Raw genomic sequence first — 57,671 nt, 5'->3', positions numbered from 1 at the left:
AGGAAGCCCGCGCGGCCGCTGCCGATGCCCGAGATCACGCCGATACCGGTCACCGCGATTCGTCCGGCCGGTGCTTCGTAGCCCATCGCAGTCCTCCTTCAGTTGCCGTATCCGCCGTGGATTTCCAGCACCGAGCCGGTGACGTAGCTCGCCTGCTCGGAGCTGAGGAATCCGACCAGTTCGGCCACCTCTTCCGGACGCCCGGCGCGGCGCAGGGCGATCGAGTCGAGCAGCCGGGCGCGCGCCTTCTCCGGTATCGCGTCGGTCATGTCGGTTTCGATCAGTCCCGGCGCGACCGAGTTCGCCCGCACGCCGTACCGGCCGACCTCCCGGGCCAGCGCCTTGGTGAAGCCGATGATCCCGGCCTTCGACGCCGCGTAGTTCGTCTGCCCGGGGTTGCCGTAGATCCCGCTCGCCGACGACAGCGTGGTGATCACGCCGGCCCGCCGTTTGATCATCGGATAGGCCACCGCGCGGCAGACGGTGAAGACCCCGTCGAGATTCGTCCGCAGCACACTGGCCCACTTGTCGTCGGACATCGCGGCCAGGGGAGTGTCCGCGATCACCCCCGCCGCGGTGACCACGGCGTTGATCGGGCCGAGTTCCCGTTCCGTGCGCGCGATCCACTCGCGGGCCGCGGCCGCGTCGGTGACGTCGACCCGCAGGGCCAGCACCCGGGTCCCTTCGTCGCTCAGCTCCTTCTCGAGTTCGGCGGCGGACTGCTCGTCGGACCGGTAGCAGAAGCTCACGTCGAAGCCGTCCTCGGCCAGCTTCCGCGCGCACGCCCGGCCGATCCCCCTGGCTCCACCGCTGATCAGGGCCACCCCTGCGGTCATCAGTTTCCCTTCATTCGCAACAGGATCCCGCCGGCGCTGCCGTCCGGGTCGGCGGACAGGACCAGCACGAGACGGCCGGACGGGCCCGGAGTGCAGAGCGCCGCGGCCAGCGCGAACCCGGCCGATGACGCGCCGGTGTCGCCGATCGGCCCGAGCCCGGGCACCCGGCCGAGCACCGGTTCGCCGAACATCTCCGCCGCCGTTTCGCGCTCGGCGCCGGCCCCGGTGCCCGGGACGACCGCCCAGATCTCGCGCGCCGCCGCCCCGGCCTGCGCGAGCAGCGCGGAAACGGTGGCCTGCGCGGCGTCCGCGTTCTCCCGGCCGCTGTCCCCGGCCGCGATCCTGCTGTGGGCCGCCACTATCTCGGCCAGGCCCTCGCCGCCGGGCTCGACCTGGAACACCACGCTGCCCTCGCCGAGCACTCCACCGCCGTTGTGGTGGTTGGCCCAGGCTCGCTCGGGCGAGTACTCCTCGACCGCGCCGGCCAGCACCCGCCCGGCGCGCCCGCCGGCCAGCAGCCGGCCGGCGTAGACCAGCGCGGACACCGCCGCCCCGCGGCCGGCCGCGATCGTCGTGTTCGGTCCGGTCAGCCCGTAGCGGATCGCGCACTGGGCCGCCGAGTAGTTCATCACCGCCGCCGGCAGCACCTTGGTGTTCACGTGGTGTGGTTTGCTTTCCCGCAGGGAGTCCACCCCGACCGACATGGTGCTGCGCAGGCTTCCCACGGTGGTGCCGAGCACCACCCCGGTCCGCTCGCCCGCGCCGGTTGCGGCGCCGGTCAGCTGCCCGACCGCGGCCAGGGCGAAGACGGTGGCCCGGTTCGTCGTCCGGCCGACCCGGCCGCCGACCAGTCCCACCGGGTCGTAGTCCGGGACCAGGCAGGCGGCCCGGTCCGGCACGGCCCAGTCGGGTCCGGGCGGTGCCGCAGTCGCGCGGCCGGCCCGCACGCCCGTGGCGAACGCGTCCCGCCCGGCGCCGAACGGCGAAACCGCCGACCAGGCGGTGATCACCGGGAGCGGCCCAGTCATGCCGGAGTCCTTTCTGGTTTGGCGAGTACGACCACCGCGTTGTTCCCCCCGAAGGCGAGCCCGTTGTTCTGCACCACGGTCAGGTCCGCCTCGATCGCCTCGTTCGGCACGCAGTCGAGCCCGCACGCCGGGTCGGTTTCGCGGTGGTTGATCGTCGGCGGCACGAAGCCCTGTTCCAGCGCCACCGCGCAGGCCACGGTGGCCAGCGCGGCGGAGGCGCCCATGGCGTGCCCCAGCATCGACTTGAGAGCGATCGTGCGCGGCGGCCGATCCCCGTAGACATCGCGGATCGCGTCGCACTCGGTGATGTCGTTGAGCCTGGTTCCCGTGCCGTGCGCGGAGATCAGGTCGACCTCGGCCGGGCTGACCCCGGCGTCGTCCAAGGCCAGCCGCATGCACCGGGCGACGCTCGCGCGATCCGGCGCGACCGGGTTCCCGGCGTCGCAGTTCAGACCGTAGCCCAGCACTTCCGCGTGCACGGTCGCGCCGCGCGCCAGCGCCGACTCCAGCGTTTCCAGCAGGACTATGCCGGCCCCTTCGCCGGTGAGGATGCCGGCGCGACCGGAGTCGAACGGGCGGCACACGTCCGGCGCGACGAGGCCGAGCCGGTGGAAACTGGCGAAGCTGCGCCGGTTGACCACGTCCGCGCCGCCGGCGAGCGCGTAGTCCACCGCGCCGGACCGGACCGCGTCGAACGCGTCCCCGATCGCGTAGTTGGCCGCCGAGCAGGCCGTGCCGATCGTGTAGGCGTCCACATCGGACAGCCGGAACTCCCTGGCGATGTCCAGCGCGAGCCGTTGCGCGGACAGCCGTCCGGTCAGCACCGGGTCCATCTTTTCCGGGCCTTCGGCGACCATCGTGGCCACCAGGTCGTCGATGTCCTGGGACTGCCCGTCGGTGGTGCCCACCACGACCAGCCCCCGCCGGGACCGCAGGGCGTCGGCGTCCATGCGGGCGTCGGCCAGCGTCATCGTCGTGGCGGCCACGGCGAACCGGCTCGTCCGGCTCAGCCGCCCCGGCGCCCCGGCGAGCCAGTCGGCCGCGTGGAACCCGCTCACCTCGCACACCTGCTCGGACGGGAATCCGGTGGCGTCGAAGGTGCTGGCCCGGCCCGCGCCCGACCGGCCGGCCCGCAGGCCGGCGGCGAACTCGGCCAGCCCGATGCCGATGCTGGAGACAACGCCCATGCCGGTGATCACCACCCGCCGGGCCGGCCCGGCGGTCATCCGGCCGTGCTCGCCGTCTCCGGGGCGGACACGGCACCCGCCGCGGCCCAGCCGAGCTCTTCGGCGACGAGGTCGTAGACCGAGGCGAGGCTGTTCAGCCGGGACAGGTCCACCTGCTCGACCTCCAGGCCGAAGTGCTTCTCCAGCGCCGCCAGCAGGTCGATCGCACTGAGTGAATCGATACCGAGGTCCTCGTCGAACAGCGTGTCCTCCTCGAGCTCCTCGGGTTCTATCTCGAAGGCGTCGCAAGCCAGTTCTTTGATCACGGCCTTGCGTCGGTCGGTCTCGGAGTTCATCGGGGTCGCCTTTCGGTCTGGTAGTTGGTCGCCAGCCACTCGTCGTCGTAGATGGAGTCGAGGTAACGCTCGCCGAGGTCGGGCGCGATCAGCACCCCGGTGCCGGACATCGGGTTGCGCGACAGCCAGTCCACCGCGCCGGCCAGCACGGTGCCGGTGGAGCCGCCGAACAGGAAGCCGTGCCCGGCCAGCTTGCGGCACATCGCGATCGCGTCGGGTTCGCTCACGTGGACCACGTCGTCGGCGAACGAGGCGTCGAAGATCGCCGGCGGCGTGCTCGTGCCGAGGCCGGGGATGAGCCGCCGGGACGGCGGCAGCCCGAAGGTCACCGAGCCGACCGCGTCGATCGCCACCACCTTCACCGGCAGCGCCTCGTCGCGGATGTAGCGCGCGCAGCCCATCAGCGTGCCGGTGGTGCCCGCGCCGACGAACAGCACCTCGGTTTCCGGGAACTGCTTGAAGATCTCCGGGCCGGTGGTGCGGTAGTGGGCGCCCCAGTTGTCCGGGTTGGCGTACTGGTTCAGCCACACGTACCGCGAATCGCTCGCGCACAGCGCACGCACCCGGTCCAGCCGGGCGGTGAGGAACCCGCCGTCGGAGCCCGGTTCGGTGATCACGTGCACGCTCGCGCCGTAGCTCTCCATCAGCCGGATCGCCGTCGGGTTGCAGCGGATGTCGGTGACGCAGACGAACCGCCGGCCCCGCCCGGCGAGGATCATGCTCAGCGCCACCCCGAGATTGCCCGAGGACGATTCGATCAGGACCGAATCCGGCCCGAGCCCGCCCGCCCGCTCCGCCGCGGCGACCATCTCCGCGGCCGCCTTCAGCTTGATCGAACCGGCGAAGTTGAACCCTTCGCACTTGAGGTAGAGGGAATTCCCGACGATGCCGGCCAGGTCGATGTACAGATCGCCCACGTTGAACTGCTGAGGTTCGGTGATCAACGGCATGGGGTCCACCTTCGCCGAAATCCGGAAATCCGATGCACTGGAAATCATCTCCTTGCCGTGCGCGCATGACAATGCGTGAAACGCTGATAAATTCTGTCTACTCTTCGAGTTCAGGCGACTTTGAATCGAACTCCGGCCAATTCGACCCGGGAAGTGACCCCCAGTTTCCGAAAAATGCGCCCGAGGTGGGCGTGCACGGTGTGCGGGGAAACGTACAGGCGGGCCGCGGCCTGCCGGTTGGTCAGCCCCTGGGCGACCAGCTTGGCGACCGTCCGCTCGGTGTCGGTGAGGCTGCTCCAACCGGAAACCGGGCGTTCGTCGTAGGTCCAGTGCCGTCGCCGCACACCCGCGGCGCGGAGCCGGCTCCGCACCCGCGCCACATCACGCCGGGAGCGGGCAGTCTGATAAGCCGCCAGCGCGACGTCGAGCTCGCGCACCACCTCGGCCGAAGGCCGGCCTTCCCGGGCGAGCAGTTCCGCCAGGTCTTCGGCCGCCGACGCGCGGGCCCAGCCGTGCCCGTGGGCGGCGGCTGCTTCCCGAAGCTTGCCGGCCCGGCCCCGCAGCAGACCCGCGGCGTGCGCGGCGGCGGCGGCGAGCGGCGTGCAGTCCGGGTTTCGCGCCGCGAGGTCGGCGGCGTCGGCGGCGACCGACCCGGCCAGCGCGACCTCGCCCGCGGCCAGCGCCGTGCGCACGAGCCAGCCGGCCGCGGCCGGGTGCAGCAGCAGCGACGCATCCGGGCGGTGGCCCCCGAGCGGCGAGAGAGCTCCAGCCGGTTCGTGCCGGGCCGCGGCCAGCTGAAGCTCCAGCCAAAGCAGCGTGGCGGGATCGGAGTCCGGCCGATCGCGGTAGCCCTGGAGATGTTTCTCGGCTTCGACCAGCTCGCCGGAGCGTAGCGCCGCTTCGCACAGCACCGCGGGTGCGCCGGTCCCGGCGTGGGCGACCGCGTCCTCCAGCCGGTCCGCCCAGAGCGCGAGCTGGGCTCGCGTGGCGGCCACCGCGGCGTCGAACAGCGTGTTGCCGGTCTGCCTGACCCGCGCGGCCACGTCGGCCAGGACGGCTTCGGCCTGCTCGGATTCGCCGAGTTGGGCCAAGCGCGTGGCCAGCACGAGCGCGGGCAGGGGCAGGGGGATGCCCGCCACGTCGGCCACCGGGCAGTGCGCGGCGAGCCGGAGCAGCCGCAGGCTTTCCTCGGTCTCGCCGTGCGACCAGGCGCTGTCCGCCAGCACTTGCCGGGCGGTCGCACCGAGCGCGCCGGATTCGGCGGCCGTCTCCCGGGCGAGCGCGATTCCGGTTTCGGTGCCGGCCAGCGCGGCCAGCCGCACCGCGCGGGCTTCCGCGGTGTCGTCCGCAGCCAGCTCCGTCGCCGCCTGCCGCTCACCCGTGCGCACTCGGATCGACACCGCGATCGTGCGCAGGCGCGCGGCAGCGTCCGGTTCGGACGAATGGGCCGGCGTCGCGGCGAGCAGCCGGGCGGCTTCGTCGAGCCGGGCCGTCCGCACCAACGCCGCGGCTCGGGTGGCGACCAGTTCGGCCACCTGGTCGCCGGGCGAGATCAGGGTCAGTGCCTTCTCGGCGATCGAAGCCGCGGCGGCCGGTTCCGTGTCCATCGCCCGAGCCGCCGCGGTCGTCAGCGCGGACACCGCCTGGGAGTCGCCGGGAAGCGCGCCCGCGAACAGATGGCCGACCGCGGCCTCGCGGCTTTCGGCCCCGCGGTCGAGCAGCAACAGTCCCGCCTGCCGGTGCAGCGCGGAACGCACCGACCAGGGGATCGACTCCACGAGGGCACGCCGGAACAGGCCGTACCGGAACGAGAGCTCGCCGTTGCGGTCGCTGGTCAGGACTCCCGAACCGAGCACCTCACGCACCGCACGGGCGATGTCGGCCGCCGTGCGCCCGATCAGCTCCGCCACATCGGCCGCGCGGAAGGTGCGCCCCAGCACGGCGGCGACCTCGAGCACGCCCACGGTGTCGGCGCTGAATCCGCTGAGCCGGGAGACGACCTCGTCGGTGAGCCGGGCCGGTAAAGCGTCGGCTACCAGTTTGGCGTACCCGTCGCTGATCCGGACGGTGTTCTCCTCGTCCAGCCCGGCCGCCAGCGCGACCAGCAACGCCGGGTTCCCCCCGGCTTCGGCCAGCAGCGCGGTCAGCTCCTCGTCGGGCTCACCGCCGAGTATCCGGGCGGCCAGGTCCGAGGCCGCGGCGCCGGAGAACCCCGCGAGCCGCAGCCGCCGCGCACCTGCTTCTTCCAACCGGTCGAACAGCCTCGCCGCCGGACTGCCGGTGCGCGCCGGGCCGGTGCCGTCACCGCGCGCGAGAAGCCAGGTGACCGGTGCGTCGCGCAACTGCGTCACGAAGGAGTGCACGGCGGCCAGCGTCACCGGGTCGGCCCACTGCACATCGTCGAGGACGATCAGCTGCGGGGCCCGCCGCGCCCGCTCCTCGATCTCGCCCAGCAGCCGGGCCGACAGCCGGACCGGGGTGTCGTCGGTCCGGGTGAGCGCCCACTGCGTCGCCCCGAGCGCGTCGGTCAACGGCGCCAGCGGGGTCCACTGCGACAGCTCGTCGGCCCGCGCCGAACAAGCGACCACGCCGTGTGGCCCGGCCGCCGCGACGGCTTCGCCGAGGAGCCGGGAGCGCCCGGTGCCGGGTTCCCCTTCGACCAGCACCACTGCGCCGGTGCCGCCGGCCAGTGCGGCCAGGGCTCCGGCGAGCACCGACCACTCTTGGTCACGATCGATCCACGGCTCGGCGAGTTGTTCAGGCATCGTTGTCACCCACTTCGAGTACCTCCACCCGAAAAGTAGGTGCGGTCAGGCCGGAACAACTATCCGCAAGAGGCGGAAAGGCTCACGTCCGGGTGAAATTTGCCCTTTCTTACCCGGCGGTCGAGTCCGCGCAGCCGGGAGGAAACGAAAAAAAGCCCGGATGCTGGACGCAATCGGGCGCTCACCTGCGGAAACTTCGATCGGGAACGGAGCGCGACGGGCGCGGCCGACTCGTTCGACCTGGCGGCGATTTCGCTTTCCGGATCGCTCCGATGATAGGGATTCCGGCCGGCTGGTCAATCCGGGAATCGCGTAATTTCGCGGTTGCGGTTAATTTCGTGGCACCGTACCGGCGGCCGGACCGGGGCGGGGCGGGGGCGGTACGGCCGGGCCGGCGTCCGGATCGGCATTCGGATCGACGGCCGGATCGACAAGGTGACACACCGGTCGTTCGCCCGCTCGATCGTGGCGGCCGGGCGCGCCGGTGCCGGGCTCCAGCGTCCCGCGCACCGGGAGGCGGACCGGCCGGCCGCGGGCTCGCCCGGCCGGTCCCGTGGCCCACCTCCGGACGGGCGGTTCCGGTTTCGCCGCAGGAAAACCCGGCCCCCGGCCGCGATCCGGTCAGCCCTCAGTCGAGGACGTTGCCGTTGTTCCGCCTGGCCGGGCGGGAGCGGCGACCGTCCAGCTGGACGTAGGTGCGCTGGAGCCAGCGGTCCTGACCGTCGTAGCGCGGCCGGAACGAAGTGCGCCCGTGCAGCGCGATGCGGTTGTCCACCACCGCCAGGTCGCCCGGGGACAGCACGAACGTGCGGCGCACCTCTTCGATGGCTCGCTGGAGCTGTTCGAGCGCGTTCGCCGCGGTCACGTCGAGCGGGTCGGTGGCCGCGAAGTCGACGCGGATGTCGGGGTCGTCGGGGGCGCCTTCGAGCACCGGGCGGGGCGACGGGGTCGGCGCGCCCTGGAACGAACCCGGTGCGGCAGTGACGAACCGGGGCTGGCCGAGCACCTCTCGCACGTCGGCGGACAACAGCTCGGCCGCGCACCGCACCGACGAGGTGAGCAGCCCGGCCACGTTGTCGTGGTCGTTGCGCAGGCACAGCAGCAGCACGTAGTCGGGGCTGTTGCGGTGGAAAGCGTTCTCGGTGTGCATCTTCAGCCGGACGGAACCGGCGTTGCCCTGGAAATCCTCTTCGCCCGGCACCGGAACCACGTTCTGCACCAGCGCGCCGCCCTTCTCCTGGCGGAAGGCGACCACCTCGCCGAGTTGCATGCTCGCCAGCACCAGCGCGGAGGACGGCACGGCGGGCTCGTGCTGCACCGAACCGGCGACGGTGGGGCTGGGCGGGAGGGTGTTCTCGTCGACCGGCAGGCCGCGGATGCAGAGCACGCCTTCGCGGCCGGGATCGCGGCGGAACCGCTGGATGGCCGCGATCAACGCCGCGGGGAGCCGGCTCGAAGCCTCCCGGGCCAGTTCGGGCCACCCCGGGTCGTCGATGCGCCCGCCCGGGTCGGCCAGTTCGGCGGCCAGCTCCCGCACGGCCGAGCGGTCGGCCTCGGACAGCGTGTGCGACATCGGGACCCCAGCGGCCTGCTCACGACCGTCGAGCTGCAGCGTCATGGAAATTCCTCCGAAAACAACCTGGGAAAGTGTCTGGGCCAGCCGAGCGTCACCGCGCGGCCGGTATCCCACATCACCCATGTGGTCACCCCGCGCCGCCTCGGGGAGCCGATAGCAACATGGGCGATGTGGCCGGGATCGGTGGTGGGCAAGGTGGTCGGAAAGCGAACGACGCCGCACTAGCCGGTGCCGCGGGCCGCCCGGTGCCGGTCCGCGCGCCAGGACGGGACGAGCATGGAACGAGCACTGTCGGTGGGGCAGGAGGCGTTGTGGTTCGTCAACCGGATGGCCCCGGACAGCGCCGCCTACCACCTGGTCTACGCGGTCGGCCTGCACGACCGGCTGGACCTGCCCGCCCTCGGCCGGGCGGTCCGGGAGACCGCGCAGCGGCACGACATCCTGCGGTCCACGTTCACCGAGATCGACGGGGTGCCGCGCCGGGTGGTCCGGGACGGCGGGCTGTTGCGGCTGGAGGTGCGGGACGTCGGCGCGGTGTCCGAGGACGAGCTGGCCGCACTGGCCCAGATCGAGGTCGTCCGGCCGTTCCGGTTGCCGACGGACGGGCCCGCCCGGCTCGTGCTGCTTCGCCGGGCGCCGGACGACGCGATGCTGGTGTTCGTCTGTCACCACATCGCGCTCGACGGTCCTTCGCAGGTGCTCGTGCTGCAGGATCTGCTCGACGCCTATCAAGCGCTGCGTGAAGGCGGCACTCCGGGCTGGGCGCCGCTCACGGCCGGGTACCACGACTTCGTCGCGGCCGAGCGGAGACTTCTCGACTCCCCGCGGGCCGCCGAGCTCGCGGGGTACTGGCGGGAGGTGTGCGCGGACGCGCAGACGGTCTTGGACCTGCCGGTCGATCGGCCCCGACTGGGCCGGCCGCGGCTGCTCGGCGGTACCCACGTGTTCCAGATGCCGCCGGACATCGTCGACGAGCTGATCCCGGCGTCACGGGCGAACCGCACCACGCCGGCGCGCTACCTGATCGGGCTGTTCCAGGTGCTGCTGTACCGCTGCTCCGGCCAGCGGGACTTCCTGATCGGCTGCGCGGCCACGTCCACGATGGGACTGAACCGGCTGGGCGTGGCGGGCCACTTCGTCAACGCGATCCCGTTGCGCACCCGGGTCGGGCCGGACGCGAGTTTCCGGGACGTGTTCGCCGAGACCAACGGCCAGTTGCGCGAGGGCATGGCCCGGGTGGACTACCCGTCGGCGCTGCTGCCGCAGGAACTCGGCCTGACCCGGACCAGCGGTACTTCGGGACTGTTCCAGGTGCTGACCACCACGCTCACCGTCGGGCGGCAGTCGCCGTTGCTCACCCTCGCCGCGGCCGGGCACGGGGCCACCGCCGACTACGCCGGGCTCCGGCTCTCCGGGCACGATCTGCCGCAGCAGGAAGGGCAGTTCGACCTGACGCTGGAGCTGGTTCGCGACCGCACCTCCGTTCGCTGTGCGCTCAAGTACGACACCGATCTGTTCGACCCCGCCACGATCGCCCGGCTGGGCGGGTACTACCGGCAGCTGATCCGCGCGGCCCACGCCGATGCCGGCCGGCCCGTGGCCGAGGTGCCGCTGCTCGACGCCGACGAACGGGCCCGGCTTCTCGCTTTCGCCACCGGCCGGTCCGACCTGACCGCTGCTTCCTACGGAGGACTGAAATGAGCAACCCCGGCGACAACAGCCACGGCTACCGCGTCGTGGTCAACAGCGAAGAGCAGTACTCGCTGTGGCCATCACGGCGCGAGCTGCCGGACGGCTGGCGGGCCGAAGGCACCGAAGGTTCCCGCGAAGACTGCCTCGCCCGCATCGGTGCGGTCTGGCAGGACCTGCGACCGCTGAGCACGCGCACCAGCGAGGCCCGGGGATGAGCGAAAACCCGGCTGAGGTGGAGATTCCGCTGTACGAGGCATTCGCGGTCCAGGCGGCCCGCACTCCGGACGCGGTCGCCGCGATCGACGGCTGGGACACCGCCAGCTACGCCGAGCTCGAACGCCGCGCGGGGCACGTGGCGGCGGCACTGTCCGAACAGGACTGTGCCCCCGGCGAGGCGGTCGGCGTGCGGCTGCGGCGCGGGATCGACCTGGTGGCCGCGTTGCTCGGGGTGTGGCGAGCCGGCGGAGCCTACGTGCCGATCGACCCGGACCACCCGGCGGAGCGGATCGCCGGCATCGTCGAAGAGGCCGGCTGCCGGATCGTCCTGACCGACGAGTCCGTCGCGAAGCTGTCCGCCGCCGAAGGCGAGCCGCCGTCGCTCGACCACCGGCCGCCGGCACCGGACCGCCCGGCCTACCTCATCTACACCTCCGGTTCGACCGGCAAGCCCAAGGGCGTGGTGGTCACGCAGCGCGGGATCGCCAACCGGGTGTGGTGGACGGTGCGGACGCACGGCCTGTCCGAGCGTGACCGGGTGCTGCAGAAGACCTCGCTGTCGTTCGACGCGGCCGGCTGGGAGATCTTCGCCCCGCTGGTCAGCGGCGGCACCGTGGTGCTGGCCCCGGCCGGCACCGAGCGGGACCCGGCGGCCATGGTCGACGCGGTCATCCGGGACGAGGTGACGGTGCTGCAGGTGGTCCCGTCGCTGCTGCGGCTGCTGGTCGGCCAGGACCGGCTGGCCGAGTGCACCTCGCTGCGGCTGCTGTTCTCCGCGGGGGAGCCGCTGCACGCCGAGCTGTGCCAGCAGGTGTGGGCGAAGGTCCCGGTGGAGTTGTGGAACACCTACGGTCCCACCGAATGCGCGATCGACGTCACCGCCTACCGGTGCGACCCCGGGCAGACCGCGGGCCCGGTGCCGATCGGCGCGCCGATCACCGGCGCGCACGTCGTCGTGCTCGACGAACACGGCGAGCTGACCCCGATCGGGCTGACCGGCGAGCTGTACCTCGGCGGCGCGGGGGTCGGTCTCGGTTACGTCGGGCAGCCCGAGCTGACCGCCGAGCGGTTCGTGCCGGATCCGTTCGGCCCGCCCGGATCCCGGCTGTACCGCACGGGCGACCGCGCCCGCTGGCGGTCCGACGGGACACTGGCCTACCTCGGCCGGCTGGACGACCAGGTGAAGGTCAACGGCGTCCGGGTCGAGCCGGGCGAGGTGGAGGCCGCGTTGCGCGCCCACCCCGCGGTGCGGGGCGGCGCGGTGCTCGCCGTGCCGGGCCCGGCGGGCGATCTGCGACTGGCGGCGTTCGTGATCGGCGAGATCCAGCCCGCGACCCTGCGCACCTTCCTGCGCGGCCGGCTGCCCGAGCACCTGGTGCCCACCCTGGTGGTGCCGGTCGCCGAGCTGCCGATGCTGACCAGCGGCAAGGTGGACCGGGCCGCGCTGCGCGCGATCGAGCTGACCGAGCCGCCCGGCCGTCCGGGTTTCCGGGCGCCCTCGACCGCCGCCGAACAGACCGTCGCGGAAGTCTGGGCGGAGCTGCTCGAGGCCGACCAGGTCGGCGTCGACGACGACTTCTTCCAGCTCGGCGGCCATTCCTTGCTGATCACCCGGCTGGCCGAGGTGCTGCGCGCGAAGACCGGCCGGCACCTCGAAGTCCGGCACCTGTTCGCCGCTTCCACGGTCGGTGCGCAGGCCGCCCTCCTGATGACCAAGGACATCGACGTCGCGCCGGAACAGCCCGCCCGGCCGGCCGGGCGCTTGCCGTTGTCGTTCGGGCAGCGGCGGTTGTGGTTCCTGGAGCAGCTTCGCCGGGGCGACCAGGAGTACGTCGTACCGCTGTTCCTCCGGGTGCCGGCCGACATCGATCCGGAAATCGTGCAGGGCGCGCTGAACGGGCTCGCCGCGCGGCACGAGGTGCTGCGCACGCGGTACGTGGTGCAGGACAACGAACCCTGGCAGGTGATCGACCCGCCCGCCGCCGTCGAGCTGCGGGTCGTACGCGGCGTTCCGTCGAAGGTGGCGCTGTTCCGCGCGGAGCTGGTCCGGGGGTTCGACCTCGCCGAAGGCCCGCTGTGGCGCGCGCTGCTGCTCGCGCGCCCCGGGCTCGAAGGAATCCTGCTGATCACCGCGCACCACATCGCGGTCGACGGTCAGTCGCTGGTGGTGCTGGCCGAGGAGTTCGAGCGGCTGTGCGCGGGCGAGACGGACCTGCCGGCGCCCACCCTGCAGTACGCCGACCACTCGGTTCGTCAGCGGCACGCGTTGACCGGCCGCCTGCTGGAGGAGCAGCTGGCGTACTGGCGAGAGGCCCTGGCCGGGCTGCCGCTGCTGGAGCTGCCGGTGGATCGCCCGCGCGCCGCCGAACGCGATTCCGACGGCGCCGTGCTGAAGTTCACGCTGCCGCCGCAGATCGCGAGTGCGCTGCTGGAGCAGGGGCGCACCGCCGGAGCGACCCCGTTCATGACCCTGCTGACCGTGTTCAGCGTGCTGCTGGCCCGGTACTGCCGAACCTGGGACGTGGTGGTCGGCACGCCGGTGGCGGGACGCACCGCTCCCGGGTCGGACCGCGCGGTCGGCTTCTTCCTCAACTCCCTGGTGCTGCGGGCGAACCTGACCCCGGAGCTCTCCTTCACCGAGGCGCTGACCCGGGTGCGCGCGGTGTGCGTCGGCGCGTTCGGGCACGCCGACCTGCCGTTCGAGCGCCTGGTGGAGGAGGTCCAGCCGAGCCGTGACCTGTCCCGGACCCCGGTCTACCAGGTCATCTTCGACCTGCACGACGGCGGGCTGGCCGAAGCCAACACGAACGTGGTGGACGCGCAGTTCATGCAGTCGATCTGGAACGTCGCGAAGACCGATCTGACCCTGATCATGCGCACCCACGCGAACGGCGCCGTCGACGGCATCCTGGAGTACGCGACCGCGCTGTTCGACCAGGCGACCATCACCCGTCTCGGCGCGAATTTCGTGCAGCTGGCCGAATCGCTGGCCACCACGCCGGACACGCCGATCGGCGTGGCGGAACTCGTCGCCGCGCCCGAACGGGAACTGCTGCTGGGCTCGTGGAACGACACGACCGCCGAACTGCCGCCGGTTCCGGTGCACGTGGCGATCGCCGAGCAGGCCGCGCGCACACCCGACGCGGTGGCGCTGAAGCACGACGGCGGTGTGGTCACCTACGCCGAACTGGACGCCGAGGCGAACCGGTTCGCGCGGGTGCTGCGCGAGCGGGGGGTCACGGCCGGCACCACGGTCGGCGTGCTGCTCGGGCGTGGGCCGGACCTGGTGGCCGCCCTGCTGGGAATCTGGAAGGCCGGCGGCGCGCAGGTTCCGCTGGACCCGTCCTTCCCGGCCGGCCGGGTGCAGCACGCACTGGCCGACTCCGGTGCTGCCGTGCTGGTCTCGGACCTGGAACTGGTCGAGCGCTCCGAAGGTTTCGCCGGCGGGCAGGTGCTAGTCGACCGTGACCGCGGCGAGCTGGACCGGCAGCCGGGCGAAGCCCCGGCCGCTCTTCCCGGCGACGGGCTCGACCGGCTCGCCTACCTGATCTACACCTCGGGTTCGACCGGCACGCCGAAGGGCGTCTCGGTCGAGCACCGCGGGCTGGCGAACTATCTCCAGTGGACAGTCGGTGCGTACGCCGCGTACGGCACCGGCGGTGCGCCGTTGTTCACCTCGGTCGCCTTCGACCTCGGCCTGCCGAACCTGTACACGCCCCTGCTGACCGGACAGCCCGTGCGGCTGTTCCCGCAGGACTTCGACCTGACCGGGCTGGGCGCGGCGCTGGCCGAAGCCGGGCCGTTCAGCTTCGTGAAACTCGCGCCGGCGCAACTGGAACTGATCCTCGGGCAGCTGGCCGACGCCGGGCCCGCACCGCTGGCCGAGCTGGTCTGCGCCGCGGGGGACTGGGTGCCCGCGGCCCTGGCCGAACGCTGGCGCGCGGTCACCGGCCGGCCCGGCGCGCGGTTCGCCGCGGAATACGGGCCGACCGAGATCACCGTGGGCAACTCCGCGCTGTTCCCCGAGCCGGGTGAGCCGCCCCACGAGTTCCTGTCGATCGGCCGCCCGATCCCGAACACCACCATGCACGTGCTCGACGAGCAGCTCAACGTGGTCCCGGTCGGCGTGGTCGGGGAAATCCACGTCGGCGGGGTCGGGGTCGCGCGAGGATACGCGGGCAGGACCGCGCTCACCGCGGAGAAGTTCCTGCCGGATCCCTACGGCGCGGCCGGTACCCGGCTCTACCGCACCGGCGATCTCGGCCGCGTGCTGCCCGACGGCCAGGTGGAGTTCCGCGGCCGCGCGGACAACCAGGTCAAGGTGCGCGGATACCGGGTCGAACTCGGCTCGGTGGAAGCGGCGCTGCTGGCGCACCCCGAGGTGCGCGAGGCGGTGGTCGTCCTCAATGGACAGCAGCTGGTCGCCTACCACGTCGGCGGGGCGGACGACCTGGCGGCTTTCGTGGCGCAGTCGCTGCCGCGGCACGAGGTGCCCGGGTTGTTCGTGCCGATGACCGCCCTGCCGCTGACCACGAACGGCAAGGTCGACCGCCGGGCCCTGCCCGCGCCGGAGGCGTCCGCCCCGGCTGGTCCGGACCGCAAAGCGCCGAGCACGGTGGCGGAGCGCCGGATCGCGGCGATCTGGGCGCGGGTGTTCGACCGGCGCATCGGCGTGCACGACAACTTCTTCGACCTGGGCGGGCACTCACTGACCGCGGCCACCGTGATGTCCATGCTGCGCCAGGAGTTCGGCCTAGACATCGGGATGCACACCCTGTTCGACGCGCCGACCGTAGCCGGGCTGGCCGAAGCGGTGGAAGCGCGGATCCGCGCCGAGATCGATGGACTCAGCGCGGCCGAGGTACGCGCGCGCGGCGAGGAGACTCAGCGATGACCATGCAGGAAACCGAACTCTACCGGGAAGAACTGGTGCGCCGCCGGCTGGCGGGCAGCGCGGCGGGCAACCGGCTTTCGATCGGCCGCGCCGACCGGGCGGCCCCGCTGCGGCTGTCCTTCGGGCAGCGCCAGCAGTGGTTCCTCAACCGGCTCGATCCGGGCAGCCCGGAATACCTGGTGCCGCTGGCGCTGCGGCTGCGCGGTCCGCTGGACACCGGCGCGCTGCGCCGGGTCTGGACCGAACTCGTCGCCCGGCACGAGATCCTGCGCACCCGCTACGTGCTCGAAGGGGCCGGACCGGTGCAGGTCGTCGACCCGCCGTCCGCCCCGCAGTGGGCGGATCTGGCCGCGGCCGACGAGACCGAGGCCCTGGCGCAGGCGGAGCGGGAGGCGCTACGGCCGTTCGACCTGGAGAACGACCACCCCCTGCGGCTGACCCTGCTGCGCATCGGCGGGCAGGACCACCTGCTGCTGGTGGTGCTGCACCACATCGCTTCCGACGAGGTGACCCAGGAGGTGCTGCTGCGCGAACTCGGCGCGCTGTACCAGGCGTTCGCCTCGGGCCGCCCGTCGCCGCTGCCGCCCCCCGCGGTGCAGTACGCCGACTTCGCCGCCTGGCAGCAGGACGCCCACTCGGACCGGGCCGTCGAGCAGCAGTTGTGGTACTGGCGTGATCAACTGGCCGACCTGCCCCGCCTGGAGCTGGTGAGCGACCGCCCGCGGCCGCTGGTGCGGAGCTGGCACGGGGAGAGCGTGCCGCTGCACGTCCAGCCGCGCGTCGCGGCCGAGCTGCGGGCGCTGGCCCGCTCGGCCGACGCCACCGGTTTCATGCTGTTGCTGACCGCCTTCCAGTACCTGCTGGCCCGCTACACCGGTCAGGACGACATCGTCGTCGGCACCGTCGTGTCCGGTCGTGACCACCCGGAGCTGACCGGCCTGCTCGGTTACGTGATGAACACGCTGGCGCTGCGCATGCGGATCGCCGGTGAGCCCTCGTTCGAAGACTTGCTGGCGCGCAACCGGGTCACCGTGCTGGAGGCACTCGACCGGCAGGCCGTGCCGTTCAGCCGGCTGGTCGAGGAGTTGCAGCCGGAGCGCGACCTGTCGGCCACTCCGCTGTTCCAGGTCGCGTTCACCCTGCACACGCAGCCGGTGGCCGGCGGGGAGATGGCGGGGGTGCGCGCGGAGTACGTGGACCTGAAGTGGCAGGTGTCGAAGTTCGACCTGGCGCTGCGGCTGATGGAGCTTCCCGACGGCTCGATCGGCGGGAAGGTCGAGTACGCCACCGACCTGTTCGACGAGTCCACCGCGCAGCGGCTGGCCGAGCACTACGTGTGCCTGCTGGAGAGCATCGCCGCCTCGCCCACCGCCGCGGTGCACGAGCTGTCGGTCCTGCCCGAACCGCAGCGCGCCCGGCTGGTGCGGCAGGCGGGCCCGGCCGGGCCCGGCTCGGAACCCCGTTGCCTGCACGAAGCTTTCGCCGAACAGGCCGGGCGGACCCCGGAGGCGATCGCGGTCGCCTGCGACGGGGCCGGGCTGACCTACCGTGAACTCGAAAGCCGGGCCAACCGGCTCGCCCATCACCTGCGCGGGCTCGGCGCCGGACCGGAGACGCTGGTCGGCGTCTGCCTCGACCGCGGTCCGGACCTGGTGCCCACCCTGCTGGGCGTCACCGCGTCCGGCGCCGGGTACCTCCCGCTCGACCCGGCCTACCCGGCCGATCGGCTGCGGTTCATGATCGAGGACGCGGCCGCGCCGGTCGTGGTCACCACGGCCGCGCACCTGGACCTGGTGCGGGAGGTCCATTCCGGCCGGGTCGTGGTGCTCGACGGCCAGGACGCGGCGGCGCTGGCCGCTGCTCCGGAAGCCGCGCCGGAACCGCTGGGCGGGCCGGACAGCCTCGCGTACGTCATCTACACCTCGGGCTCCACCGGGAAACCGAAGGGCGTGTGCGTCACCCACGCCAATGTGCACGGCCTGCTGACCGCCGCCCAGCCGCACTACGGGTTCGGGACCGGCGACCGCTGGTCGATGTTCCACTCCTACGCGTTCGACGTCTCGGTCTGGGAGATGTGGGGCGCGCTGGTGAACGGCGGGAAACTCGTCGTGGTCCCACTCGCCGTCTCCCGATCGCCCGAGGACTTCCTCGACCTGCTGGTTCGCGAGCAGGTGACGGTGCTGTCGCAGACGCCTTCCGCGTTCCGCTCGCTGGTGTCCGCCGCGGAAGCGGGGGACCCGCGACTGGACGAGCTGGCCCTGCGCGCGGTGGTGTTCGCCGGGGAGAAGCTGGAGCAGCGTGACCTCGCACCGTGGGTGCGGCGATTCGGCCTGCGCCGCCCGGTGCTGGTCAACATGTACGGCATCACCGAGACCTGCGTGCACTCCACGTTCCACGAACTGGCCGAGGAGGACTTCGAGCCCGGCGCGGGAAACCCGGTCGGCCTTCCGCTCGGCGGCGAGCGGATCCACCTGCTGGACCGGCACGGCAACCTCGTTCCGCCCGGCGCGGCCGGTGAGATGCACGTCGGGGGGCACGGGGTGACCCGGGGTTATCTCGGCCGGCCGGAGCTGACCGCCGAGCGGTACGTTCCCGATCCGTTCGGTGCGCCGGGCGAGCGGCTCTACCGCAGTGGCGACCTGGCCCGCCGGCGGCCGGACGGCCGGCTGGAGTTCCTCGGCCGGATCGACCGCCAGGTCAAGCTGCGCGGGTTCCGGATCGAGCTGGGCGAGATCGCCGCGGCGCTGACCGGGCACGCCGCGGTCCGGGACGCCGTCGTGGTGCTGCGCGAGGACACGCCGGGCGACAAGCGGCTCGTGGCCTACCTGGTCGCGGCCGGAACCGCGCCCGAGCCGGGCGAGTTGCGCGCGGAGGCGGCGAAGTCGCTGCCGGAGTACATGATCCCGGCCGCCTACGTCGTGCTCGACCGCATCCCGCTGACCGCCAACGGAAAACTGGATCAGAGGGCGCTTCCCGAACCGGACGGCTCGGCGGCTCGCGGGCGGGGCGAAGCCACGGCGCCGAGGACGGTGACCGAAGCGCGGATGGCCACGGTCTGGCGCGAGACGCTGCAGATCGGCACGCTCGGCGTGCACGACGGCTTCTTCGAGATCGGCGGTGACTCGATCCGCGCGGTGGCCCTGGTCGGCGCGTTGCGCACGGCCGGGTTCGACGTGTCGGTGCAGGACGTCTTCCAGCACCGCACGGTCGCCGAGCTGGCCGCGTACTGCGAGGACAGGGCCGCGCCCGCCCCGATCGACACCGCGGTCGAGCCGTTCGCCCTGCTGTCCGAGGCCGACCGCGCGCTGGTCGGCCCGGGAATCGCCGACGCCTACCCGATGTCCCAGGTGCAGATCGGCATGCTGGTGGAGATGCTGGCCGGCGGCTCGGACAACGTCTACCACAACATCAGCTCGTTCCAGATCAAGGACGACCGGCCCTTCGACTTCACGGCTTTCCGCGCCGCCGCGGCGCTGGTGGTGCAGCGGCACGAGGTGCTGCGGACCGCGCTCGACGTGGATTCGTTCTCGGTGCCGATGCAGCTCGTCCACGCCGGGGTCCCGACCTCGGCGGGCCGGCGTGACCTGCGCGGCCTGGCCGAACCGGCCCAGCTCGCGCAGCTGCGGAAGTTCACCGCCGCCGAACGGGCTGAGCTGTTCGACCTCGCCCGCCCGCCGTTGATCCGGCTGTTCGCGCACGTAGTGGACCAAGGCTGGTGGATCTCCATCACCGAATGCCACGCGGTGCTGGAGGGCTGGAGCTTCCACTCGCTGCTGATGGAGGTGCTGACCGCCTACGGCCGGCTGCGGGACGGCCTCGACCCGGATCTGCCCGCGCTGCCGGAGGTCCGCTACGCCGATTTCATCGCCGCGGAACTCACCTCGGTGGACTCGGCCGCGGACCGCGGGTACTGGCGGGAGCTGGTGGCGGCCCAGCCGAAGCTGGAGCTGCCGCAGGCTTGGCGCGAGCCCGGTCCGGGCGTGCCGTACCGGATCGATCTGCCGTGCGCGGACCTGGCCGGCGACCTGCACGCGCTCGCGGTCTCGCTCGGGGTGTCGGTCAAGAGCGTCTGGCACGCCGCGTACCTGAAGGTGATGAGCATGATCACCGATCAGGAGGCGTTCAGCACCGGCCTGGTCTGCGACACCCGGCCGGAGCTGCTCGGCGCCGACCGCGTGTTCGGCATGTACCTCAACACGGTGCCCTACGCGTTCGACCGCTCGGCCGCGACCTGGGGCGAGCTGATCCGGGCGACCTACGACGGGCAGACGCGGCTGTGGCCGCACCGGCGCTTCCCGCTGCCGGAGATGCAGCGCGACTCCGGTGCCGCCGAGCGGCTGGTCGACACCTTCTTCATCTACCTGGACTTCCACGTGGTCGACCTCGGCCTGGTGGACCAGACGACCGTGCTCGACGACAGCCCGAACGAGTTCGGGCTGAGCATGGGGGTGATGGGCAACCGGCTGATGGTGCACGCCCGGACCGACGTGCTGGCCCGCGCCGGCGGGAACCGGCTGCTCGCGATGTTCCGGACCGTGCTGGAGTCGATGATCGCCGACCCGGACGGCGACGCGCACGAGGCGGCCCTGCCCGCCGGCGAGCGGGACCTGGTGCTGCGCGCGTGGAACCGCACCGATCGCCCGCTCGGCAGTGAGGGGCTCGTCGAGCGGGTGCGGGAGACGGCCCGGCGGCAGCCGGACGCGATCGCGGTGACCGACGACCGGGAAGCGGTGACCTACCGCGCGCTGGTCGCCCGTGCGAACGCCATCTCCGCGCGGCTGAACGATTCCGGACCGGTCTCGCTGGTCGCCGTGCTGGCCGAGCCCGGCGTCCGGTTCGTCTCCGCGGTGCTGGGCGTGCTCGGCGCGGGGGCGGCCTACCTCCCGCTCGACCCGGCTGCGCCGGAAGCCCGCACCACGCGGCTCCTCACCGACAGCGGGGCGCAGATCGTGCTCGCGGCGCCGGAACACGCCGAGCACGCCGCTCGGGCGGCCGCGGGCCGGAACGCCCGGATCGTCGCGCTGCGCGACGAGCAGCGCGAGGACCTGCTGCCGTTGCTGGGCGGCGAGGACGACCTGGCGTACGTGCTCTACACCTCCGGCTCGACCGGCGCGCCCAAGGGCGCGATGGTGCACCGCCGCGGCATGGTCAACCACCTGCTGGCCAAGATCGAGGATCTCGGTCTCGGCGGCGAGGACTCGGTGGTGCAGAATGCGCCGCTGACCTTCGACGTTTCGATCTGGCAGATGCTGGCCGCGCTGGTGACCGGCGGCCGGGTGCGGGTGGTCACCCCGGCCTGCGCCGCCGATCCGGCCGCGTTGTTCGCCACCGTCGAGACCGAGCGGATCACCGTGCTGGAAGTGGTGCCTTCGTTGCTGCGGGCGGCGCTGGACGATTGGGATTCCGGGGCCACGGTGCCGTCGCTGCGGGCCCTGCGCTGGCTCGTGGTCACCGGTGAAGCGCTGCCGCCGGCCCTGTGCACCCGGTGGTTCGCGCGGTTCCCCGGCATCCCGATGGTCAACGCCTACGGGCCCACCGAGTGCTCGGACGACGTCACGCACGCCGTGGTGTCCGAACCGCTGCCCGCGGACGCCGCGATCGTCCCCATCGGCCGGGCGATCCGCAACACCCGGTTGTACGTGCTCGACGCTCGACGCCGGCCCACGCCGATCGGGGTGCCGGGCGAGCTCTACGTCGGCGGGGCCGGGGTCGGGCACGGCTATCTCGGCGACCCGGACCGCACCGCGCAGGCGTTCGTCGAGAACCCGTTCGGCGGGGACGGCCTGCTCTACCGCACCGGCGACCGCGTGCGCTACCGGCCGGACGGGCAGCTGGAGTTCCTCGGCCGGCGCGACAACCAGGTGAAGATCCGCGGCCAGCGGGTCGAGCTCGGCGAGGTCGAGGCGGCGCTGCGCGCGGTCCCCGGGGTGCGGGACGCGGTGGCGAAGGCGGCGGGCGGCCGGTTGGTCGGCTACCTGGTGGGCGACGCGGGCCAGGAGGCCGTGCGGACCGAACTGGCCAAGACGGTGCCCCAGCACCTGGTGCCCTCGGCGCTGCTCGTGCTGGACGAACTGCCGTTGACCGCCAACGGGAAGGTCGACCGCAAGGCCCTGCCCGACCCGGACCGCTCGCACCTGGCCGAAGAACCGGCCGTGGCCCCCCGCACGGCGATCGAACGGCGGATCGCCGAGGTCTGGGGCTCGGTGCTGAACGTGTCCGGCCTCGGGGTGACCGACGATTTCTTCGCCGTGGGAGGGGATTCCATCCGCACCATGACGCTGGTCGCGGCGCTGCGCTCGGCCGGGTTCACCGCGACGGTGCGCGACGTGTTCGAAACCCGGACCGTCGAAGCGCTGGCGGCACGGCTGGACGCGGCTCCCGGGGACGAGGGCCGGGCACTGGCCTGGTTGCGCACCGCCGGGACCGGCACCCCGCTCTACTGCGTGCACCCGCAGGGCGGCAGCGCGCACTGGTTCCTGCCGCTGGCCGACCGGCTCGACCGCCCGGTGGCCGCCTTCGAAGCACCCGACACGATCGGCGAGGGGGCGGTCGACCTGGCCGCGCTCGCCGCCCGCTACCTGGCCGAACTCCAGCCGACCGGTCCGTTCACGCTGCTCGGCTGGTCGTCCGGGGCCACCCTCGCCTGGGAAATGGCCCGGCAGCTCGCGGAGTCGGGCACCCCGGCGTCGGCGCTGGTGCTGATCGACCCGATCGGCGACCCGGCGGTTTCGCCCGAGGTGGTCACCGGCGACGCGCTCATCGACCGGCTGGCTCAGCTGTGTGAGCAGCCGGAACTGGCCTCGGCCGGGGAGGTCCGGTCGCTGCTGCGGCTGGCCGGGCTCTCCGCGGACGAGGCCGACCTGACCACGATGCGCCGCCAGGTGCGAAGGGCGCGAGTGCTGACCGAGGCCATGTACACCTATCGCTACCCGCCCGCCGGTACCCCGGTCCGGCTCGTGATCACCGACGAGTGCGCCGAGGAACGGCACGGGGTGGTCCGCGGGCTGTCCTACGCCGGCTACCTGGAGCGCTGGCGGGCTCTGTCCGGTGGCGGGCTCACCGTGCACCGGATCGCCGGTGAGCACGAGGAAGTCCTGCGCCCGCGCCGGGCGGGCGAGCTGGCCGCACTCGTCCAGACCTTGATGTCCGACGACGGAGGGATCCGATGACCGAGTTGATCGCTCCACCGGGGGTGCGCACCCGGAACCTGCTGTCCCTCGACGATCTCGACGGCGGCGAGCTCCGGGCGCTGGTCGAACGCGGGGCCGCGCACGCGGCGGGGACGGAGCACGGCTCCCCGCTGGACGGGACCGTCGTGGGGGTGTACTTCGAGAAGACCTCGACCCGCACGCGCACCGCGTTCTCCAGCGGTGTGCTGCGGCTCGGCGGGCACCTGATCACCTACGGTCCGGACGACCTCCAGCTCAACACCGGCGAGACGCTGGCCGACACCGGCCGGGTGTTCGCGTCGATGCTGGACGTGCTGGTCGCGCGGACCACGCTGACCGCGGACGCGCTGGGACAGCTGGCCGGCCACGGCATGCCGGTGGTCAACGCGATGAACGTGGAGGAGCACCCGACGCAAGGGCTGACCGACCTGACCACGTTGTTCTGCCGGTTCGGCCGGCTCGACGGACTGCGCGTGCTCTACGTCGGCGAGGGCAACAACAGCGCGGTCGCGCTGGCGTTGGGCCTGACCCGGTTCCCGGGTACGGAACTCGAGTTGCGCACGCCGCCGGGCTACGGATTGCCCGGGCCGGTGAAGCTGCGGGCCGCGGAACTCGCGGCCCGGCACGGGTCCTCGATCGCCGAACGGCACGACATGGCCGCGCTGCCCGGTGGGTTCGACGCGATCTACGCCACGCGCTGGCAGACCACCGGGACGAGCAAGCCGGATGCGGGCTGGCGCACGGTGTTCGAGCCGTTCCGCGTGCACGCGGGGTTGTGGGAACGCAGCCCGGAGGCGGTGTTCCTGCACGACCTGCCCGCTCACCGCGGGGAAGAGGTCACCGCCGACGTGCTGGACGGACCGCACAGCCTGGCCTTCCGCCAGGCGCAGTTCAAGCTCTTCAGCGCGATGGCCGTGCTCGAGTGGTGCGGTGCGCGGGACGTCCGCCGGTGACCGCCGCCGACACCACCACGGATCGCGGCCTGCGCGGAAACCGCGACTTCCACCTGCTGTGGGCCGGGGCCGGGCTGTCCTTCCTCGGTTCGCGGATGAGCGCCTTCGCCTATCCACTCGTCGTGCTGTGGGCGACCGGATCCCCGGCCGAGTCCGGGCTGGTCGCTTTCGTCGCGCAGTTGCCGTACCTGCTCGCGCAGCTACCGGCCGGAGTGGTGGCGGACCGCTTCGACCGGCGGCGGCTGCTGATCGCCTGCGACGTCGGGCGGCTGATCGCGGTCGGCAGCATCCCGGTCTGGCTGCTGCTGTTCGGGCTGAGCTTCTGGCAGCTCTCGGTGGTGGCGTTCATCGAAGGCACGTTGACCGTGGTGTACCGGATCGCCGAGCGGGCGGCGCTGCCCAGCCTGGTCCCCGAGGAGCACCTGACCACCGCGATCTCGCACAACGAGGCCCGTGAACAGGCCGCCGGGCTGCTCGGGCAGGGCGGCGCGGGCCTGCTCGCCGCGGTGGCGCAGTGGCTGCCGTTCCTCTCGACCGCGGTCCTGCACGCCTGCTCGTTCGGCACGCTGCTGCTGATCAGGAAGAAGCTTCAGGTCTCGACGGCACCGGCCGAACCGCAGAAGCCACTGGCCGCGTTGCTGGAAGGGCTGCGCTGGATGGCCGGGAACCGCTTCGCGCGGGCCGCGGCCGGCCTGATCGCGGTGAGCAACCTGCTGTTCCAGGTGCTCATGCTGGCGGTGCTGGTGATGGTGCGCGACCACGGCGGTTCCCAGGCCACCGCCTCGGTGGTGTCGGTGGTCTCCGGGATCGGCGGCGTGCTCGGCGCGACGACCGCGGCCTTCTGGATCCGGCGGATCTCGCTGCCCGCGCTGGTCATCGGGGCCAACGGGCTCTGGGCGCTGCTGGTGCCGCTGACGCTGTTCTCGCCCAACCCGGTGCTGCTCGGCGCCCTGTACGGCGCGATGTCCTACATCGGCGCGGTGTGGACGGTGGGAGTGAGCGCCTACCTGGTCGGGATCGTGCCGGACCACCTGCGCGGGCGGGTGACCAGCGTGGCCAGCCTGCTGGCGTACGGGCCGCTGGCTTTCGGCTCCCTGCTGGGCGGATTCGCGCTGTCGTCGTTCCACGCGACCGGCACGGTGCTGGCCGTCGCCGGGGTGATGGCGGTCCTGACCCTGGTCGCCGCGGCCAGCCCGGGGGTGCGTTCCTTCTCGCGGTGAGGGTACCGAAGCTGAAGCGGGGGTTTCCGGCACGTTGCCGGAAACCCCCGTTCTGCTGACCGGGGAGAAGCCGCCGGACCCGGGGGCCGAACTCATTCCTCAGCGGAAACCTGTCCTCAATACCGGTCCCAAACAGGTAACCGAATTTTTCGGAGAAGTTTTCCGCGAATCGCGGAGTGTCTTTCCGCGGGATTCGTGCTCGTGCTTTTCCTGGTAGGGACATCCCTACCGCGCCTCCGGGGGTGCTCCGGTCTCCGTTTCGCCCCCCGCTCGGGCAGGGTTGATCCGGTAAGGGAAGCGACGAGAACGCGACTGCGGCGACGCGGGAACGGAGTGCCGGATGACGTCGAAGCTGCTCGATTTCCCCGCCGCCGCGGTGGTTTCGGTCCTCGGCATGGTGGCCGTGCTGCTCAGCGGGGCCACCCTGCGGCGGCTGTGGCCGACGACCGCCGCGGCCGTGGGCGGCGCGCTGGTGCTGGGCCAGGTGGTGCACGCGGGGGCCGCCACCGCGCCGGTGCTGTGCGCGGTCGGCGCGCTGATCGGGCTCGACCAGGCCTTCGAGTTGCGGCGCCGGGCCCACCAGGTGCAGCGCAAGCTGGCGGCTCGATCGGTTTCCCGGCACCGGCAACCGGGCGGGCAGCGGACCGCGACCGGACCGTCGGTGCACCTCGCCGGTACCGCGGTGATCGTGTCCACCGCGACGCTGCACCTGGTCATCGCGCACGCGGTCGGCCCGGTCGCGGCCGGCGCGTCGGCGGTTCCGGCGCTGGCGGCGATTTCCTGCCTGCCCGCGCTGCCCGCGCTGGCCGGCCGGATCCGGGTGGCGGTGGTGGAGCGCGTGCCGGCGCTGCGGCCCCGGGCCGGAGCCCGATTCCTGTCCGTTCCGCACGATCCCCGAGCCGGGATGCTCCTTTCGGGCATCGTATTCCTCTGGGTGGCCCTGTCCGTCTCGGCTGGGCACTGAGGAGTAACAAAGCGCAGCAGTTTGGCTCGTTCTTCTCTTCTTTCACACAGGTTACCGGCATATGTCATGTTTTCAGTAGCCTTGATGTCGTCGCTGGAGGTGGAGCGGTAACCGACGGGGGGCGGTCATGCGGGATTGCGGAGAGCCTGCGAGAGCATCGGGGCTGATCGGGCGGGGGCCCGAGCTGGCCCGGCTGTTCGCGTGCGCGGTCGAAAGAAGACCGTTGGCGCTGGTCCGCGGCGGTGCCGGGGCCGGGAAGAGCAGTCTGTTGCAGGCGGCGCGACAGAGGTTCGACGAAGCGGCCGAGGTGCTGAGCGCCGCGGCGCCGGCGCCCGCGCGTCCGTTCGGCGTAGTCCACGAGCTGCTGGCCCCGTTCGCCGGGATCGATGCGGCGCCCGGACCGCAGGCCGACCGTTTCCCCCTGCTGGCCGAACTGGCGCGGCCGGTGCTGGCGGCGAGCTCCCGGGGGCTGACGGTGCTGCTGATCGACGACGCGGTGTCGGCGGACGACGATTCGGTGCACTGGCTGGATTTCCTGCTGCGCCGGGTGGCTGACGGCCGGCTGCTGGTCGTGCTGGCGCTGCCGGAGGGGGAGACGGGCCCGCTCGCGGATCTCGTCGCCGAGCACGAGGCCGTGACCGTGCGACTCGGTCCGCTGCCGATCGCCGGGGTGCGGCAGGTCGTGGAGCGGAGGTACGGCGACGAGCCGGATGCCGGGTTCGCCGAGGTCTGCCTGCGGGCCACTGCCGGGAATCCCCGCCGGCTGAGCCGGTTGCTCGGCGAACTGGCCACGCAGGGGATCCGGCCGGACGCGGCCGCGGTGCCGCGCGTCGCGACGACGGCGAAACGGCTCCTGGAAGCCGAGGCTCAGGAGTACGTCGAGGAGCGGAAGCCCTACGTCGGGGTCGTGCTGCGGGCGCTGGCCGTGCTCGGCGACGCCGGAGTCGATGATCCCGCGGTGCTCCCGGTCGTGGCCGATCTGTCGAGTGAGCTGGTCGCCGAGGCGCTGGACGACCTGCGCCGGGACGGACTGCTGCACCCGGGAACGGCGGCGCCGCTGCACCCGGAGTTCGCGGTCGCGGCGCTGGCGGCGGTTTCGGGCGCTGAGCGGGATCGGCTCCGCCGGCGCGCCGCGACGGTGCTCAGCGAGCAGGGAGTGCCGGCCGGGAAGGTCGCCCGGCTGCTGGTGACTCTGTCGGACCTGCCTGATCCGTGGATGCACCGCGTGCTGTACGAAGCGGCGATCGCGGAGCAGGCCGAGGACCAGCAGACCGCGATGCGCTATCTCTCGCGGATCCTGGAGCTGCCTTCGATCGACGCCGACCCGCTGCTGCGGATGGCCGAGTCCGCCGCCGGCGCGGATCCGGCCCCGGCGGCGAGCTTCCTCCGCGACGCCCTCGACCGCATCCCGGACGTCCGGGCGAGAGCCCTGCTCGCACCGATCTACGGAGCCGCCGCGCTCGCGGCTTTCCGTTGCCCGGAAGCGTTCGCGGTGCTGGACCGGCTGCGGGCCGAACTGGACCAGGCCGGCGGCGGCCGGGGGGACGAGGAACTGCGGGGCCGGCTCCGGGCCGTGCTGACCGCGGTCGCGCTGGCCGACGAGAGCACCACCGCCGAGGTGCTGGCGCGCCCGTGGGAGCACGGGGGCGGCGATTCCTACGGCAGCCGGACGGCGGATGGGCTGACCGCCTACGCCGCCATGCTCAGCGGCCGGTGCGCCGGCGCGGTGGCCCGGCGGGCCCGGCGCGCCCTCGTGCAGGGACTGCCCGTGCACTACCCGGCGGCGGCCGCGCTGAGCTATGCCGGGCAACCACGCGAGGCGCTGGCGGCGCTCGACCGGTTGCAGAACACCGCCGAGGGCGAGCCTCATCTGTGGGACCTGACGGCCCGGGCTCTGGTGCTCGAACGGCTGGGCGAGCTGCCGGCCGCGGCGGCCGTCGCCGAGTCCGCAGTGGACGGTGCGTCCGAACGGACCGGCAACACCGAGGCCGTGACGTGGCCCGCGGTCCGGCTGGCCTCGGTGCTGCTGGCGATGGGCCGGCCCGATCGGGCCGGCGCGGTGCTGAGCCGGGTGCGCCGGGCTCATTTCGGCTGGCTGTACCCGGAAGCCGAGCTGGTCTCGGTCGCGCTGCGCCGGCGGCGCGGCGATCAGGAGGGGGCGCTCGCCGTCCTGCTCGAGTGCGGGCGCCGGCTGGTCGGCGCGGGAGTGCGCAACCCGGTTTTCGCGCCTTGGTGGCTGGCGGCGACCTGTCTGCTCACCGATCTGGAGCGGCCCGGAGAAGCAGCCGAGCTCGCCGAGTACGGCGTGGCGCAGGCGCGGGAATGGCAGACGCCGGAAGCGGCCGGTCTGGCGCAGCTCGCCGTCGGGGTCGCCGGCCGCGGTGCGGCGAGGCTGGACGCGCTGGCCCGGGCCGTCGATCTGCTCGGTGCCGCCGAGGTCCCACTGACCCTCGCGCGAGCGAAGCTCGTCTTCGGCCGGGCCCTGCTCGGCGTCGACGACCTGAAGGGTGCGCGGGCCCACCTGCGCGACGCGCTCGCGCTGGCGAACCGGTCCGGTGCCTCCGCCTTGGCCTCGACGGCCCAGGATCTGCTGGTTTCGGCCGGCGGCCGGGTGCACACGCGCTGGCTCTGCACGCTCAGCCGCGCCGAACTGCGCGTGGCCGAACTGGCCGCGGCGGGGGACCGGAACCGCGAGATCGCCGACCAGCTCTTCGTTTCCCTGCGCACGGTGGAAACCCATCTGTCCAGTGTGTACCGGAAGCTCGGCATCGAGCTCCGCGCCGAACTGGCCGCCGCCCTGCTGAACCGGGCCGAGGTGCAGCCGGCGTGATCGCCTCGCCGATGGTTGCGATGTCCGGGGGACTGCCGTTGGCCGAGCGAGAGACCGAACTGGCGGTGCTGCGCTCGGCCGTGGCCGGGCTGTCCGCGGGGCGCTCGGCTTACCTGCGCTTGAGCGGCCCGCCCGGCGCCGGGTGCAGTGCGCTGCTGGGCCAGGCGATCGCGGCCGCGGGCCAGGACGTGCGGGTGCTGTATGCGGCCGGGGTCCCGCCGACGCCGGGCGGGCCGCGCACGGACGTGGTCGGTGCCCTGGTTTCGGCCCTGCCGGACGGGGTGTGCCAGGGGCCGGCGGGGTCGGCCGACGAGCTGTGCGAACGGTTCGTGACGGCGGCGCGGCAGCAGCCGCTGATGCTGGTGTTCGACGGCGCGGAATGGATGGACGAGCGGTCTTGGCGGTGTCTGCGGTCGTTGCGGCGCCGGCTGAGCTGGGCGCCGATGCTGGCCGTGGTGGCGGTCGGCGAACTCGGGGGGCCGGCGGACTCCTTCGGGGATCTGGACGCCGGGTCCACGGTCGAGCAGACCCCGTGCTACCAGCTCCGGCTGCGGTCGTTGAGCCGGCACGGCGTGCGGCGGCTGCTCGACGCGGTGCCGGGCCGACCGTCCGACCCGGAGTCGGCGCGGCGGCTGCGGGACCGCACGCGGGGCCTGCCTTCGGTCGTGCGCGCGGCGGTGCTGGCGGCCGAACCCGATCTGGCCGTCAGCGCGGCCGTCGCGGGAGCGGACTGGGCGGACCGGGTGCTGCACCTGCTGAACTCGGGCTCGGGCTCGGACGCCGTGGCGCTGGCCCGGGTGATCGCACTGTGCGGCGAGGGATTCGACTGGCAGCTGGTCTGCGCGGCGGCCGGGCTGTCCCCGTCGGCCGCCGGCCGCGCCGACGCTGTGTTGCGGGAGCTGGGCCTCGTCGAGGGCCCGGCCTCCGGGAGCTCGATCCGGATCGCCGAACCCATGGTCGCGGACCGGCTGCTGGCCGGACTGAACCCGGCCGAGCGGGCCGAGCTGTACGGCCGGGTACTGACGCTGAGCCGGTCGTTCGGCACCCGCCCCGCACTGCTGGTCAAGGTGGCGCTGCGGGCGCCGCCCGGTCTCCCCGGCGTCGGCGAACTGCTGTACAGCGAAGCCCGGCGGCTCTACGGCAGCAACGACTACGAGGAAGCGGTCCGCCTTCTGAAGCGGGCCCTGCGAGAACCGGTCGCGGACGACGTTGCCGCGCAGTTCGCGATCGAGCTGGCCGGAGCGGAGGCCGGGACAGCGCCGGAGGCGGGGCACCGGCGGCTGGCGCGGATCCTGCTCGCGGAGGAGACGACGCCGGCCGCACGGCTGCGCGCCGCGGACATGCTCGTCTCACAGGGCCGGCCGGAGGCGGCCGGGCGCACGCTCACCACCGCGGCGAGGCTGCCGGGACTGGCCCCGGCCGATCGCAGCACGCTGGGCACACTGCGCCGGCTGATCTCGGAGACCGCTTGGGACACCGGGGATTACTCGTTCGCCGACGGCTCCGCTGCGGTGACCCCCGCGGAGGCCGCGGTCACCGCGTGGCGGCTCGCGGTGCGCAATCGGGACCGGACGCGGGCGCTTTCGCTCGCCGAGGCGGCCTTGGCGAAGTCGGTGCGGGCGCAGCAGCCGTTGACCGTCAGAGTGCTGGCCTGCGGGGTGCTCCTGCTGGCCGGTGCGACCGGGGAAGCGGCGGCGCAGCTCGACGTGGCCCTGGTCGAGGCGCGCCGCCGGTGCATGCGGGCGGCCGAGGTGTGGGCCATGCTCACGCGTGGCGCCGTCGCCCTCGGGCAGGACCGCTGGGACGAGGCCGCTCAGTACTTCGGCTGGATGACGCAAGTGCTGCCCGAGCACAGCTGGCATCCGATGGTGGCCGGGCACGCCCGGGCTCTGCGCGTGACGCTGGACCTGGTGCGCGGACGGCTGGACGACGCCCGGAGCCGGCTGGCCGGCCCGCTGCCGGCGGGAACCGAGCAGAGCGTCGGCGGCGCGCAGGCGCTCTACGCCACCGGTCTCGTCCGCCTCGCCGACGGTGCCCCCGAGCAGGCTTTGGACCTGTTCCTGGAATGCGGGCGGCGGATGCTGTCCAGGGAATGGGTGAACCCGGTGCTGGTCTCGTGGCGGCTGCTGGCCGGGATCGCCTACCAGGCGTGCGGCCGGCCCGTCGACGCCCAGTTGATGGTGGCCGAGGAGCAGGCGCTGGCCCGCCAGTGGGGGGAGCCGGGCTATCTGGATCGGGTCGGGAAGATGTCTCAGATCCTGGAGGAGCAGGTGTGAGCGACTCGTCGAGACCGTCCCTGCTCGAGCGCGAGAGCGAACTGGCGGCCGCCGAAGCGGCCTTCCGTGCCGCGCGGGCGGGCCAGGGATCGGTGCTGCTGGTCGAGGGCCGGCCCGGAACGGGAAAGACGGCGTTGCTCCGTGCGTTCGCCGAGCTCGCCGAAGCCGGGCCGATGACCGTGCTGAGAGCTTGCGGCGCGCGGAACGAACGGGACTTCTCCTGGGGCGTGCTCGCCCAGCTGCTGAATCCGCTGCTGTTCCGGACCGCGGCCCCGGTCCGCGAGCGCTGGCTGTCCGGATCGGCCTCACCCATCGTGGCCGAGCCGGCGGGCGGCCTGGTCCGCCGGGATCTCCCGGACGGGCAGCAGCAGGCCGGGTTCGACGCGGTGCTGGCGGAGGTCGCCGCCGACGGTCCGGTGCTGGTGCTCGTCGACGATCTGCACCAGGCGGACCAGCCCTCGCTGCGCTGGCTGGCGCGGTGGGCGCACCGGGTGCGGCACCAGCCGGTGGTGCTGGCCTGCGTGGTCTGCGAAGGCGACGTCCTGACCGACGAACCGCTGGTCCGCCGGCTGGCCGAGGCGGCCGCGGCCACCCTGCGGCCGCAACGGCTGACCGCGGCCTCGGTGCGGGCCCTGCTCACGCAGCGGACCGGGATGCCCGTGGACGAGCAGTTCGCGCAGAGCTGCTGGGAAAACACCAGCGGCCTGCCGATGTTCGTGGCCGCGGTGGCCGATGAACTGGCCGCCGCCGGGGACCCGCCGGGGCCGGGCGGCCCGATCCGGCCCGTCCGGTTGCGGGATTGGCTGCTGACCTGCCTGCAGGCCCAGCCGGAGCCGGTGTGGCAGGTCGCGAAGGCGGTCACCGTGCTCGACCGGTATTCCGGCCTCGCCGCGATCAGCCGGCTGACCGGCTTCGAGGAGGCGGCTTGCGAGCCGGCCTTGCGCACGCTCAGCCGCTTGGGCCTGCTGGAGGCCGATCGGCCGAGGTTCTCCTGGCCGCTGATCTCCGAGATGATCGACGAGTCGATGACGTTCGACGAACGCGAACGCGCGCACGTCCGGGCGGCCGAAGACCTGCACCGCGGCGGCTGCCCGGTCGAGGAGGTGGCGCAGCGGTTGCTCGGGGTGCTCCCGGTTCGCACTTCGTGGGCCGTGGAAACCCTGCGGGAGGCGGCCGACACCGCGATCCGCCGCCGCGCCCCGGAAGCCGCCGCCCGGTACCTGCGCCGGCTCCTGCTCGACGGCACCCTCGAAGACGACGACCGCGCGGCGGCCCACGTCGCGCTGGCCACCGCCGAGCTGGGGGCCGATCGGGCCGCCGCGGTCCGGCACGTCGCGCAGGCGACCACTCTGCTGCGTGGGCCGGAAGACCGGGCCGCGGCCTTGACCCGGCTCTCGCCGACGTTGTTCGCGGACGCGCCGCCGTACGTGCGGGACCTGCTCGAGCAGGTGGCGGCGGAGCTGGGCCCCTCCGGCGCGCCGGGCAGCCGCGCGCACGAACTCGTCGTGCACCTGGAGGCTCGGGCGCGCCACATCGGATCGTCGGACCCCGCCGAACTGCAGGCGGCGGCCGGGCGGCTGCGTGACCTGGGCCCGAATCCCGCGGTCTCCTCCCCGGCCGAGCGCGAGCTGCTCACCGTGCTGCTGTTCGCCGCCAGCAAGTGCTCCGGCCTGAGCGCGGCGGAAGTGGCCGTGCTCGGCACGCGGGTACTGCGCCGGGAGCCGGCCGCGCCCGCGCAGATCCACGGGGTCCTCCCGCTGCTGATCGACGTCCTGTGCGCGGCGGGCGCGATCGACGAACTGGTCCCGTGGCTGGACAGCGCGCTGGCCCAGTGCGAGGACGCGGCCGAACGCACCCTGATCGAGGCGGAACGAGCGCTGGTGTCGCTCAACCAGGGCAATCTGGCCAAGGCGGGCGAGATCGCGCACCGCGTCATGGCCGGGCCGCCGCCGGACTGGGCGCGCACCGGCACGACGATCCTGGCGCCGCTCGGGCTGACCGCGGTGATCAACCGCGACGCGGAGCTGATCCGGCGGCTGCTGGCCGATCCGCCCGAGGACGACCGGAGCGTGCTGGTGAGTGCGCTGCTCGGGCTGCTGCGCGGGATGTCGGCCGCCCTGGGCGGGGACCGGGTGTCCGGGCTGGCGTTCATCCGGGACATCGGCTGGCAGCTGGAACAGGCCGGCTGGCGCAACCCGGGGCTGTTCTCGTGGCGGCTGTCCGCGGCCGCGCTGCACCGCCAGCTGGGCGAGACCGAGCAGGCTCGCGAACTGGCCGAACTGGAGTACGAGCGGGCGCGCGGCTGGGGCGCGGCCGTCGCGATCGGCCGGGCGGCCCGGGTGCTCGGCGACCTGACGCCCGGCGGGCCCGGTCTGGACCTGTTGCGCGAATCGGCGGAAATGCTGGAGAAATCGGCCAACCGGTCCGAGCTGGCCCGCACGCTGGTCCGGCTGGGCGCGCGGCTGCGGGAGATCGAGCCGGACGAAGCCGCGGTACTGCTGGCCAGGGCCGAGGAGATCGCGGTGGAGTGCGGGGACCCGGTGGCCGCGGACCGGGCTCGCCGCTCCGGCGCGGAGGCGCTGACGCGAGCGGAGCAACGGGTGGTGGAACTGGCCGTGGAAGGCCGGACGAACCAGGAGATCGCCCGGGTGCTGGAGGTCAGTGTGCGCGCGGTGGAGAAGCACCTGACGAAATCCTTCCGCAAGCTGCGAGTGCGGCGGCGCACGGAGCTGGCCTCGGTGCTGCGCGCCCAGGCGGCCCAGGTGTGAACTGCGGGCCGGTCGGTCGCGTTGCGGTGACGGAGAAATCGCCGGAGGTGCGGCGCTCCGGTGGCGGCTGGTGGGGCTGACCGGGAACCGTGGCGTATCCCGGTCGCCGGGGCCCGGTGCGCCGGGTCCGTGCGCGGACGCGCTGATCAAGACGAAGCGAGAACAGCCGTACCTCGGACAGCGGCCGGCTTCCCGGTCTCGCGGCCGGTCCTTCGCTCGCTCGCGGACCGTACCGCAGGAGAGAGCGGCCCGCCCCGGCCCGCCCGGCACTGGTACGGCACCACGAGTTTAGTGCGGCCGGTCGCGAGAACACCGAGTGTTTAGTTGACGAAACCAGCTACCGTCAATACGTTAAAGGTAGGGAGTTGAAACATGTTCCGCGCCGATGCCGGGTTTTCATATTGCTGCTTGCCCGGTGCGGCTTCCTGGCGCTCCGCCGATGGCGGAAACGGGATGGGAAAATCCAATGAATGCGGATTTGTCAGATTCTGCCGAACCGTTCGTTTCGTCGAGGACCGAGTGGCCGCTGCGACTGGTTCCCCCAGGTGGATCGCCCAGCGGGCAACTGTCGGACCTCATGCTTTCGCTCGCCGAAGCCGCCTCGCCGGAGTTGCGGGCGAAACTGCGGGACCTCTTGGCCGCCACGGCGGCGGAGCCGATCCCGGAGGCCGAGCCGGAGCCCGCCGACCTCGCCGCGCGGCTGATCGCGGACGGCTCCGCGCCACCGCACGTCGAACCGCTGCTGGCCCCGTACTACGTGGTCATCGTGCTGCAGGCGAGCCCGCGCGACCAGGACGTGATCACCCAGAACCTGGCCGGCTACGGGGAGGAGGCGCTGTCCACGCCGTGTCCGGGCGGCGCGGTCGCCCTGGTGCCGGACGCCGACGACGGCGGCCGGTCCGCGAAGATCGTGCGGGAGCTGAGCCGCCGGTTGGGCGGCCGGGTGTGGGGCGCGGCGGCCGGGCGCCTCCGGAGCGACATCCCGGACGGCTACCAGGAGGCGGTCGAAGTGCTGAAGCTGGCGAAGGCGGCGGGCAGCGAGCCGGGCGTCTACAGCCTCGACGACTTCCTCGTCGAGTACGCTGTTTCGCGGCACCACACGGTCGCGCACAACCTGGTCGAGATCATCCGCCCGCTGATGGCGAGCGCGGTGCTGCAGGAGACCCTCGGCGTCCTCATCCGGGCCGACTTCAACCGCAGCCGCGCGGCCAAGGACCTCTACATCCACCGCAGCACGCTCGACTACCGGCTGAGCCGGATCGAGAAGATCACCGGGCACAATCCGATGACCAGCCGTGGCGGCCAGTTGCTCGGCGCGGCGATGACGGTGTACGCCTCGCGAAATTCTTTCTGATCACATCACCAAGCCTGCATTCCTGGTCATCGGATCGATGACCAGGAATTTTTGCGTCCGGGGCCGGGGGTGCCCCGTGAACGGGGTATTCCCGGGCACATCCGCGTTCGCGGTGCGGGATTCCGATTGTTGCGGATAGCTGGTCCGGCTCCGGCGCGCTTACTTTCCTGCGGTAGTACGCGGAGTAGGTGCCGCAACGTCGGCGCCGGCGACCCTGAGCCGCCGCGCACGGAGGCGCCGAGCGCGTCCCACTCGCCAGAAAGGACGGACCCATGGCCATCCCCACCGAACAGGTGCCTCAGCTCCGGGCGGTGCGGCTGGACGGCCGCACGCTGACCCTCGGCGACATCGTCGCGCTCGCCCGCACGCCGGAACTGCGCACGGTCGTCCTCGGCGAGGACGCGACCGAGCGGATCGGCGCGTCCAACTCCCTGAAGCACCGCCTGATCGACTCGGGCACCCCGATCTACGGAGTCACCTCCGGGTTCGGCGACAGCAACCGGCGGCAGGTGTCCAAGCGCAAGACCAGCGATCTGCAGGACAACCTGGTGCGGTTCCTGTCCGCGGGAGTCGGCCCGCTGGCCGATCCCGAGGTCGTGCGCGCCACCATGGTCGTGCGGGCGAACTGCCTGGCCCGCGGGCATTCCGGGGTGCGCCCCGAGCTGGTGGCCGCGCTGATCGACCTGATCAACGCGGACGTGCTGCCGATGATCCCCGAGCGCGGCACGGTCGGCGCCAGCGGCGATCTGGTCCCGCTGAGCTACCTCGCCGCGGCGCTCACCGGGCAGGGCCGGGTCCTGCACCGCGGCACGGAGAAGCCGGCGGCCGAAGCGTTCGCCGCCACCGGGCTGACCCCGCTGGAACTGGAGGCCAAGGAAGGCCTCGCCATGGTCAACGGCACCTCGTTCATGTCCGGCTTCGCCGTGCTGGCCCTGCAGGACGCGGCCGAACTCGCCTTCGCCGCGGACCTGTGCACGGCGATGACCAGCCAGGTGCTGGTGGGCAATCCCGGTCACTTCGCGGCGTTCCTGGCCGAGGCCAAACCGCACGACGGGGTGCTGCGCAGCGCGGCGGTGATCCGGTCCGTGCTGTTCACCGAAGCCGCCGACGACGGCGTCCGCCGGCCGGAAGCCGACTACGTCGAGCTGGAGCGGCCGATCCAGGATCCCTACTCGGTCCGCTGCGCTCCGCACGTCACCGGCGTGCTGCGCGACACGACCGATTGGGCGCGCCACTGGCTGACCGTGGAAGTCAACTCCGCCAACGACAATCCGCTCTTCGACGTCGCCGTGGGCACGGTGCGCAACGGCGGCAACTTCTACGGCGGCCACGTCGCGCAGGCGATGGACGCGCTGAAGACCGCGGTGGCCGGGGTCGGCGACCTGCTCGACCGGCAGCTGGAACTGGTGGTGGACGAGAAGTTCAACAACGGCCTCACCCCGAACCTGATCCCGCACGTCGAGGACAGCGACTACGAGGCCGGGCTGTTCCACGGGTTCAAGGGGATGCAGATCGTCGCGTCCTCCCTGGCCGCGGAGGCGCTCAAGTGGACGATGCCGGCGGCGTCGTTCTCCCGCTCCACCGAAGCGCACAACCAGGACAAGGTCAGCATGGGCACGATCGCCGCCCGCGACGCCCGTTCCGTGGTGCACCTCGTGCAGCGCATCACCGCGATCCACCTCATCGCGCTGTGCCAGGCCGCGGACCTGCGTGGGCACGACGTGCTCAGCGCGCCCACCGCGGCCGCGCACGGGGCCGTGCGGGAGGTGTGCGAATTCCTCGACCGCGACCGCCCGATGGACGCCGACATCGAGCGGGTCACCACCCTCATCGCGCGTGGGGAACTGCGCGCGGCGGTGGAGCTCTACACCGACGGATCCGCCTGGTGAGCGTCGTGGCCGACGCGTCGCTGGAGCGCTCGTGGCTGCCGGACGGCAGCCAGGTCGTGCGCTGCACGGAACCGCTGGCCGAACACGCGCCGACGCTCGCGCACGCGTTCCGGCAGTGGGCGGCGGCCACCCCCGGCGCGGTGCTGGCCGCCGAGCGGACCCTCGACGGCTGGCGCGAGCTGACCTACGCCGAGGCGGCGGCCGATGCCGCGGCCCTGGGCCAGGCCCTGCTCGACCGCGGGCTGGGGCCGGACGCGCCGCTGCTGGTGCTGTCCGGCAATTCGCTGAACCACCTCCGGCTCACCTTGGCCGGCTACCTCACCGGCGTGCCGGTGGTGCCGGTGAGTGCCGCCTATTCCCTGCGTACCAAGGATCACGCGCGGTTGCGGGCGGTTTCCGGACTGGTCCGGCCGGGCCTCGTCTTCGCCGAGGACGGGGACCGGTTCGGTTCGGCGCTCGCCGAGACCGGCGCTCCGGCGGTGGTGGCCCGCGGGCCGGGCCGGCCGCTCGCGGAACTGCGGGCGACGGCGCCCACCCGGGCGGTCGAGGAGAAGTTCGCCGCGCTCACCCCGGGCACGACCGCTAAGTTCCTCTTCACCTCGGGGTCCACGGGATTGCCCAAAGGGGTGCTGAACACCCACCGGATGCTGTCGGCGAACCAGCAGATGCTGCGGCAGATCTGGCCGTTCCTCACCGACGGGCCGCCGGTGCTGACCGACTGGCTGCCCTGGAGCCACACCTTCGGCGGCAATCACAACCTGCACCTCGCGCTCACCAACGGCGGCAGCCTCTACATCGACGACGGCTCCCCGAGACCCGGCGAGCTCGACCGCACCGTCGACGCGCTGCGGTCGGTCCCGCCGACCGTGTGCGTCAACGTCCCGGCCGGGTACGCGCAGCTCGTGCGCCGCTTCACCGCCGATCCGCCGCTGGCCGCCCGGGTACTGTCCCGAGTGGACCTGATCCTCTACGCGGGCGCCGACCTGCCGGACGAACTGCGGTCCCGGTTGCGGGAGATCGCCCGCCGGGCCACCGGGCGCGACGTGCCGGTGGTTTCGTCCTGGGGGTCCACCGAGACCGGGCCGGCCGCGACCTCGACCTACGGCGGCGCGGACCAGGGCATCGGGATCCCCCTGCCCGGAACCGAGATCAAGCTCGCCCCGGTGGGCGACCGGCTCGAAATCCGGGTGCGCGGCGCTTCGGTGACGCCGGGCTATCTCGGCGCGGACTTCTCGGCCGCGGTCGACGAGGACGGTTTCTACCGTTCCGGCGACGCGGTGCGGATGGCCGGCGAGTCCGGGGACCCGCGCCGCGGTCTCGTGTTCGAGGGCCGCATCGCCGAGGATTTCAAGCTGGACAACGGAACCTGGGTGGTGGCGGGCCGGCTGCGCAACCGGCTGCTGTCCGCGGCCGGGGTCCTGTCCGACGCGGTTCTGGCCGGTGACAACCGCTCCTGCGTCACCGCGATCGTCTGGCTGCAACCGGAGCGGGCCGGCGGGGAAACCCGGCCGGACCCGGGGCGGGACGCGGACGCCGTGCTGCGCTCGCGGCTGTCCGCGGCGCTGGCCGAGGTGAACCAGGGCCTCGGCGTTTCGGGCCGGATCGAGCGGCTGGTGGTTGCGCGCACCCCGCCGGACCTGGACGCGGGGGAGATCACCGACAAGGGCCAGCTGAACCGCGGCGTGGTGCTGAAACGCCGAGCCGAGCTGGTGGAACTGCTGTACGCGGAGCCAGCGGACGGAGACCGGGTGGTGTCGGCGCCATAAACCGGGAGCCGTCTTCGCTCGCGGCTCCACGCGGGTCACGTCGATGTCGGATCGGTCTCGCCGCGCGAAGACGCCCGGCGCCGGCTCCCGCACGGGCTGTCGGCGGCCGGGTCCGGGCCGGCGGCGCGCTGACCATCCCGGGCCGCCACCCCGACGGTGGTGGCCCGGGGGGACGGCTCACACCTGGGCGCCGGCCCGACGGCTCGCGGGCAGGACCAGGCGGGGCGGTTCGTGCAGGTCGAAGGCCCGGTGCAGGGCCCGCACGGCCTCGTCGAGGCGGGCGCGGTCGCACAGCGCCGAAAGCCGCAGCTCCGAGACGACGAGCTGGCGCAAGCCCGCGCCGGCCAGGGTTTCCAGGAATCGCGCGGTCACCGTCGGGTCCGAGCGCACCCCGGTACCGATCACCGAGACCTTGCCCGCGCTCTCGTCGTGGGCCAGCCGGGTGAAGCCGATCTCCGGTCGGCGGGCTTCGAGGGCGGCCAGCACCCGCGGCAGGCCCGGCTCCGGCACGACCACGGTGACCTCCACTGTGGACGAACCGGCGAGCGCGGGCGTGCGGGTGAGCATGTCGACCTCCACCCCGGTGACCGCGACGGCCCGCAGCACCAGCGCGGTGGTGGCCGGGCCGGACGGCACGCCGGTGAGGGTGACCGCGGCGACCGAGCGGTCGTGCGCGACGCCGGTGATGGCGGGCTGTTCCATGATGTCCTCCGGGTCTGCGGAAACGAGGGTGCCGGGGTGGTCGGTGTAGGAGGAGCGAACGTGCAGCCGGACGCCGTGGCGGTGCGCGCACTCCACGCACCGCGCCACCAGCACCTTGGCCCCGGCCGTGGCCAGCTCCAGCATCGCCGGGTGGCCGAGGGCCGGGATCCGGCGCGCGTCCGGCACGAGCCGGGGATCGGCGGTGTAGACGCCGTCGACGTCGGTGTAGATCTCGCACCGCCGGGCGCCGAGCGCGGCGGCCAGCGCGACCGCGGTGGTGTCCGAGCCGCCGCGGCCGAGGGTGGTGGTGTCGGAGGTGTCCGGCCGGACGCCCTGGAACCCCGCCACCACCACGATCCGGCCCTGGTCGAGCTCGCGGTGGACCCGGGCCGGGTCGATGTCGAGGATGCGCGCGCCGCCGTGGGCCGCGGTGGTGCGCAGCCCGGCCTGCCGGCCCGACAGCGAGCAGGCCTGCACCCCGATCCGGTGCAGCGCCATGGTCAGCAGCGCGCTGGAGATCTGCTCGCCGGCCGAGAGCAGGTGGTCCAGCTCGCGGGGCGAGGGGGTTTCGCCCACCTCCCCGGCGAGGGCGAGCAGTTCGTCGGTGGTGCGGCCCATCGCCGAGACCACCACGGCCACCCGGCTGCCCGCCCGGCGCGCGGCCGCGATCCGCGCGGCGACCGCGGCGAGCCGGTCCGGGGTGGCCACCGACGAGCCACCGTACTTCTGCACGATCAGGGTCATCTCACGGCCCCGGCCGCGGTTTCGAGCGCGGCCAGCAGGATCCCCGCCGCGGTGCCGACCACCTCCGCGGTGACGTTGAGCGGCGGCAGCAGCCGCACCACGCAGTCGCCGCGCCCGCCCAGCTCGACGATCAGCCCGAGGCGCAGCGCGTGCTCCTGCACGGCCAGCGCGAGGGCCGACGCGGGCGCGCCGGTGGCCGGGTCGGCCAGCTCGATGCCCCACATCAGCCCGAGCCCGCGCACGTCCGACACCCAGGGGTGGCCGGACAACGGCGCGAAGAGCTCCTCGAGCTGCCGCCCGCGCTCGGCGACGTTCGCGAGCACGCCGTCGCGCTCGATGATTTCGATGGCCCGCACCCCGGCGGCGAAGGCGAGCTGGTTGCCGCGGAAGGTGCCGCTGTGCGCGCCGGGTGCCCAGGTGTCCAGGCGCCGGTCGTAGATGATCAGCGCCACCGGGGCGCCGATCCCGCTGAGCGCCTTGGACGCGATCACCACGTCCGGCTCGATGCCGTACTGCTCGAAGGCGAACCAGGTCCCGGTCCGGCCGCAGCCGGTCTGCACCTCGTCGACGACCAGCGGGATGTCCAGCTCGCGGGTCAGCTCGCGCACCCGGCGCACGAACGAGGGCCGGGCCGGGATCACCCCGCCCTCGCCCTGCACCAGTTCGAGCACCACCGCCGCGGGCCGCGCGATGCCGCCGTTCGCGTCGGTCAGCGACCGCTCCAGGAACTCCACGCAGTTGGTCGCGCAGTGCTCCGGCACGAGCCCGACCGGGCACCGGTGGCAGTAGGAGTACGGGAAGAAGTGCACGCCGGGCACCGGGTTGGCGATCGGCTGCTTCTGGCTGACCAGCCCGGTCAGGCTCAGCGCGGCGTGCGTGCTGCCGTGGAAGCCGCCCTGGAACGAGATGATGTCGCCGCGCCCGGTCGCGGTCTTGCACAGCTTGAGCGCGGCCTCGACCGCGTTCGCCCCGGTCGGCCCGCAGAAGTGCAGCTTCATCCGCGACCGCATGGCCTCGGGCAGCATGGCGAGCTGGGCCTCGGTGAACTCGTCCTTGGCCGGGGTCGGGAAGTCCAGCGCGTGGGTCAGCCGGCCGAGCTGGCCGGCCACGGCCTCGACCAGCTCGGGGTGGTTGTGGCCGAGGGAGAGCACCCCCGCCCCGGCCAGGAAGTCGATGAACACGTTGCCGTCGACGTCGCGCACGAAGCTGCCGGAGCCTTCGGCGATCGCGATCGGCAGGTGCCGGGGGTAGGCCCGGGCCTGGGACTCCCGGCGGTCCTGGCGGGCCAGGTACTCGGCCGAGCGGGGGCCGGGCAGTCCGCCGTGGACGGACGGTCCGGTGAGCGGTGCGGGGTGGGCGAGGGCGGTCATGGGGCCAGTTCTCCTCGGGCAGTGGGGGCGGGAACGGAGGTGGTGGCGCCGAGTTCGACGGCGGGGTTGCCGCCCCAGCGGGCGGCGGTGGTCACTTCGGTGCCCTTCATCAGGAACGAATCGGGGCCGAGCACGGCACCGTCGGCCATCGTCACTCCATAGTGGACGAAAGCGTTGGTGCCGACGACGCAGCCGGCGCCGAGGCTGATCCGGTCGGACTTGAAGGCGCCGTCTTCGAGCGAATGGCCCTGCAACACCGCGGAGAGGTTGAGCACGCAGTCGTCGCCGACGCGGACCAGGCTCTTCTCCGGGATGCCGCAGCCGTCGTCGAACACGCGGCGGCCCATCCGCACCCCGAGCAGCCGCCAGAGCAGGATCTTGAACGGCGTGCCGTTGAACAGGGTCAGGTACCGGCCCGAGCTGAGCTTCCAGAACCGCTCGTGCCGCCAGAACACCGGGTCGTAGATCGAGCAGAACCGCGGCCGCAGCCGGCGGAAGCCCGCCACCGCGCGTTCGACCAGGATCCAGTAGCCGACCAGGAACACCAGCGAGGCCGGCAGGTCGAGGGCCCACACGAGCGGGCCGAACCGGGGGTGCAGTCCGCCCGCGACCAGCGCGATCAGCACCGTCCCGCCGAGCCCGAGGCACTGGGCGAGCAGGTAGACCAGCATGGTCACGGCGTTGTGCCGGTTCTTGCGGGCCAGCCCCCGGCGCAGCGCCTCGCCGGTGGCCAGCCCGGCGAACCGGCTGTCGCGATCGACCGAGCGGGGGATCTCGAAGCACGGCGAGCCGAGCAGGCCGGTGTCCTCGCGCAGCGGGCCGTCCAGCGGGATCATCACCTTGGTGGCCAGCAGGCAGTTCGACCCGGTCCGGCCGCCGGTGGGGTAGTGGATGTTGTTGCCGGCGAAGTTCTGCTCCCCGATCATCGTCGGGGCCAGCCGGAACGAGGTGCTGGAGTAGTCGAGGTTGCCGATGCTCAGCCCGTCGGAGACCATCGTGCCCCGGCCCACGCCGGACAGCAGCGGCGAGTCGTGCCGCACGGACAGGCCGAAGTTGGAGCCGGTCTGCACGAAGTCGCCGAGGTCGTAGCCGATCCCGCGCAGGTAGTGCACGATCGCCGAGCTGTCGCCGAAGAGGTTCTGGAAGGTGCGGAGGTTGCTCAGCCGGGTGATCGTGCGCTGCACGCCGTGGTGGAAGCCGAACAGCGGGTAGACCCGGCCGGGCCGCACGAGCCGCGACAGCGCCCGGGGCAGGGTGGTGATCAGCAGCAGCCCGGCCAGCAGCAGCCCGAGGTACAGGCCCGAGGTCTCGCCGACCTCCGCGGCGGCGTCCGCGGCCCCGGTCAGCGCGGTCGAGGTGAACAGCCGGTCGGCGGCGGTTAGGGCGCCCAGCAGCAGCGGCACGTAGACCAGGACCAGCAGCAGGAGCCTCAGCACGCTGAACCGCACGCGCCGGGCCGGTCCGCACGGCCGGGGCTCCAGCGTGTCGTAGTCCACAGTGGAGGTGACCGCGGGGGAGCCGTGCCAGTGCGCGCCGTCCGGCACGGACTGGCCCTCGTGCAGCGACGAGCTGTGCCCGAGCTGCGCCCGGTCGCCGAGCGTGGTGTTGATGTCGAGCACGGAGGCCTCACCGACGAACACGCCCGCGCCGAGGGTCACCCGGCCGGTGCGCAACCGGCCGGATTCCGCGCGGTAACCGGTGAAGAGGGTGTCCTTTCGGATGATCGTGCCCGCGCCGACGGTGAGCAGGTCGGTGCAGACCGGCAGGTTCGCCGACAGGATGGTCACCCCGGGGCCGATCCTGGCCCCCATCAGCCGCAGGTAGCCGACGTAGAGCGGGGTGCCCACGAACAGCGTGAGCGGGTTGAGCCGCTGCAGCGTCCGGACCGCCCAGAACCGGGCGTAACCCAGGCTCCACAACCGGATCTCGGTGGGTTTCCAGCGTCCGACCAGCAGCCACTTGGCCGCGATCGACACCGTGCACAGCACGGTGAACCCGGCCGCGGCGAAGCCGGCCGAGCGCAGGTACAGCGCGAGCAGCCCGTCGCCCTCGCCGACCCAGGTGATGCCGTTGTCGAGCACGAACGCGTCCATCGCGCAGTAGACGAGGAACACCAGCAGTTGCAGCACGCCGCACAGCAGGTACCCCGGCCCGCTCACCGGCCGGGGCGGTGGCGGGGTGGCCACCGGTGCCGCGGGGCCGGCGGGCGCCCGGGTGTCCAGCGCCGCGGCCAGCGCGGCGAGGTGGGGCTGGAGGTAGACGTCCTTCATCGACACCGGCGGCAGGTCCGGGTGGGCGCGGACCCGGGCGCAGAACCGGGCGATCAGCAGGGAGTTCGCGCCCAGGTCGGCGAAGACGTGGTCGCGCACGGAGACCCGGTCGGCCCCGAGCACCCCGGCCAGCAGCCCGGCCAGCTCGCGTTCGGTGCTCGTGGCCGGGGCGACGTGCGCGCGGTCCGAGCCGGTGCTGCGCGGGCCCCGCGGCGCGGGCAGGTTCCGGCGGTCGGCCTTGTTCCCCGGGGTCAGCGGGATGGTGTCGAGTTCCTGCAGGTAGGCCGGGATCATGTAGCCGGGCAGCCGGTCGCGCAGGTGGGCCAGGATGCGGTCGTGGGCGAGCGGCCCGGAGTCGGTGCGGCGGCTGTAGTACGCGGCCAGCTCCACCGTGCCCGGGACCGGCGCGTGGGTGCTGACCACGGCCGCGGCGATCCCGGGCAGGCCCAGCAGCGCCGATTCGACCTCGGTCAGCTCGATGCGGTAGCCCCGGATCTTCACCTGCGTGTCGATCCGGCCCCGGTACTCGATCAGCCCGGCCGGGGTGATCCGGGCCAGGTCGCCGGTGCGGTAGATGCGGCCCGAGGGGTTGTCCGGGAGGCCGAGGAAGTCGGGGATGAACGCGCGCTCGGTGAGCTCGTCCCGGTTGAGGTAGCCCCGGGCCAGGCCGATGCCCGCGATGCCCAGCTCGCCGGCCTGCCCGGGCGCGGCCAGCCGCGGGGCGTCGGGGTCGAGCACCACCACGGAGTAGGTCGGCAGCGGCACCCCGATGGTCACCGGCCCGGCCGGGTCGACCACGGCCCAGGTGGCGGTCACGGTCGCCTCGGTCGGTCCGTAGACGTTGAGGAACCGCCGGTCCGGGCGGTGCCAGCGGGTGATCAGGTCCTCCGGGCAGGCTTCGCCGGACACGAGCAGGAACCGCAGCTGCGGCAGGTCCTGCTCGACGGTGGCCAGCAGGGTCGGCACGCAGCACAGCGCGGTGACCCGGCGCTCGGTGAGGAAGGCGTGCAGATCGTGGCCGACCAGCGCCGCCCCGCCCGGTTTGGGCACCAGCGTGGCGCCGGAGAGCCACGGCACCCAGATCTCCTCGACCGAGAAGTCGAAGGCGATCGTCATGCCCTGGTAGACCCGGTCGGCCGGGCGGATCCCGTAGGTCTGCGCGGCGACGCGGACGAAGTTGCAGATGGCGGCCTGGTCCACGGCCACGCCCTTGGGCCGGCCGGTCGAGCCCGAGGTGTAGATGACGTAGCAGAGTTCCCCGGCCGGGGCCGGGGTCTCGGCCGGGCCCAGCCGGGTCCGGTCCTGCCCGGCGATCGCCGCGCTGGTCCGGACTTCGTCGAGCAGGACCCACCGCACGGCCGGCTGCTCGGCCGGTGCGCGCAGGTGCGTGCAGGTGAGCACGGTCCCGATGCCGGCGTCGCCGGTGATGTAGCCGATCCGATCGGCGGGGAACCCGGGATCCAGGGGGACGTAGGCGGCGTTCACCTTCAGCACGGCGAGCATGGCGGTGTAGGCGTGCACGGCGTCGTCGAAGAGCAGCCCGACCCGGTCCCCGCCGCCGACGCCGAGGCCGATCAGGTGCCGGGCCAGCCGGTTGGCGCGGGCGTCGAGCTCGGCGTAGGTGAGCCGCTCGCGTTCGGCGTCCGCGGCGAGGTGGCCGCCCCGCTCGTCGCACTGGGCCTCGAACAGGTGGTGCAGCCGTTCACCCGGCCGCCAGCGGGCCCGGTTGTCGGCGTCCGAGCCGGTCAGCACGCCTTCGCCGATTCCGGTCCGCGGGGGCCTGCCGGTGACGCCGCCGGGTGGCGGCGCGTCCGGAGTCAAGCTCGTCATGCACTACTCCTCATTTGCGCGGGGTTCGGCCTCCGCCGATGAATGGCGATCCGGTGCTGAGGGAAACGCGATTAGCGGGGTGAGCTTAGCCCAGACACTGCCACGTCAAGCGTGAGTTACCGGTGAATGTCCACGGCGGTGATGGGCCGGGGAAAGAACGATCAAAGCCGGGGTAAGTTGCTGGGCTGAGAGGGTGAACCGGAATTCATTCCCGGTGGGGTCCGAGCCGGTCCGATGCCGGATTTCTGGTGAAAGTGAGTGGCGCAGTGAGGATGGCTGTGAATATTCACAGATTCTCCGGAGGGATTCGAATAATACGGTCCGTGGTGGCCAAACGGGATCTTCGGGGAACTATCGAGCGATGACTAAAAACTGTTGTTTTATTGGGGCCGAGACGATTCCGGCCCCGGGTCCGGTGGTCTCCCCCGGTTCGAGGGCCCACCCCGGGGCTTTTACGAATTCGGCAGGGCCGGGGGAGGTTCGGGCAGCGAAGCGGAGCCGCCGGGGCAGTCACCCGGTGAGTTCAACTGCCGTCCCCCCCGCGGACGTCTGGGGTTCAGCCGGTGCTGGTCGACTGGGCCGCGTTCCTGACCGGCTGCTCCTAGAGAGACGAAGTGACACAATTCGCACAGGGCGGGGAGGCTGACCCGCTGGCCTCGTTCACCGCCGACGTCGAGGGGATCAGGGCCAAGGCCGAGGCGATGGCCGAGCGGCTGCGCACCGCCACCGGGACCGCGCGGACGCCGGACGGCGCCGTGTCGGTGACCGTCGGCGCGGCCGGGGTGCTGCAGGGGATCACCTTCGGCGCCAAGGCCTACCACCGGCCGCCGGAGGCGCTTTCGGCCACGGTCATGCAGCTCGTCGCCACCGCGCAGAAGCAGGTTTCGGCCGAGGTCTACGACGCGTTCGGCGGGCTGGTCGGCGGCGAGGGCTCCGAGGCTATGTCGATCCTGCAGGAATTCGTGCCTCAGCCCGACGAAGAGGACGAGCCGGCGCCGGAGGCCACGCCGCCCCCGCCTCCGCCCCCGCTGCGACCGCCGTTGCCCTCCGCGCGGCAGCAACCGCTTCCGCCCGATTCGTCACGGCCGCAGACTGCATCCCGGCCGCAGCCGCCGTCCCGGCCGCCGCAGCCGTGGTCGTCCCCCCATCCCGCGGCCGAGCCGCCCCAGCAGCAGGGTCCCCCGCCGCGTCGTCCGCCCCGGTCGGCGCCGGTCGAGGACGACCCGGACAACAATCCTTGGTAGAAAGGGAAAATCGTTGGCAGGCAGCGGTTTCACGGTCAACGCGGACGAATTGCACGAGTTCAGCGGGTACCTCAGCGGCACCACCGCGCCCGCGGTGAAGCAGGCGGCCGGCGGCGTGCACGGGGCGAACGGCTTCGACAACCAGGCCTTCGGCATCCTGCTCGCGCAGATCCTCGCCGTTCCGGCGCGGATCGCGATGGGCGTGGTCGCGGGCAACCTGGACCAGATCTCGGCCGACGTCAGCGCCACGGCCGACAGCACGAAGAAGGCCGCGGAGGCCTACACCAACCAGGACCGGAGCGCCTCGGACGGGCTCGGCATCTTCAAGGCGGAACTGAAAGCATGAGCGTCGTGGAGCCCATCACCTCGTCGAACTCGACGTCCGGGGCGGGGGCGATCGACAGCTGGCACAGCGTGGCCTCGTCGATCGAGGAGATCAAGACCGCGCACGGCGCCGACGCGGCGGCCATCGGCGTCGAGATCGGCGTGACGGTGATCGGCGCGATCGCCGACACCGCCGCGCTGGTGCTGGACCCGCTGGCCAAGCTGACCTCGGCCGGTCTCGGCTGGCTGATCGAGCACATCTCGTTCCTCAAGGAGCCGCTCGACCAGGTCGCCGGCGATCCGGCGGAGATCAAGAAGCTGGCCGAAGAGCTGCACCGGATCGGCGAGACGCTGCGCAACGCCGCGAAGGATCTGGACACCGCGCTGAGCACCCAGATCACCCACTGGAAGGGCGACGGGTACGACGCGTTCAAGAAGGAGGTCGACACCCGGCGCGGGCAGATCGAGGACTCCGGGCACTCGGTCGACATCGCGGGCTACGTGGTCGAGACCACGATGGCGCTGGTCACCGCGGTGCGCTCGCTGCTGCGGGACCTGATCACCACGGTGCTGGGCGACATCATCGCCACGGTGCTGGTCGGGCTGGCCATGGCCGCGTTCACCTTCGGCGCGTCCCTGGTCGCGGCCGTGGGCACGAGCGTCGCGCTGGCGGCGGCGCAGGCGGTGTCGTTCGCCGCGAAACTGGCCAAGCTGATGGGCCTGGGGGAGCGCACCGTCGGCCGGCTGGTCTCGCTGTCGGCCAAGATCAAGCCGCTGCCGAAGACCGGCGGTTCGACGCACGAGCTGGGCCCGGTCACCCCGCGTCCCGGCGGTGGAACCCCGCACACGGAAACGCCGCCGCACACCGAAACGCCGCCCGGATCGCCGCACACCGAGACGCCGCCGCACACCGAGACGCCTCCGCGCAGCGACACGCCCGAGGGCGCACCACCGCCCCCGCACGAGGAAGCCCCGCCGGGCACCCAGCCCCACGAAGACGACGTCTTCGACGACTGGGTGCACGCGGACGACCACTTCAACGGCCCGCCCCCGGGCAGCCGGCCGCCGACCCCGCACGACGACGCGCCGCCGACTCCGCACGACGACGCGCCGCCCGCGCCGCACGACGACGCGCCGCCGACGCCCCATGACGATGCACCGCCGACGCCCCACGATGACGCGCCGCCCGCGCCGCACGACGATCCGCCGCCCCCGCCGCACGAGGAGGGCACGACCACCGCCGGGGACCACGCCGACCCCCCGCCGGTGCGGCCGCCGGAGCCGCAGTCGCCGTTGAAGCCGTGGGAGATCAAGAAGATGAAGGCCCACGAGTCCTGGTTGCAGGGGGCGAGCTGGGAGAAGGTCAAGTGGGTGGAGAACCGGTTCAAGACGGTTCCGGCCCTGCAGAAGTACTACCCCCTGGTCAAGGGCCTGTCCGACGCGAAGAGCAGCAAGAACTTCGTCGGCTGGGTCGGCAAGGACATCGTGAACATCGACAAGGCCCTCACCGACGTCCAGATGCAGGCCGACCAGGCCTGGGCGGAATCGGACCGGAAGTGGCGCGAGGAGCACCCGGACCCCGCCGCCTCCGGGCCCGGTCAGCCGAAGGCCTGAGCCCGGTGCACCCGGCCGGCCGCGGGCCCTGCTCGCGGCCGGCCGGTTTCGGGCTCGGCGGAGGGGTGCTACTCGGGCCGGGGTGCGCCACCGGCCTGGAAAAGCCTTGCGGTCACAGTGTTTTGAGCGTCTGGATGACCGGCGCGGTCTCCGTGCGCTGGACCCCGGGCAGGGCGGCGACCGCGGTGGTGAGGTAGCCGAACAGCGCCGCCGGGTCCGGGCACAGCACGCTGGCGAACAGGTTGGTCGATCCGGTCGTGGCGGCGGCGAACGGGACTTCGGCGTGGGCGCCCAGGGCCCGGCCCGCGGCGAGCAGCCGGTCCGGGGCGACCGAGAGCCACAGCAGGGTCTGGCTGGACAGGCGCAGTCCGCGGTAGTCGTAGTCCACGTCGAAGTACACCGCCCCGCTCGCGCGCAGCTCGGCCAGGCGGCGCCGCAGGGTGGTCACGGGCCGGCCGGTGGCCGCGGCCAGCGCGGTGAAGCCGGTGCGGCCGTCGGTGTCCAGCAGGGCCAGCAGCTTCCGGTCGCCTTCGTCCAGGGTGACCGGGCCGGGCGCGGGATCGGGCGGCGCCACCCCCAGCCGGGCCACCTGCGCGGGTGACAGCGCTTCGACGATGCTCTGCCGGCCGCCGAAGAACACGTGCAGCAGGCAGTTCGCGCTGACGTCGAGCACCTGCGGGGTCCGGGGCAGCTGCTCCAGCAGCAGGGCCTCGCTGTCCTGGCTGGTCGGCGCCCGCACCGTCGCGACGATCTCCGTGCCGCCCGAGGTCAGCTTGACCCAGGAGGTGTCCGGCCGGCGGGCCAGGGCCCGGCCGACGGTGCGGGCCACGTTCGGGGTGCAGCGGACCCGGACGAACCACCAGACCTCGCCCAGCCGGGCCGGGTCGGTGCGGCCGGTCACCCTCAGCCGGCCGGCCGAGCGCAGCCGCGCGTAGCGGCGGGCGACGGTCTGGTCGGACACGCCCAGGACCCGGGCGATCGTGCTGAACGGGGCCCGGCCGTCCAGTTGCAGGGCGTGGATGAGCTGGAGGTCCAGCCCGTCGAACACGGTGGACTGGTCGGAAGTCGCCATGAAGACCGATCCTAGGTCGAGATCAGCCGATTCGAGCCGACCGGCTGGGTGTGACCGGCAGCCGTGCCGAGAATGGGTGGAGCCCCGGGGCGCCGGCGAAACCCCGTCGGCGCGGGGCCCGAACAGGGAGATCCACGGATGACGACACTGGTGATCGGCGCTCGCGGCAGCATCGGCCGGGCGGTGCTGGAGCGGCTCGTGGCGGCGGGGGAGCCCGTGCGCGCATCGCTGCGCGACCCGGCGAAAGCGGACTTCCCGGCCGGGGTGCCGGTGGTCGCCGCCGACCTGGGCCGGGCCGAGACGCTGCGCGCCGCGCTGGACGGGGTGCGGAAGGTCTTCCTCTACGCCCCGGCGTCCGGTGCGGACGCGTTCATCGAGGCCGCTCGCGAAGCCGGCGTGGAGCAGGTGGTGCTGCTCTCCTCGGGCAGCGTGCTGCTGCCCGGCGCCGAGGGCAACGCGATCGCCGAGGAGCATCGGGCCGTCGAGCGGGCCTTCGCCGGCTCGGGCCTGCGTTGGACCCCGATCCGTCCCCTGGTGCTGGCCGGGAACGCGCTGAACTGGGCGGCTTCGATCCGGGCCGAGGGCGTGGCCCGGCTGTTCCGCCCCGACGCGGTCACCGCGCCGGTCCACGAGCACGACATCGCCGCGGTCGCGGTCGCCGCGCTGGCCGGGAAAGCCGGTACCGCGGGCATCCTGACCGGTCCCGGGCGGCTGAGCCACCAGCGGCAGGTCGAGCTGGTCGGCCGGGCGATCGGGCGGGAGATCCGGATCGAGGAGCTGACCGCGGACCAGGCCCGCCGGCGGTTCGGGCCCTCGCCCACCGTCGACGCGGTCCTCGAACTCACCGAAGCCGCGGCCGCGGGGGGATCACCGGCGACCTGCACCGTGGAGCAGGTGCTCGGGCGGCCCGGTCGCCCGTTCGCCCGGTGGGCGCGCGACCACGCCGCCGACTTCCGCGGCTGAACCGCCCCGCCCACCGGCGGGGATGCAGTCCGGGGCCGCGAACATAAAGCGGGGCAGCGGATCGATCATCCGCTGCCCCGCTCCGCCGGTGTCCGGCGCCGATCAGTCGAAGGTGAACGAGTAGGCCTCCAGCCCCGGGCTCAGCGTCAGCGACAGCTCCCCGCTGTGCAGTTCGGGGGTCTGGGTCAGCCGGTACAGGTTCGGGGTGCCGCTGACGGTGAAGGTGCGGGGCGGCTGCCCGTCGCTGGTGGTGACGGTGACCGTGCCCTGACCGGCCAGCACCAGGTTGGTCGACTTCGCGGCGTAGCCCAGGCGGATCTGCGCGCCCGCCCCGGCGGTGGACTTCTGGTAGTCGATGGTCCAGTTGCCGCTGTAGGCGACCTTGCCGGCCGGGATCGTGGTCGGCGCGGTGTAGGCGGTGGGCTTTTCGAGCTCGAGCGGGCTGGTGCCGGCGTAGGTCTTGGGCAGCTCGCCGAAGTTCAGGTAGGTCTCCCGGGTGGTGCGCTGGTCGGTCGGCGTGGTGTCGGGCAGCTCGCCCGGGGCCGGCAGGGTGGCGCCGGGGTTGCTCTGCTGAAGCAGGGTCCGGACCAGGTTCTCGGTCTGGTCGTAGGCGCCCTCGCCGAGCTTGAGGTACCGCACCTGGCCGGAGGCGTCGATCAGGTAGCGCGCGGGCCAGTACTGGTTGCGGAAGTTGTTGAACGTGCTGGTCTCGTTGTCGATGGCGACCGGGTAGGTGATGCCGAGCTTCCTGGTCGCGGCCTCGACGTTGGCCTGGTCGTGCTCGAAGGCGAACTCCGGCGTGTGCACCCCGACCACGTCGAGCCCGGCGGCGTGGTAGCGGGCGTAGAGGTCCTTGATGTGCGGGAGGCTGCGCTGGCAGTTGATGCAGGAGTAGGTCCAGAAGTCGACCAGCACCACGTGCCCGCGCAGACCGGCCATGGTCTCCGCGCGGCCACCGGGGGTGTTGAGCCAGGCGGTGATGTTCTTGAAGTCCGGGGTCGGCCCGCAGTCGCGCAGCTCGCCCTTGGTGTTGTCGGCGCAGTGGTCCAGCGCCTGGTTGCCGGAGTTGCCGAGGCTGGACAGGCGCAGCTGGCTGATCGCGTCGGAATTCTCCACCTTGCTCTGCAGCGCGTCGGTGTAGTTCGGCAGCGAGCGCTGCAGCAGCGAAGGCAGGTCGAAGTAGAGCGCGACGGCCAGCAGCAGCATCACCACGCCGCCGATCGCGCGGACCTTGCGGTTGTTCTTGCGGAAGAACTTGACCCGCTCGGACAGCTTGGCCCCGGCCAGCGCGAACACCAGCAGCGGCGCGGTGGCGCCGATGGCGAAGGAGATGGTGAGCGCGACGGTCTCGACGCCGATCTTGCCGTTCGCGGCGGCGATGGTGATCGCGGTCAGCACCGGCCCGGCGCAGGGCACGTAGAGCAGGCCCAGCCCGAGGCCGAGGCCGAACCCGCCGCGGTTCGGGTTGACCTGGCGCTGCGGCAGCTTGGCGAACGGCTTCTCCAGCAGGCGCTCCAGGGCCGGGATCAGCAGGCTCAGCCCGACCACGGTCAGCACGACCAGTCCGACCGTGCGCAGGATGTCGTCCGGCAGGTTCAGCGCCTTGATCAGCAGCGAGCCGACCAGGGTGAAGATGGTGAAGCTGAGCACCAGGCCGCTGATCACCGCGTACGGGCGCCGGTTGCGGGCCCGCTGCTGCTTCTTCTCCGCCACGGCGACGGCGCCCCCGCCGCCCCCGCTGCCCTCACCTTCCGGCGGCTGCGGCCGGTCCGGTTCCGCGGGGTCGGTGTTCTTGGAACTGCCGGCGAAGAACACCACGGGCAGCACCGGCAGGATGCACGGGGACACCCCCGTGATCAGGCCGCCGAGCAGGCCGATCAAAACCAAGGTCCACATCGCTGCACGCCTCCACCTCGTGGCTCCCGGCCCGCCGCCGGTGAGCGCCTCTCTCAGGGGTGATTCGGCGCCGGTGCGGATCCGGACCGGTGGATTTCTCCGCGTAAGCGGTTCGAAAGATCCATCCGTTCCGCATCTGCGTCACGTCCGGGTCACGGCTCGGCCGGGGAACCCCGACGTAGTCCTTTTAGGACAATTGCCCGCGCGTGGCCGGCCGGACGGCCGGGCCTCCGGCTCGGTTCGGCCGCGAGCACGGCGGGAGGAAGACCCCACTGAACGCCGGCGGAGCGGGCCGCCGGCGGAGGTTCACGGCCGGGCGACGATCAGCCGGAGCGCCCCGGCGAACTCCGGCTGGGCCGCCACCGCGCCGTAGCGGCGCTGCCACCGGCCCGAGGCGAGGTCGGCGCGCAGCCGGGCCGCGAACCGGTCGATCGCCTCGGGCTCGACGAAACCCCAGGCCGACTGCGAAGCGCGCACGGCCGGGTCGAGGAAGCGCTCCGGCCGGGCGTAGAAAGCCTCGGTGAAGCCGTCGACGCAGTCCACCGGCACCGGGACCGGGGTGACTTCGCTCGTGCCGCCCAGTACCTGCCGGATGTGCTCGATCGCGGGGTAGCGGCGGCGATCGACGGCGATCACCTCGGGCGCGTAGTCGGCGAGCCAGAAGCGCTCCAGTGCGTCGCCGTCGAAGGTCAGCACCACGACCGGGCCGCGGGTGACCCGGCGCAGCTCGCGCAGGCCGGTGTCGGTGTCGGACCACTGGTGGACGGTGACCATCGCCATCGAGGCGTCGAAACTGCCGTTGCCGAAGGGCAGGCGCTCGGCGGTGGCGTCGATCGCCTCGACCAGGCCCGCGGGGCGCTGGGCCCGCATCGACGCGGACGGCTCGACCGCGGTGACCTCGCGGTCCGCCGGCTCGTAGGAGCCGGCCCCGGCGCCGACGTTGAGCACCGTGCGGGCGTCGCCGAGCGCGGCGTGGACCAGCGCGGCGATCCGCGGGTCGGGCCGGCGCTGCCCGCCGTAGCCCGCGCCGTGGGTTTCGTAGTCGAAGTCGCCCGCGATCCGGCTGCGCATCCGCTCACCCTGGAGGAGCCTCCGGCCGGGCGTCAAGGTGCCTGACGGCGAGCCAGACCCGGTCCCGGGTCAGCGGCAGCTCGGTGAACCGGACGCCGGTCGCGTCGCGCAGGGCGTTCGCCAGCGCCGGGGCGACGGGGTTGAACGGGCTCTCGCTCATCGACTTCGCCCCGAGCGGGCCGATCGCGTCCGAGGTGTCGGTGAAGTGGACCTCGGTGCGCGGCACGTCGGCGAAGGCGGGCAGCCGGTACTGGCGGAAGGCGGCGGTGGTGACCGCCCCGTGCCCGTCCACGCGCACGTGCTCGAACAGCGTGGCCCCGAGCGCCTGCGCGACCCCGCCTTCGACCTGGCCGCGGCACTGCATCGGGTTCACCACCCGCCCGGCGTCGGCCGCGTGCACGCTGCGCAGGATCCGGATCTCGCCGGTGCCGGGGTCGACGGCGACGCGGAACCACTGCGCGTTGAACGCCACCGAGCGCGGGGTGCCGTCGAAGTGGCCGTCCGCGGCGAGCTCCCGGCCGGCGGCTCGCGCGGCCTGGTGGAGTTCCTTGAGCAGCAGGCGCTTCCCGGCGCCGGTCACGGCTTCCACTTCGAGCCGGCAGGCCGCCCGGTCCACGCCGAGGTGCCCGGCCGCAAAGTCCAGGAGCTGCCCGGCCAGCGCCCCGGCCGCGCGCAGCACGGCCTGACCCGCGACCACGGTGCCGGTCGAGCCGAAGGCCCCGGTGTCGTGGCGGACCAGATCGGTGTCGGACTGGCGGACGGCCACCCGGCCGGCCGTGGTGGCGAGCTCGCCGGCCGCGATCTGCCGGTGCACGGTGGTGGTGCCGTTGCCGAACTCCGCCGTGCCGACGGCGACGTCGAAGGTGCCGTCCGGCCGGAGGCTGACCTGCGCGTCGGCGAAGTGCCCGCGCGGCGGGGCGGTCGCGATCATCGCCAGCGCCGCCCCTTCGCCGGTCAGCCAGCCCGGCGGCGCGGGCTCGGCGGGCTCGGCCGCCGCCGCGCGGATCACGCCGAGGCACTGGTCCAGCCCGTAGCTGCCGATGCGGAGGTCCTCCTCCTCGCCGCCGGCGCCGGTCATCGCCTCGCCGTCCCGGACCACGGTGCGCTCGCGCAGGACCAGCGGGTCGAGGCCGAGCCGGTGGGCCAGCTCGTCGAGGACCGACTCGACGGCGAAGACGACCTGGCCGAGGCCGTAACCGCGGAACGCGCCGGAGGGCACGGTGTGGGTGTAGACCGAGTAGCCGTCGGCCTTCTTGTTGGGGCAGCGGTACACGGCCAGTGATTCGCCGCAGGCGTGGAAGAGCACGCCGGGGCCGTGGTTGCCGTAGGCGCCGGTGTCGGCGACGACGTGCAGCGCCAGCGCGGTCAGGCGGCCGTCGCGGCGCGCGCCCGCCTTGACCCGCACGGTGAACGGGTGCCGCGTGGTGGCGCCGAAGAACTGCTCGGCCCGGGTGTACTCCAGTTTCACCGGCCGCCGCAGCTTCAGGGCGGCGAGCACCACGACGTCCTCGACCAGCATCTCCTGCTTGCCGCCGAACCCGCCGCCGACCCGGCCGGCCACCACGCGCAGCCGGTCCTCGGGCAGGTCGAACAGCGAGCACAGCGCGCGGCGGGTGAGGAACGGGGTCTGCGTGCTGGAGCGGACCGTGAGCCGGCCGGTGTCCTCCTCGAACCAGGCCACCGCGCCGTGCGTCTCCAGACTGGCGTGCTGCACCCGCTGGGTGCGGAAAGTGTTCTCGTACACCACCTCCGCCTCGGCGAAGCCCGCTTCGACATCGCCCACCTCACCGTGCAGCTCGGCGACGACGTTGTCCCGGGGCCGCGCGATCCCGCTCACGTCCGGGTCCTTGTCGTGCACGACCGGGGCGCCGGGCCGCAGCGCGGCTTCGGGGGTGGTGACGGCGGGCCGCACCTCGTAGTCCACCTCGATCCGGCGGCAGCCCTCTTCGGCGGCGGCCTCGGAGTCCGCCACCACCGCCGCGACCCGCTGGCCGACGTGGCGCACCACGCGGTCGAACACCCGGGTGTCGGCCGGATCGTCCTCGACGTGCTCGTGCTGGGCGGTGGAGTACAGCCGGTCCGGGGCGTCGTGGTGGGTGAGGACCAGGTGCACCCCGGGCACGGCCAGCGCGGCGGCGGTGTCGATGTGGCGGATGCGCGCGTGGGCGTGCGGCGAGCGCAGCAGCTTCAGGTGCAGCAGACCGGGCACGTCGAGGTCGAAGGTGTACCGGGCGGTGCCGGTGACCACCTCCGGACCGGCCGGCGCGGGCAGGTTCCGCCCGACCGCCCGGCCACCGGCCGGCTCCTCCGCGTGCCTGACCCCGCGCACGGCGTCCTCGATCGCGCGGTAGCCGGTGCAGCGGCAGAGATTGCCCTTGAACGCGCGGGGGAGGTCGGCCGGCTGGTCCTCCTCGAGCGCGGCGGTGGTCATCAGGAAGCCCGCGGTGCAGAACCCGCACTGGAAGCCCTGCGCGTCGAGGAAGCGCTGCTGGACCGGGTGCAGCTCCCCGTCCGCGGCCAGGCCCTCGACGGTGGTGACGCGACGCCCCTCGGCGCGGACGGCCGGGTAGACGCAGCTGTGCACGGGTACCCCATCCACGTGCACCGTGCAGGCGCCGCAGTCCCCGGCGTCGCAGCCCTTCTTCACCCCGAAGCAGCCGCGTTCACGCAGGTAGGTGCGCAGGCACTGGCCGGGCCGGGGCTCGGTCTCGAACCGCTGCCGGTTGACCTCGATCCGGTAGCTCACCAGGCCGCCCCCAGCTCGCGCCGGATCTCCTCGGCGAACCGGAAGCTCAGGTGGCGCCGCCACTGCGGAAGCCCGTGGAGGTCGTCGAACCAGTCCTGCGGGCTGATCCCCCCGAGCAGTGCTTCCCGCAGTTCGCGCTCGTCCGGCGGGGCCGGGAAGCCGAACCGGAACGGCCGCACGGTCGAGGCGGTAACGGTGAGGGTGAAGCCCTCCGGGCCGAGCGTGCCGATGAGCAGGACGCCGGAGCGGCCCAGTCCGTGGAGCGACGCCTGGCGGAACGCCGTGCGCCGGGCCAGCGCGGCGGCGGGCAGGGTCACCGACCGCAGCAGCTCGCCCGGGGCCAGCACCGTGCGGCCCGCGCCGGTGACGAACGCGGTCACCGGCAGCCGCCGCGCACCGCCGTCCCGCGTGGTGAGCCGGACGGTGCCCTCCAGCGCCGCGGCCAGGGAGATCATCGGGCCGGCGGGCAGCGCGTTGCACAGGTTGCCGCCGACCGTGGCCAGGTTCCAGATCTTGAACGAGGCGAGGAAGGCCCGGCAGCACTGCTCGATGAGCCCGGTCCGGCCGTCCCGGGCGGCGAAGCGGGACAGCTCGGTGATGGTGCAGGTCGCGGACAGCTCGACCGAGCCGTCCGCGAGCCGCCGGACCGGCGGCCAGCCGAACCGGCCGAGGTCGACCAGGCGGCGCAGGTGCGGCTGCGGCTCGGAGAACAGGTAGGTGCCGCCGGCCAGCCAGGCGTCGCCGGGCCGCCAGGGCGGCGCCTGGCGCGGGTCGAGCACTTCGGTCACGGTGTTGAGGTCCACGGGGTCCGCTCCTCTCGGTCCTTGAAGGAAACAAGACCGGGCGCGATGACACGAGTGGAGGGCGCTACGGAAAATTCTTCGTGAAATCGGGCCGGACTGGAGGATCATCCAGGGCATGCGGGTGGCTGAGCTGCTGGACACCGAATCGCTGGACCTGACCCTGAACTGGGGTGATGACGTCCTGGCGGCGCGGGAGGTGCGCGGGGTGACCGTGACCGACCTGGAAGACCCACGCCGGTTCGTCCGGCCCGGGGACCTGGTGCTCAGCGGGCTGGTCTGGTGGACGCCCGAGCACGGCCGGGCCAAGGCGCGGCGGTTCGTCGCGGCCCTGCGCGAGGCCGGGGCGGCGGCGCT

Annotated in this window: 34 protein-coding genes (2 of these 34 running past the window's edge); 18 read left to right on the top strand and 16 right to left on the bottom strand. The window is 73.0% G+C overall.

Annotated elements, in window-relative coordinates:
- The 8 genes from NYF13_RS23650 to NYF13_RS23615 form a co-directional block, all read right to left on the bottom strand.
- Window positions 1-86, bottom strand: partial view of a beta-ketoacyl-[acyl-carrier-protein] synthase family protein gene (locus NYF13_RS23650; protein WP_315659731.1) — the 5' portion only. Its footprint begins 1,150 nt before the window's first position; the window shows 86 of its 1,236 coding nt (coding positions 1-86); its start codon is at window positions 84-86; the stop codon falls past the left edge of the window.
- A gap of 12 nt (window positions 87-98) precedes the next feature.
- A complete protein-coding gene (gene fabG, locus NYF13_RS23645; protein WP_315659730.1) occupies window positions 99-836 on the bottom strand; it encodes a 3-oxoacyl-ACP reductase FabG in 738 nt (245 codons plus the stop codon).
- Window positions 836-1,864, bottom strand: coding sequence for a beta-ketoacyl synthase N-terminal-like domain-containing protein (locus NYF13_RS23640; RefSeq protein ID WP_315659729.1), 1,029 nt, complete (start codon window positions 1,862-1,864; stop codon window positions 836-838). The genes fabG and NYF13_RS23640 overlap by 1 nt, the downstream gene beginning before the upstream one ends.
- Window positions 1,861-3,090, bottom strand: coding sequence for a beta-ketoacyl-[acyl-carrier-protein] synthase family protein (locus NYF13_RS23635; protein ID WP_315659728.1), 1,230 nt, complete (start codon window positions 3,088-3,090; stop codon window positions 1,861-1,863). Before NYF13_RS23635 ends, NYF13_RS23640 begins: the two co-directional genes overlap by 4 nt.
- Entirely contained in the window at window positions 3,087-3,386 is a 300-nt protein-coding gene (locus tag NYF13_RS23630; protein WP_315659726.1) for an acyl carrier protein, read from the bottom strand. The genes NYF13_RS23635 and NYF13_RS23630 overlap by 4 nt, the downstream gene beginning before the upstream one ends.
- A complete protein-coding gene (sbnA, locus tag NYF13_RS23625) occupies window positions 3,383-4,336 on the bottom strand; it encodes a 2,3-diaminopropionate biosynthesis protein SbnA (RefSeq protein WP_315659725.1) in 954 nt (317 codons plus the stop codon). Before sbnA ends, NYF13_RS23630 begins: the two co-directional genes overlap by 4 nt.
- 110 nt (window positions 4,337-4,446) lie before the next feature.
- Window positions 4,447-7,101: a LuxR C-terminal-related transcriptional regulator gene (locus NYF13_RS23620; RefSeq protein WP_315659724.1), complete on the bottom strand. Its 2,655-nt coding sequence runs from the start codon at window positions 7,099-7,101 to the stop codon at window positions 4,447-4,449.
- 628 nt (window positions 7,102-7,729) lie between these two features.
- Entirely contained in the window at window positions 7,730-8,719 is a 990-nt protein-coding gene (locus NYF13_RS23615; protein WP_315659723.1) for a TauD/TfdA family dioxygenase, read from the bottom strand.
- A gap of 234 nt (window positions 8,720-8,953) precedes the next feature.
- Between NYF13_RS23615 and NYF13_RS23610 the strand changes: the two genes are divergently transcribed.
- The 13 genes from NYF13_RS23610 to NYF13_RS23550 all read left to right on the top strand — a co-directional run bounded on the left by NYF13_RS23610 (window position 8,954) and on the right by NYF13_RS23550 (window position 38,668).
- Window positions 8,954-10,378 carry a condensation domain-containing protein gene (locus tag NYF13_RS23610; protein ID WP_315659722.1) on the top strand — a complete coding sequence of 475 codons (1,425 nt, stop codon included), beginning with the start codon at window positions 8,954-8,956 and terminating at the stop codon, window positions 10,376-10,378.
- Window positions 10,375-10,584 carry an MbtH family protein gene (locus NYF13_RS23605; protein ID WP_315659721.1) on the top strand — a complete coding sequence of 70 codons (210 nt, stop codon included), beginning with the start codon at window positions 10,375-10,377 and terminating at the stop codon, window positions 10,582-10,584. The genes NYF13_RS23610 and NYF13_RS23605 overlap by 4 nt, the downstream gene beginning before the upstream one ends.
- Window positions 10,581-15,479, top strand: a complete 4,899-nt coding sequence (locus NYF13_RS23600) for a non-ribosomal peptide synthetase (protein ID WP_315659719.1) — start codon at window positions 10,581-10,583, stop codon at window positions 15,477-15,479. Before NYF13_RS23605 ends, NYF13_RS23600 begins: the two co-directional genes overlap by 4 nt.
- Window positions 15,476-22,648 carry a non-ribosomal peptide synthetase gene (locus NYF13_RS23595; protein WP_315659718.1) on the top strand — a complete coding sequence of 2,391 codons (7,173 nt, stop codon included), beginning with the start codon at window positions 15,476-15,478 and terminating at the stop codon, window positions 22,646-22,648. The genes NYF13_RS23600 and NYF13_RS23595 overlap by 4 nt, the downstream gene beginning before the upstream one ends.
- Window positions 22,645-23,601, top strand: a complete 957-nt coding sequence (locus NYF13_RS23590) for an ornithine carbamoyltransferase (RefSeq protein WP_315659717.1) — start codon at window positions 22,645-22,647, stop codon at window positions 23,599-23,601. The genes NYF13_RS23595 and NYF13_RS23590 overlap by 4 nt, the downstream gene beginning before the upstream one ends.
- Complete coding sequence (locus NYF13_RS23585) at window positions 23,598-24,821, top strand: MFS transporter (RefSeq protein ID WP_315659716.1); 1,224 nt, start codon at window positions 23,598-23,600, stop codon at window positions 24,819-24,821. The genes NYF13_RS23590 and NYF13_RS23585 overlap by 4 nt, the downstream gene beginning before the upstream one ends.
- A gap of 340 nt (window positions 24,822-25,161) precedes the next feature.
- Complete coding sequence (locus NYF13_RS23580; protein WP_315659715.1) at window positions 25,162-25,785, top strand: hypothetical protein; 624 nt, start codon at window positions 25,162-25,164, stop codon at window positions 25,783-25,785.
- Window positions 25,786-25,912: 127 nt separating this feature from the next.
- Complete coding sequence (locus tag NYF13_RS23575; protein WP_315659714.1) at window positions 25,913-28,615, top strand: LuxR C-terminal-related transcriptional regulator; 2,703 nt, start codon at window positions 25,913-25,915, stop codon at window positions 28,613-28,615.
- On the top strand, window positions 28,612-30,891 hold the full coding sequence (locus tag NYF13_RS23570) for an AAA family ATPase (protein ID WP_315659712.1): 2,280 nt from the start codon (window positions 28,612-28,614) through the stop codon (window positions 30,889-30,891). Before NYF13_RS23575 ends, NYF13_RS23570 begins: the two co-directional genes overlap by 4 nt.
- On the top strand, window positions 30,888-33,659 hold the full coding sequence (locus tag NYF13_RS23565; protein WP_315659711.1) for an AAA family ATPase: 2,772 nt from the start codon (window positions 30,888-30,890) through the stop codon (window positions 33,657-33,659). Before NYF13_RS23570 ends, NYF13_RS23565 begins: the two co-directional genes overlap by 4 nt.
- 577 nt (window positions 33,660-34,236) lie before the next feature.
- Window positions 34,237-35,013 (top strand): helix-turn-helix domain-containing protein, encoded by a 777-nt coding sequence (locus NYF13_RS23560; protein ID WP_315659710.1) that lies wholly within the window; start codon window positions 34,237-34,239, stop codon window positions 35,011-35,013.
- 272 nt (window positions 35,014-35,285) lie between these two features.
- Window positions 35,286-36,902 carry an aromatic amino acid ammonia-lyase gene (locus tag NYF13_RS23555; protein ID WP_315659709.1) on the top strand — a complete coding sequence of 539 codons (1,617 nt, stop codon included), beginning with the start codon at window positions 35,286-35,288 and terminating at the stop codon, window positions 36,900-36,902.
- Window positions 36,899-38,668 (top strand): AMP-binding protein, encoded by a 1,770-nt coding sequence (locus tag NYF13_RS23550; protein ID WP_315659708.1) that lies wholly within the window; start codon window positions 36,899-36,901, stop codon window positions 38,666-38,668. The genes NYF13_RS23555 and NYF13_RS23550 overlap by 4 nt, the downstream gene beginning before the upstream one ends.
- Before the next feature lie 177 nt (window positions 38,669-38,845).
- Here the strand turns inward: NYF13_RS23550 and NYF13_RS23545 are convergent, their stop codons facing one another.
- The 3 genes from NYF13_RS23545 to NYF13_RS23535 are packed head-to-tail and all read right to left on the bottom strand — an operon-like array spanning window position 38,846 to window position 45,584.
- Complete coding sequence (locus NYF13_RS23545; RefSeq protein ID WP_315659707.1) at window positions 38,846-40,114, bottom strand: aspartate kinase; 1,269 nt, start codon at window positions 40,112-40,114, stop codon at window positions 38,846-38,848.
- Window positions 40,111-41,484, bottom strand: a complete 1,374-nt coding sequence (locus NYF13_RS23540) for a diaminobutyrate--2-oxoglutarate transaminase family protein (protein WP_315659706.1) — start codon at window positions 41,482-41,484, stop codon at window positions 40,111-40,113. The genes NYF13_RS23545 and NYF13_RS23540 overlap by 4 nt, the downstream gene beginning before the upstream one ends.
- Complete coding sequence (locus NYF13_RS23535; protein WP_315659705.1) at window positions 41,481-45,584, bottom strand: Pls/PosA family non-ribosomal peptide synthetase; 4,104 nt, start codon at window positions 45,582-45,584, stop codon at window positions 41,481-41,483. Before NYF13_RS23535 ends, NYF13_RS23540 begins: the two co-directional genes overlap by 4 nt.
- 614 nt (window positions 45,585-46,198) lie before the next feature.
- Here NYF13_RS23535 and NYF13_RS23530 point away from each other — a divergent pair.
- From NYF13_RS23530 to NYF13_RS23520, 3 genes are read left to right on the top strand one after another with little or no spacing between them, the layout of a single operon-like run.
- Window positions 46,199-46,828, top strand: a complete 630-nt coding sequence (locus NYF13_RS23530; RefSeq protein ID WP_315659704.1) for a YbaB/EbfC family nucleoid-associated protein — start codon at window positions 46,199-46,201, stop codon at window positions 46,826-46,828.
- 13 nt (window positions 46,829-46,841) lie between these two features.
- Entirely contained in the window at window positions 46,842-47,174 is a 333-nt protein-coding gene (locus NYF13_RS23525) for a hypothetical protein (protein ID WP_315659702.1), read from the top strand.
- Window positions 47,171-48,766 (top strand): hypothetical protein, encoded by a 1,596-nt coding sequence (locus NYF13_RS23520; RefSeq protein WP_315659701.1) that lies wholly within the window; start codon window positions 47,171-47,173, stop codon window positions 48,764-48,766. The genes NYF13_RS23525 and NYF13_RS23520 overlap by 4 nt, the downstream gene beginning before the upstream one ends.
- 112 nt (window positions 48,767-48,878) lie before the next feature.
- On the opposite strand, the gene NYF13_RS23515 is transcribed toward NYF13_RS23520, so the two are convergent.
- Window positions 48,879-49,838, bottom strand: a complete 960-nt coding sequence (locus NYF13_RS23515; protein ID WP_315659700.1) for an Lrp/AsnC family transcriptional regulator — start codon at window positions 49,836-49,838, stop codon at window positions 48,879-48,881.
- 138 nt (window positions 49,839-49,976) lie between these two features.
- On the opposite strand from NYF13_RS23515, the gene NYF13_RS23510 reads away from it, so the two are divergent.
- Window positions 49,977-50,801 (top strand): NAD(P)H-binding protein, encoded by an 825-nt coding sequence (locus NYF13_RS23510; RefSeq protein WP_315659698.1) that lies wholly within the window; start codon window positions 49,977-49,979, stop codon window positions 50,799-50,801.
- Between the two features lie 102 nt (window positions 50,802-50,903).
- Here the strand turns inward: NYF13_RS23510 and NYF13_RS23505 are convergent, their stop codons facing one another.
- From NYF13_RS23505 to NYF13_RS23490, 4 genes are all read right to left on the bottom strand, one after another.
- Window positions 50,904-52,697: a cytochrome c biogenesis protein CcdA gene (locus NYF13_RS23505; RefSeq protein WP_315659696.1), complete on the bottom strand. Its 1,794-nt coding sequence runs from the start codon at window positions 52,695-52,697 to the stop codon at window positions 50,904-50,906.
- A 306-nt stretch (window positions 52,698-53,003) separates the two neighbouring features.
- Window positions 53,004-53,768 (bottom strand): class I SAM-dependent methyltransferase, encoded by a 765-nt coding sequence (locus NYF13_RS23500; RefSeq protein ID WP_315659694.1) that lies wholly within the window; start codon window positions 53,766-53,768, stop codon window positions 53,004-53,006.
- A gap of 4 nt (window positions 53,769-53,772) precedes the next feature.
- Entirely contained in the window at window positions 53,773-56,514 is a 2,742-nt protein-coding gene (locus tag NYF13_RS23495; protein ID WP_315659692.1) for a molybdopterin cofactor-binding domain-containing protein, read from the bottom strand.
- On the bottom strand, window positions 56,511-57,317 hold the full coding sequence (locus NYF13_RS23490; protein ID WP_315659691.1) for an FAD binding domain-containing protein: 807 nt from the start codon (window positions 57,315-57,317) through the stop codon (window positions 56,511-56,513). Before NYF13_RS23490 ends, NYF13_RS23495 begins: the two co-directional genes overlap by 4 nt.
- A gap of 115 nt (window positions 57,318-57,432) precedes the next feature.
- Here NYF13_RS23490 and NYF13_RS23485 point away from each other — a divergent pair, with 115 nt between their 5' ends.
- On the top strand, window positions 57,433-57,671 hold the start of the coding sequence (locus tag NYF13_RS23485) for a helix-turn-helix domain-containing protein (protein ID WP_315659690.1). 1,165 nt of this gene lie beyond the right edge of the window; only the first 239 of its 1,404 coding nucleotides appear in the window; it begins with the start codon at window positions 57,433-57,435; its stop codon lies beyond the right edge, outside the window.

It is taken from the genome of Amycolatopsis sp. PS_44_ISF1 (assembly GCF_032335455.1).
Lineage (GTDB): Bacteria > Actinomycetota > Actinomycetes > Mycobacteriales > Pseudonocardiaceae > Amycolatopsis.
This window is presented reverse-complemented; position numbering and strand designations above follow the sequence as displayed.

What these genes read in the sequence shown, in the direction of transcription:
- NYF13_RS23595 (WP_315659718.1), top strand. Translation starts at nt 15,476, where the DNA reads ATGACCATGCAGGAAACCGAACTCTACCGGGAAGAACTGGTGCGCCGC.
- NYF13_RS23540 (WP_315659706.1), bottom strand. Translation starts at nt 41,484, where the DNA reads ATGACCGCCCTCGCCCACCCCGCACCGCTCACCGGACCGTCCGTCCAC.
- NYF13_RS23580 (WP_315659715.1), top strand. Translation starts at nt 25,162, where the DNA reads ATGACGTCGAAGCTGCTCGATTTCCCCGCCGCCGCGGTGGTTTCGGTC.
- fabG (WP_315659730.1), bottom strand. Translation starts at nt 836, where the DNA reads ATGACCGCAGGGGTGGCCCTGATCAGCGGTGGAGCCAGGGGGATCGGC.
- NYF13_RS23555 (WP_315659709.1), top strand. Translation starts at nt 35,286, where the DNA reads ATGGCCATCCCCACCGAACAGGTGCCTCAGCTCCGGGCGGTGCGGCTG.
- NYF13_RS23535 (WP_315659705.1), bottom strand. Translation starts at nt 45,584, where the DNA reads ATGACGAGCTTGACTCCGGACGCGCCGCCACCCGGCGGCGTCACCGGC.
- NYF13_RS23640 (WP_315659729.1), bottom strand. Translation starts at nt 1,864, where the DNA reads ATGACTGGGCCGCTCCCGGTGATCACCGCCTGGTCGGCGGTTTCGCCG.
- NYF13_RS23610 (WP_315659722.1), top strand. Translation starts at nt 8,954, where the DNA reads ATGGAACGAGCACTGTCGGTGGGGCAGGAGGCGTTGTGGTTCGTCAAC.
- NYF13_RS23605 (WP_315659721.1), top strand. Translation starts at nt 10,375, where the DNA reads ATGAGCAACCCCGGCGACAACAGCCACGGCTACCGCGTCGTGGTCAAC.
- NYF13_RS23635 (WP_315659728.1), bottom strand. Translation starts at nt 3,090, where the DNA reads ATGACCGCCGGGCCGGCCCGGCGGGTGGTGATCACCGGCATGGGCGTT.
- NYF13_RS23575 (WP_315659714.1), top strand. Translation starts at nt 25,913, where the DNA reads ATGCGGGATTGCGGAGAGCCTGCGAGAGCATCGGGGCTGATCGGGCGG.
- NYF13_RS23615 (WP_315659723.1), bottom strand. Translation starts at nt 8,719, where the DNA reads ATGACGCTGCAGCTCGACGGTCGTGAGCAGGCCGCTGGGGTCCCGATG.
- NYF13_RS23520 (WP_315659701.1), top strand. Translation starts at nt 47,171, where the DNA reads ATGAGCGTCGTGGAGCCCATCACCTCGTCGAACTCGACGTCCGGGGCG.
- NYF13_RS23510 (WP_315659698.1), top strand. Translation starts at nt 49,977, where the DNA reads ATGACGACACTGGTGATCGGCGCTCGCGGCAGCATCGGCCGGGCGGTG.
- NYF13_RS23620 (WP_315659724.1), bottom strand. Translation starts at nt 7,101, where the DNA reads ATGCCTGAACAACTCGCCGAGCCGTGGATCGATCGTGACCAAGAGTGG.
- NYF13_RS23600 (WP_315659719.1), top strand. Translation starts at nt 10,581, where the DNA reads ATGAGCGAAAACCCGGCTGAGGTGGAGATTCCGCTGTACGAGGCATTC.
- NYF13_RS23545 (WP_315659707.1), bottom strand. Translation starts at nt 40,114, where the DNA reads ATGACCCTGATCGTGCAGAAGTACGGTGGCTCGTCGGTGGCCACCCCG.
- NYF13_RS23590 (WP_315659717.1), top strand. Translation starts at nt 22,645, where the DNA reads ATGACCGAGTTGATCGCTCCACCGGGGGTGCGCACCCGGAACCTGCTG.
- sbnA (WP_315659725.1), bottom strand. Translation starts at nt 4,336, where the DNA reads ATGCCGTTGATCACCGAACCTCAGCAGTTCAACGTGGGCGATCTGTAC.
- NYF13_RS23515 (WP_315659700.1), bottom strand. Translation starts at nt 49,838, where the DNA reads ATGGCGACTTCCGACCAGTCCACCGTGTTCGACGGGCTGGACCTCCAG.
- NYF13_RS23505 (WP_315659696.1), bottom strand. Translation starts at nt 52,697, where the DNA reads ATGTGGACCTTGGTTTTGATCGGCCTGCTCGGCGGCCTGATCACGGGG.
- NYF13_RS23560 (WP_315659710.1), top strand. Translation starts at nt 34,237, where the DNA reads ATGCTTTCGCTCGCCGAAGCCGCCTCGCCGGAGTTGCGGGCGAAACTG.
- NYF13_RS23630 (WP_315659726.1), bottom strand. Translation starts at nt 3,386, where the DNA reads ATGAACTCCGAGACCGACCGACGCAAGGCCGTGATCAAAGAACTGGCT.
- NYF13_RS23500 (WP_315659694.1), bottom strand. Translation starts at nt 53,768, where the DNA reads ATGCGCAGCCGGATCGCGGGCGACTTCGACTACGAAACCCACGGCGCG.